Source organism: Vibrio sp. Evd11 (assembly GCF_900382755.1).
In the GTDB taxonomy this organism is placed as follows: Bacteria; Pseudomonadota; Gammaproteobacteria; order Enterobacterales; family Vibrionaceae; genus Vibrio; species Vibrio lentus.
Genome location: NZ_OSDX01000035.1, coordinates 1 through 53,312 on the forward strand (window position 1 = coordinate 1; position 53,312 = coordinate 53,312).

48 protein-coding genes and 1 pseudogene are annotated in these 53,312 nt (G+C 43.4%); 18 read left to right on the forward strand and 31 right to left on the reverse strand.

The features are described from left to right. Positions 1-256: 256 nt before the first annotated feature. Positions 257-1,996 carry a bifunctional UDP-sugar hydrolase/5'-nucleotidase gene (locus tag ED652_RS14910; protein ID WP_102536277.1) on the reverse strand — a complete coding sequence of 580 codons (1,740 nt, stop codon included), beginning with the start codon at positions 1,994-1,996 and terminating at the stop codon, positions 257-259. A 238-nt stretch (positions 1,997-2,234) separates the two neighbouring features. Between ED652_RS14910 and ED652_RS14915 the strand changes: the two genes are divergently transcribed. Continuing rightward, a complete protein-coding gene (locus ED652_RS14915) occupies positions 2,235-3,986 on the forward strand; it encodes an ATP-dependent endonuclease (RefSeq protein WP_122055323.1) in 1,752 nt (583 codons plus the stop codon). A 175-nt stretch (positions 3,987-4,161) separates the two neighbouring features. Here the strand turns inward: ED652_RS14915 and ED652_RS14920 are convergent, their stop codons facing one another. Then, positions 4,162-4,656, reverse strand: a complete 495-nt coding sequence (locus ED652_RS14920; protein ID WP_017105899.1) for a DUF1097 domain-containing protein — start codon at positions 4,654-4,656, stop codon at positions 4,162-4,164. 204 nt (positions 4,657-4,860) lie between these two features. Further along, positions 4,861-5,766 carry a LysR substrate-binding domain-containing protein gene (locus ED652_RS14925; protein WP_017105900.1) on the reverse strand — a complete coding sequence of 302 codons (906 nt, stop codon included), beginning with the start codon at positions 5,764-5,766 and terminating at the stop codon, positions 4,861-4,863. 274 nt (positions 5,767-6,040) lie between these two features. On the opposite strand from ED652_RS14925, the gene focA reads away from it, so the two are divergent. Then, positions 6,041-7,492 (forward strand): formate transporter FocA, encoded by a 1,452-nt coding sequence (gene focA / locus ED652_RS14930; RefSeq protein WP_122055324.1) that lies wholly within the window; start codon positions 6,041-6,043, stop codon positions 7,490-7,492. 338 nt (positions 7,493-7,830) lie between these two features. Here the strand turns inward: focA and ED652_RS14935 are convergent, their stop codons facing one another. From ED652_RS14935 to ED652_RS14945, 3 genes are all read right to left on the reverse strand, one after another. Beyond that, on the reverse strand, positions 7,831-8,400 hold the full coding sequence (locus ED652_RS14935; RefSeq protein ID WP_029223680.1) for a YceI family protein: 570 nt from the start codon (positions 8,398-8,400) through the stop codon (positions 7,831-7,833). Next, positions 8,397-8,936: a cytochrome b gene (locus ED652_RS14940; protein ID WP_102296097.1), complete on the reverse strand. Its 540-nt coding sequence runs from the start codon at positions 8,934-8,936 to the stop codon at positions 8,397-8,399. The genes ED652_RS14935 and ED652_RS14940 overlap by 4 nt, the downstream gene beginning before the upstream one ends. A 153-nt stretch (positions 8,937-9,089) precedes the next feature. Continuing rightward, a complete protein-coding gene (locus ED652_RS14945) occupies positions 9,090-9,335 on the reverse strand; it encodes a DUF2164 domain-containing protein (protein ID WP_017059821.1) in 246 nt (81 codons plus the stop codon). 285 nt (positions 9,336-9,620) lie between these two features. Between ED652_RS14945 and ED652_RS14950 the strand changes: the two genes are divergently transcribed. Both ED652_RS14950 and ED652_RS14955 read left to right on the forward strand, forming a co-directional pair. Beyond that, positions 9,621-10,256 (forward strand): hypothetical protein, encoded by a 636-nt coding sequence (locus tag ED652_RS14950; protein ID WP_122055325.1) that lies wholly within the window; start codon positions 9,621-9,623, stop codon positions 10,254-10,256. A 575-nt stretch (positions 10,257-10,831) separates the two neighbouring features. Continuing rightward, a complete protein-coding gene (locus ED652_RS14955; RefSeq protein ID WP_122055326.1) occupies positions 10,832-11,569 on the forward strand; it encodes an EAL domain-containing protein in 738 nt (245 codons plus the stop codon). A 114-nt stretch (positions 11,570-11,683) separates the two neighbouring features. Here ED652_RS14955 and ED652_RS14960 read toward each other — a convergent pair whose 3' ends face one another. Genes ED652_RS14960 through ED652_RS14970 form a run of 3 tightly spaced genes read right to left on the reverse strand, consistent with a single transcriptional unit; the run spans position 11,684 to position 16,883 of the window. After that, on the reverse strand, positions 11,684-14,743 hold the full coding sequence (locus ED652_RS14960) for an efflux RND transporter permease subunit (protein WP_122055327.1): 3,060 nt from the start codon (positions 14,741-14,743) through the stop codon (positions 11,684-11,686). Next, positions 14,740-15,795 (reverse strand): efflux RND transporter periplasmic adaptor subunit, encoded by a 1,056-nt coding sequence (locus ED652_RS14965; RefSeq protein WP_122055328.1) that lies wholly within the window; start codon positions 15,793-15,795, stop codon positions 14,740-14,742. The genes ED652_RS14960 and ED652_RS14965 overlap by 4 nt, the downstream gene beginning before the upstream one ends. Further along, positions 15,795-16,883 carry an efflux RND transporter periplasmic adaptor subunit gene (locus ED652_RS14970; RefSeq protein ID WP_122055329.1) on the reverse strand — a complete coding sequence of 363 codons (1,089 nt, stop codon included), beginning with the start codon at positions 16,881-16,883 and terminating at the stop codon, positions 15,795-15,797. Before ED652_RS14970 ends, ED652_RS14965 begins: the two co-directional genes overlap by 1 nt. Positions 16,884-17,039: 156 nt before the next feature. Between ED652_RS14970 and ED652_RS14975 the strand changes: the two genes are divergently transcribed. Next, positions 17,040-17,774: a TetR/AcrR family transcriptional regulator gene (locus tag ED652_RS14975; RefSeq protein ID WP_099165196.1), complete on the forward strand. Its 735-nt coding sequence runs from the start codon at positions 17,040-17,042 to the stop codon at positions 17,772-17,774. A 128-nt stretch (positions 17,775-17,902) separates the two neighbouring features. On the opposite strand, the gene ED652_RS14980 is transcribed toward ED652_RS14975, so the two are convergent. From ED652_RS14980 to ED652_RS24115, 3 genes are all read right to left on the reverse strand, one after another. After that, entirely contained in the window at positions 17,903-19,174 is a 1,272-nt protein-coding gene (locus ED652_RS14980; RefSeq protein WP_099166715.1) for a DEAD/DEAH box helicase, read from the reverse strand. A gap of 57 nt (positions 19,175-19,231) precedes the next feature. Then, the gene (locus ED652_RS14985) at positions 19,232-19,843 is read right to left on the reverse strand and encodes an ACP phosphodiesterase (protein ID WP_122055330.1); all 612 of its coding nucleotides are present in this window, start codon (positions 19,841-19,843) and stop codon (positions 19,232-19,234) included. A 222-nt stretch (positions 19,844-20,065) separates the two neighbouring features. Further along, complete coding sequence (locus tag ED652_RS24115) at positions 20,066-20,194, reverse strand: hypothetical protein (protein WP_017059831.1); 129 nt, start codon at positions 20,192-20,194, stop codon at positions 20,066-20,068. A gap of 446 nt (positions 20,195-20,640) precedes the next feature. Between ED652_RS24115 and ED652_RS14990 the strand changes: the two genes are divergently transcribed. Next, positions 20,641-21,864: an aromatic amino acid transport family protein gene (locus tag ED652_RS14990; RefSeq protein WP_122055331.1), complete on the forward strand. Its 1,224-nt coding sequence runs from the start codon at positions 20,641-20,643 to the stop codon at positions 21,862-21,864. 287 nt (positions 21,865-22,151) lie between these two features. Here the strand turns inward: ED652_RS14990 and ED652_RS15000 are convergent, their stop codons facing one another. The 3 genes from ED652_RS15000 to ED652_RS15010 form a co-directional block, all read right to left on the reverse strand. Beyond that, positions 22,152-22,880, reverse strand: a complete 729-nt coding sequence (locus ED652_RS15000) for an HAD-IA family hydrolase (RefSeq protein ID WP_122055332.1) — start codon at positions 22,878-22,880, stop codon at positions 22,152-22,154. Between the two features lie 300 nt (positions 22,881-23,180). After that, entirely contained in the window at positions 23,181-24,977 is a 1,797-nt protein-coding gene (locus ED652_RS15005; RefSeq protein ID WP_122055333.1) for an HD domain-containing phosphohydrolase, read from the reverse strand. A 60-nt stretch (positions 24,978-25,037) separates the two neighbouring features. Beyond that, complete coding sequence (locus ED652_RS15010) at positions 25,038-25,532, reverse strand: hypothetical protein (protein ID WP_029223677.1); 495 nt, start codon at positions 25,530-25,532, stop codon at positions 25,038-25,040. 248 nt (positions 25,533-25,780) lie between these two features. Here ED652_RS15010 and ED652_RS15015 point away from each other — a divergent pair, with 248 nt between their 5' ends. The 4 genes from ED652_RS15015 to ED652_RS15030 all read left to right on the forward strand — a co-directional run bounded on the left by ED652_RS15015 (position 25,781) and on the right by ED652_RS15030 (position 31,847). Continuing rightward, entirely contained in the window at positions 25,781-26,257 is a 477-nt protein-coding gene (locus ED652_RS15015; protein ID WP_017111959.1) for a CreA family protein, read from the forward strand. 116 nt (positions 26,258-26,373) lie between these two features. Then, positions 26,374-27,678: an inosine/guanosine kinase gene (locus tag ED652_RS15020; protein ID WP_122055334.1), complete on the forward strand. Its 1,305-nt coding sequence runs from the start codon at positions 26,374-26,376 to the stop codon at positions 27,676-27,678. A gap of 293 nt (positions 27,679-27,971) precedes the next feature. Continuing rightward, positions 27,972-29,720, forward strand: a complete 1,749-nt coding sequence (locus ED652_RS15025) for a formate--tetrahydrofolate ligase (protein WP_122055335.1) — start codon at positions 27,972-27,974, stop codon at positions 29,718-29,720. Positions 29,721-29,942: 222 nt separating this feature from the next. Beyond that, on the forward strand, positions 29,943-31,847 hold the full coding sequence (locus ED652_RS15030) for a diguanylate cyclase (RefSeq protein ID WP_122055336.1): 1,905 nt from the start codon (positions 29,943-29,945) through the stop codon (positions 31,845-31,847). A 91-nt stretch (positions 31,848-31,938) separates the two neighbouring features. Here the strand turns inward: ED652_RS15030 and ED652_RS15035 are convergent, their stop codons facing one another. Continuing rightward, entirely contained in the window at positions 31,939-32,544 is a 606-nt protein-coding gene (locus ED652_RS15035) for a beta-phosphoglucomutase family hydrolase (protein WP_122055337.1), read from the reverse strand. An 87-nt stretch (positions 32,545-32,631) separates the two neighbouring features. On the opposite strand from ED652_RS15035, the gene arfB reads away from it, so the two are divergent. Further along, positions 32,632-33,042 carry an alternative ribosome rescue aminoacyl-tRNA hydrolase ArfB gene (arfB, locus tag ED652_RS15040; RefSeq protein WP_122055338.1) on the forward strand — a complete coding sequence of 137 codons (411 nt, stop codon included), beginning with the start codon at positions 32,632-32,634 and terminating at the stop codon, positions 33,040-33,042. Positions 33,043-33,137: 95 nt separating this feature from the next. On the opposite strand, the gene ED652_RS15045 is transcribed toward arfB, so the two are convergent. Next, a complete protein-coding gene (locus ED652_RS15045; RefSeq protein WP_122055339.1) occupies positions 33,138-33,455 on the reverse strand; it encodes a helix-turn-helix transcriptional regulator in 318 nt (105 codons plus the stop codon). Positions 33,456-33,656: 201 nt separating this feature from the next. Between ED652_RS15045 and ED652_RS15050 the strand changes: the two genes are divergently transcribed. Beyond that, the gene (locus tag ED652_RS15050; RefSeq protein WP_122055340.1) at positions 33,657-33,983 is read left to right on the forward strand and encodes a hypothetical protein; all 327 of its coding nucleotides are present in this window, start codon (positions 33,657-33,659) and stop codon (positions 33,981-33,983) included. Between the two features lie 92 nt (positions 33,984-34,075). Here the strand turns inward: ED652_RS15050 and ED652_RS15055 are convergent, their stop codons facing one another. The 3 genes from ED652_RS15055 to ED652_RS15065 all read right to left on the reverse strand — a co-directional run bounded on the left by ED652_RS15055 (position 34,076) and on the right by ED652_RS15065 (position 37,648). Further along, positions 34,076-35,137 (reverse strand): trypsin-like serine protease, encoded by a 1,062-nt coding sequence (locus tag ED652_RS15055; RefSeq protein WP_122055341.1) that lies wholly within the window; start codon positions 35,135-35,137, stop codon positions 34,076-34,078. A 260-nt stretch (positions 35,138-35,397) separates the two neighbouring features. Then, a complete protein-coding gene (gcvT, locus tag ED652_RS15060) occupies positions 35,398-36,531 on the reverse strand; it encodes a glycine cleavage system aminomethyltransferase GcvT (protein ID WP_029223675.1) in 1,134 nt (377 codons plus the stop codon). A 493-nt stretch (positions 36,532-37,024) separates the two neighbouring features. After that, positions 37,025-37,648: a helix-turn-helix domain-containing protein gene (locus tag ED652_RS15065; protein ID WP_017105927.1), complete on the reverse strand. Its 624-nt coding sequence runs from the start codon at positions 37,646-37,648 to the stop codon at positions 37,025-37,027. A gap of 440 nt (positions 37,649-38,088) precedes the next feature. Here ED652_RS15065 and ED652_RS15070 point away from each other — a divergent pair, with 440 nt between their 5' ends. From ED652_RS15070 to gcvP, 3 genes are all read left to right on the forward strand, one after another. Beyond that, the gene (locus ED652_RS15070) at positions 38,089-39,381 is read left to right on the forward strand and encodes a serine hydroxymethyltransferase (protein ID WP_054546921.1); all 1,293 of its coding nucleotides are present in this window, start codon (positions 38,089-38,091) and stop codon (positions 39,379-39,381) included. 51 nt (positions 39,382-39,432) lie between these two features. Next, a complete protein-coding gene (gcvH, locus tag ED652_RS15075; RefSeq protein ID WP_004730871.1) occupies positions 39,433-39,813 on the forward strand; it encodes a glycine cleavage system protein GcvH in 381 nt (126 codons plus the stop codon). Between the two features lie 88 nt (positions 39,814-39,901). Beyond that, on the forward strand, positions 39,902-42,781 hold the full coding sequence (gcvP, locus tag ED652_RS15080; RefSeq protein ID WP_122055342.1) for an aminomethyl-transferring glycine dehydrogenase: 2,880 nt from the start codon (positions 39,902-39,904) through the stop codon (positions 42,779-42,781). A gap of 183 nt (positions 42,782-42,964) precedes the next feature. Here the strand turns inward: gcvP and ED652_RS15085 are convergent, their stop codons facing one another. From ED652_RS15085 to ED652_RS15105, 5 genes are all read right to left on the reverse strand, one after another. Then, positions 42,965-44,494: an IS66 family transposase gene (locus ED652_RS15085; RefSeq protein ID WP_122055343.1), complete on the reverse strand. Its 1,530-nt coding sequence runs from the start codon at positions 44,492-44,494 to the stop codon at positions 42,965-42,967. A 59-nt stretch (positions 44,495-44,553) separates the two neighbouring features. Next, positions 44,554-44,907: an IS66 family insertion sequence element accessory protein TnpB gene (gene tnpB, locus ED652_RS15090; protein WP_122055344.1), complete on the reverse strand. Its 354-nt coding sequence runs from the start codon at positions 44,905-44,907 to the stop codon at positions 44,554-44,556. Beyond that, positions 44,904-45,221: a hypothetical protein gene (locus ED652_RS15095; protein ID WP_122055345.1), complete on the reverse strand. Its 318-nt coding sequence runs from the start codon at positions 45,219-45,221 to the stop codon at positions 44,904-44,906. Before ED652_RS15095 ends, tnpB begins: the two co-directional genes overlap by 4 nt. A 181-nt stretch (positions 45,222-45,402) precedes the next feature. Next, the gene (locus ED652_RS15100) at positions 45,403-46,407 is read right to left on the reverse strand and encodes a metal-dependent hydrolase (RefSeq protein WP_122055346.1); all 1,005 of its coding nucleotides are present in this window, start codon (positions 46,405-46,407) and stop codon (positions 45,403-45,405) included. Between the two features lie 221 nt (positions 46,408-46,628). Then, positions 46,629-47,438: a sulfite exporter TauE/SafE family protein gene (locus tag ED652_RS15105; protein WP_122055353.1), complete on the reverse strand. Its 810-nt coding sequence runs from the start codon at positions 47,436-47,438 to the stop codon at positions 46,629-46,631. A gap of 343 nt (positions 47,439-47,781) precedes the next feature. Between ED652_RS15105 and ED652_RS15110 the strand changes: the two genes are divergently transcribed. Together ED652_RS15110 and ED652_RS15115 are read left to right on the forward strand one after the other, a co-directional pair. Beyond that, the gene (locus ED652_RS15110; protein WP_076679260.1) at positions 47,782-48,759 is read left to right on the forward strand and encodes a DUF1852 domain-containing protein; all 978 of its coding nucleotides are present in this window, start codon (positions 47,782-47,784) and stop codon (positions 48,757-48,759) included. 45 nt (positions 48,760-48,804) lie between these two features. Continuing rightward, complete coding sequence (locus tag ED652_RS15115) at positions 48,805-49,833, forward strand: methionine synthase (protein ID WP_122055347.1); 1,029 nt, start codon at positions 48,805-48,807, stop codon at positions 49,831-49,833. Positions 49,834-49,933: 100 nt separating this feature from the next. Here ED652_RS15115 and ED652_RS15120 read toward each other — a convergent pair whose 3' ends face one another. Further along, entirely contained in the window at positions 49,934-50,371 is a 438-nt protein-coding gene (locus ED652_RS15120; protein WP_102464613.1) for a MarR family winged helix-turn-helix transcriptional regulator, read from the reverse strand. 122 nt (positions 50,372-50,493) lie between these two features. Here ED652_RS15120 and ED652_RS15125 point away from each other — a divergent pair, with 122 nt between their 5' ends. Then, positions 50,494-50,940, forward strand: coding sequence for a hypothetical protein (locus ED652_RS15125; protein ID WP_122055348.1), 447 nt, complete (start codon positions 50,494-50,496; stop codon positions 50,938-50,940). A 44-nt stretch (positions 50,941-50,984) separates the two neighbouring features. Here the strand turns inward: ED652_RS15125 and ED652_RS15130 are convergent, their stop codons facing one another. From ED652_RS15130 to ED652_RS15150, 5 genes and pseudogenes are all read right to left on the reverse strand, one after another. Next, positions 50,985-51,467 carry a tetratricopeptide repeat protein gene (locus tag ED652_RS15130; RefSeq protein WP_122055349.1) on the reverse strand — a complete coding sequence of 161 codons (483 nt, stop codon included), beginning with the start codon at positions 51,465-51,467 and terminating at the stop codon, positions 50,985-50,987. Between the two features lie 14 nt (positions 51,468-51,481). Then, a complete protein-coding gene (gene cyaB / locus ED652_RS15135) occupies positions 51,482-52,045 on the reverse strand; it encodes a class IV adenylate cyclase (protein ID WP_122055350.1) in 564 nt (187 codons plus the stop codon). A gap of 89 nt (positions 52,046-52,134) precedes the next feature. Continuing rightward, positions 52,135-52,527, reverse strand: coding sequence for a hypothetical protein (locus tag ED652_RS15140; protein ID WP_122055351.1), 393 nt, complete (start codon positions 52,525-52,527; stop codon positions 52,135-52,137). Beyond that, entirely contained in the window at positions 52,520-52,969 is a 450-nt protein-coding gene (locus ED652_RS15145; RefSeq protein WP_122055352.1) for an N-acetyltransferase, read from the reverse strand. The genes ED652_RS15140 and ED652_RS15145 overlap by 8 nt, the downstream gene beginning before the upstream one ends. An 85-nt stretch (positions 52,970-53,054) precedes the next feature. Then, a pseudogene (locus tag ED652_RS15150) lies at positions 53,055-53,255 on the reverse strand (N-acetyltransferase family protein); the annotation flags it as partial. Positions 53,256-53,312: the final 57 nt, after the last annotated feature.

Sequence of the window (53,312 nt, forward strand, 5' to 3'; positions counted from 1 at the left end):
GTATCCGGACTTTCAGTCCGTAATACTAACCCACCTACTTTAGTAGGTGGTTGTTAAGCTATAAACCAGCCATGGGTACCCAGTACACTAACGCAGACCAAACAGACACCCACCCAACGACGGCTACCGCGTCTAACCAATCTTTCTTATCCATGCTTATCTCCACAAGAAGGCAACCTGCAGAAATAAAGCATAAACAATGCCAAATTTATAAATCACCCTCATTAATAATACTAAGTGCAAGTATTATTAATGATTATCGAAAGCACTCCATGCAATTAAGCGGCTCGTTGTATTGAAGTGACTCCGGGTGGTCTTGTAAGAACTCAATAAAACAGTCGGCCATTGAGTCAGTAGTAACAAAGCCATCGCCTATCATATCTAAGACGGCGTTATAGCCTTCTTTGCCTTTCATGGTGTAGGCCGATGACGCTCCTCGGTAAATTCGGTCGCGAGACACTGGCTGCCAACCGGATGTTTCAGAGTGTATTTCTAGATGATGAATACGATGTCCTAAGGGAGCTTCTTTGTGATAACAAAATCTCAAGTTATGGGTATAAGGAAAGCTGCCAGAACCCGTACCGACCACACCATTATCCAGCGCGTTGTTAATTGCCCCTTCTAACATGCCTGCGATCGTTTCACCTTTTACGTCATACACACCAATAGGTACGGCAAACGGTAGTAGTTTTCCGGCAATATCGGCAACGGAGACGTCTCCGCTATTGAGTGAGTTTCTCACCCCACCAGAATTGTGGATGGCAAACTCTACGCCGTGTCCTTTTTTGTTCATCAGGTATTGAAACGACTGAGCAACCAAAGGCGCAAGTTGGCTAGGCCCTTGTTCGTCAGGGATACGAACATGGCGGAGTTTTGTGCCAGCATGAGCGATAACTTGTTGTTGAAGCTTTCGAACTCTCGGCTGATATTTATCCGTCAGAATGCTTTGCAGTTCAGGATCTTTCTTACATACCGCGATATTTGAGTGGTTGTTTAAAAACTCACACGCCATATCGTGAGCATCGCCTTGCCCTACTTCACTTAATTTGGCGTCTATAAACAATCGACGTCCCAACAGCAGTTCATTCTTGCCATTAAAGTGCGTTACTTTGCCTGCAGAATCGAACTCAATTTCACAGTGTCCGAGGCTCATTGCATGGAAGCCAGCTTGCACAACATAGGTTTCGCCAACCTTTACACCGTAATCATCATCTTTCACTAAGCCGATATCTGAGAAATCGCCTTGTAAACGATGGCTATGGCCGCCAACAATCACACCGATGCCTTGCACATTCGCTGCTAGCTCTAAATCAGCCTCATAGCCAAGGTGACTCAGAAGCACAATCTTGTTAATACCAGCTTGATGGATCTGCTCGATCGTGGCTTTTGCCGTTTCTAGCGCGTTTTCAAATGGTGTATCAAAGTCTGGGTTCGCAATGCCCGCCATTTTGTCGATGCTTAAGCCGAAGATTGCGACCTTCTCGCCATCAAACTCTTTCGTTATAAAAGAAGCACTTCGCGTTTCAGTTAGATAAGGCTTAACAATGTCGTTGTCCGCTAAGGTATGAGTTTTATTGATATCCTCATTCGACAAATTCCAGTTACCCGCCAACAATGGGAACCTGATTCTTTTAGCGAAAATGGCGACCGGCTCATTACCCATGTCTAGCTCATGGTTGCCAAGGGTCATGGCATCAATATTGAGGGCGTTCAACAAATCGGCGTTGGCTTTTCCCTTGAATAAAGAAAAGTACAACGTGCCTTGGAAGCAGTCTCCAGCATGCAGGAACAAGGTTCCGACCTTCTGACGCTTAGCATCTTGCTCTAATTGCTTAAAGCGTGTTGAGATTCGAGCAAAGCCACCAGCACTGACATAAGGTTCAATGATGTGGTTGTTCATTTTAAGTGATAGCTGTAACGAGGTTGGTTCAAAGTATGAGTGGGTGTCGTTGATGTGTGCCAACACTATTTTTGTTGGCTTATTCTTTTTAGTCATATTTTCTTCTCTCTTTGTCCCTTCATACTAGGTTGAGAATCATGACAGAATCGTGAATTTTATGAAACTGCACTGCAAAAAAATACTCAAGATAGATCAAAAATCTCGTTTTGATCCGTATGAATAAAGAGTGGGTTTTGTGACAACTGAGCATACCGGATAACAATTTTTCGATTATGATTAAAGATATCTGTTAGCTTTCAAACAATTAGCAGAGCCTTCCGTTAGGAGTAAGCCTATGCAACTAGAAAGAATCGAGATTTCTGGCTTTCGAGGTATCAAGCGTATGTCACTCGCGTTTGACGAGCTAACTACGCTGATTGGTGAAAATACTTGGGGTAAGTCTTCTTTACTTGATGCTTTGTCCGTCGTTCTTCCCTCAGACGGAGTCCCATATCACTTCGAAATGACTGATTTTCATGTCGATTATTCTGTTTCACATCCACAATCTCAACATCTTCAAATTGTTCTCGCATTAAAAGCCAACGACAAGAGCGAACTCAACGCAGGTCGTTATCGCAAACTCAAACCTATCTGGGTTCAAGATGAGTTTGGCACCTATCGTATCTATTACCGAATCAGTGCGACGTTAGAACAGTATGAAACGACCACCCACTACGCTTTCTTAGGTATCGATGGCAACCCTTTAAAGCTCCATCATTCTGAAAAACTGGCGCAAGAGTTAATGACGTTACATCCTGTGATTCGTTTGCGAGATGCAAGGCACTTTGATCGTCCTTTCAACAGTAAATCGCTGAACCACAATGCTCACCTGCACAATAATGGTCATTACAATGGCAACAATGGAAATGGTGACGGGAATAGCCACACGAGTAACGGCAATACCGGGAATGGAAACGGTAATAACGGAAATGGGCGTCAGGCAAGGATAGAAAAACGTATCGACAACACCTGTCGCCGCTTAATGGCAATACCTGGTCATGTAAATAAAGGCGAGATGCGCAGTAGCCTAGAATCGATGCAAAGCCTGATTGAGCATTACTTTTCTTTCAAAAGTACTTCTCGACGAAATCCAAGAAAACAGATGGATGGTTTGCTTTATTCTGCAGGGGCAAATGACAAGAGCATTCATCAACTTGTCGAAGAGACCAAGAATAAACAGACTCGCTTACTATTCATGGGTTTGCTCAACGCATACTTACAAGCCAAAGGCCCTACCGATCTAAGACGATGCGCGCGCCCTCTTTTGATCCTTGAAGATCCAGAAGGTCGATTGCACCCAACGCACTTGGCAAGGGCTTGGAGCTTAATGCAAAAACTGCCCATGCAGAAAATCCTAACGACCAACAGTGGTGATCTTCTTGCTGCCGTGCCTCTTCAGTCTATTCGTCGATTAGTTCGTCAATCAGACAAAACCATCGCTAATCAACTGAACATGAACCATTTCAGTAAAGATGAGTTAAGACGCATTGGTTTCCACATTCGCTTCCATCGTTCAGGGGCTCTGTATGCTCGTTGTTGGTTATTAGTGGAAGGTGAAACCGAGGTTTGGTTGTTTAATGAGTTAGCCAACCAGTGTGGCTATAACCTTGCTGCAGAAGGTGTGCAAATTATCGAGTTCGCGCAGTCTGGTCTTAAAGCGCTCATTAAAGTAGCACAAGAGTTTGGCATCGATTGGCACGTGGTGACTGACGGAGACGCTGCTGGTAAGAAGTATGCTGCGACTGTGTTATCTAAGCTTGGTAATGATCAGGAAAGACATCGCCTTACTGAACTGCCCGATAAAGATATTGAACATTACTTGTATATGAATGGCTTCGAAAACTTTTTCCGAGATATGGTTAAGATTCCTTACGATCACCCTATCCCTCCGAAGAAAGTGGTGGCTAAGGTTCTTAAGAAGCACGCAAAACCCGACCTTGCACTCGCGATCGTTTCTCACTGCGAGAATCAGGGACAAGACTGCATTCCGCTGTTACTAAGGTGGACGTTAAAACGTGTTATCACCATGGCAAACGGCAACACCTAAGCGCTTTAATTAATTGATAGGTGCTATTGGTTCTTCTGCAGATAAGTTTTTTAACTGATTACCTAAACCTAAACCAAAAAAGGCACACCAAGTGGTGTGCCTGTATAAATCGATATACAAATTAATTGGGGGTTATCTTGCAAGAGTTCACAGTGACTAAACTAAGGTTAACGAATTAAGCCTTAACTTGCTTAGCGTGTTGTTCAACCGCTTCCGAAGATTGGGTCGATTTTTCGTGAAGCCATAGCCCCGTTGCTTTCATCAAGTATCCGAAGACACCACCAAGCAGTAAAGATGGCACGACAAGTTGCCAATCGCCACCTGCCGCAAACGTCGCACAGCAACCAATAAAGGTTCCAGGGATATAACCTAGCCACGCTTGTTTCGCTTGAATACACATGAAGAAAGCCACAATAGCAGTAATCACATAGCCTAGAATCTCTAACCCTGCGAAGGTTGAGCTTTCGATAATCACCATTGCCCAGAATACGCCCGTCATGTTGGTCAGTAAGCTACCTGCTAATCCTTTAACACCGCCTGTTGGCGAAGCAAAATAACTGGTGCAACCTAAGAAACCGGCCCATGACAGTAAGCCGAAAGAGATAGCTATCCATCCCCATAGACCTGACAAAATACCTGTTGTTAATGATATCGCGACTAATGTACTCATACTATTTCTAAAGCCTAATTACGCAATTCATCGCAACCGGATTTAGCCTCACTTAAAATCAAGTAAGCATATTATGGGAAGAACGCCTTCTTTTAGCCGATCATGATCACATTAATAATGTACGCCGATGTGCATTTATCATCAGATAGAGACCGAAATCGCTTATTCAACACATTAAGTTATCAGTATTTTATCAAATCCACCTTATAAAACCGACGGTTTGCCTTTCATCATGCGCTTACCTTCTCGCTTGATACACTCAGCAAGTGGGTTTTCAGCCATATCAGCACGCCAAATAAACGAAAGCGTGCGCTCCATTTCAAGCTCTGGCACATTCAAGGTAACAAGTTGGCCTGATTCAACAAACTGCTCGACATCGAGATAAGGTAGACACGTTAAATATGGGCCGTTTGCAACCAAACTTCTTAAAACAGGAACGTGTTCATACTCTCGCCAAACATCAAGATCACCAATTAAATGATGAATAGAGCTATCAAAAACTTTGCGCGTACCAGAGCCATGTTCGCGCAATACCCACTTCGCTTGCTCTAACTGAGCCAAACTCACACGTTCACGCTTCGCGAATGGGTGATGTGCTGATGCAACGACCGTTAAATGGTCGGTACACCACACTTCTTGGTTAACTCGACTGTCGTCACAGCGACCTTCGATAACGCCTAAGTCGTATTTATAATCTAGTACGCCATCAATGACTGCATCGGTACTTTGCACGCCAAGCGAGATTCGCATCTCAGGAAAGTCGTTATCAATAATACTGATGAGGTCTGGAACTAGGTGTTCTGCCGGGGTTTGGCTAGCACCGAGTTTGAGCTCTCCACTTAGTAAATGCTGCTCATAAAAACCCATCTCAATTTGCTGCGCATCTTGCAGTAAACGCTTTGCTTTTGGCCTTAGCCACATGCCCCAATGAGTGAGGGCCATTTGCTTGCCCTGCCTTTCAAACAAGGGCCTGCCGAGCATTTTTTCCAACTGTGCAAGAGACATACTTGTCGCTGATTGAGTCAACGCCAATTTGTCTGCTGCCTGACTAACACTCCCGGAATCTGCCACTGCATCAAATACCGCGAGTTGTTTTAATGAATAACGCAAAATTCATCCTTAATTCTTTTAATAACTTACGTCCTGCTGCTCGTTTTTTGTTAAGCCGATGAGCAATTGATTTCATTCTACGCGTAACCAAATCTATATCAATAATTTTGATGTGGTTTCTAAAAATTATCAATTTTACCTCTACCCCTCAACCCCCTAATCTGGAATGGCAGGACACAAACGAGCCCTGCAAAACATTACTGATTAACCATTACGGATTAACCAAGTCATTAACACTAGGAATTACACATGACGGATTGTTCAAGGGGGGGATATGGCAACCAGCACTTCTGAAAATCAGCAACTGTTCTCGCCAACAGAAATGATGGCGGAAGCCGAGAAGTTTGCATTAAGCAAAGCAAATAAAACCAGCAGCATGACATTGAGTTTGGCAATCATGGCTGGCGCATTCATCGGGCTTGCTTTTTTATTCTACATCACGGTAACCACAGGTAGCGCTGATGCTGGGTGGGGATTGAGTCGTTTAGCCGGCGGTCTTGCATTCAGCATGGGGTTAATCCTGATTGTAATTTGCGGTGGCGAGCTGTTTACCAGCTCAGTGTTATCAAGCATCTCATGGGCTAACAAGCAAATAACCTTCACTAAGATGCTGTCTATCTGGGGCAAGGTTTACGTCGGTAACTTTATCGGAGCCATGTTCCTTTTGGCTTTGGTAAGCGCAGCAGGCTTATATCAATTAGATGGTGGCCAATGGGGTTTAAACGCTCTAAACATTGCTCAACACAAGCTACACCACAGCCCTGTTCAAGCGTTTGCTTTGGGTGTGCTTTGTAACTTGTTGGTGTGTTTAGCAATTTGGTTAACGTTCAGCTCTGCTAACGCCATGACTAAAGCAATGATGACCGTGTTACCCGTTGCAATGTTCGTTAGCTCAGGCTTTGAACACTGTGTGGCGAATATGTTCATGGTTCCGCTAGGCATCACTATTCAAGCATTCGCACCAGAAAGCTTCTGGATGCAAATAGGCGCAACACCAGCGCAGTATGCAGACTTAAACGTCATGAAATTTGTCACCGCAAACTTAATACCAGTGACAATCGGCAACATCGTAGGTGGTTCGGTATTGGTCGGCTTAGCCAATTGGAGCATCTACCGTCGCCCACAACTAAAAGCAGCAAAAATTACAGCAATAACTCAAACAACAGAAATTACGTCAGTTAAGGAAATCACTATGAACACTACAACAACTATCAAGCAAATCATGAACACTCAACCAATTACACTAAGCGTAGAAATGCCTACATCAGTTGCAATTGATTCACTTTTAGACGCTCACCTTGTTAGCGCTCCTGTGTGTGATGTTGAAGGCCGACTAGTGGGTATCTTATCTGTTCACGACGTAATGGTTGATCTTTGGTGCCAAGACTACATCCCGACTAAAGGTCAGAAAGTGGTAGACCTAATGAGCCGTGACGTTGTGGCTATTGATGCAAACGACAAGCTGGTCGATGTTACTGAGTTCCTATGCATCGACAAAGAGCAACTGTACCCGACCACAAGCATGGGCTACGCCACTCGCCTGACTTCTCTTTCTTTAGAAGAACGTGCAAAAGCAATGAAAGTAAGCCAACCACATATGCTTCCAGTGCTAGAAAATGGCGTAATGGTCGGCGTGCTGACTCGCACAGAAGTGATGCAAGCGTTACGTCCAATCTACGGCGACCGCCTAAACGTGGTTCCAAAAGCTGAACTAGAAACGGCTTAACTGGCGATTGTTTGTAAAGTAAATATTTCACCAGAAACAGATTAACTAATCTAAAGCTGAACTATTAGGGATTAGTCGTTCAGCTAGATAACTCAGTCATGGCAACGTTGACTGGCTAGAAGTAAATGGAGGCTTAAAACGCAACTCAAGATTTGACACAAAACAGATCTAAACGCGTGGTCATTTACCTCAATAAAAAAGGCGCAAAGTCATTACTTTGCGCCTTTCTCTATTTTTAGCTACTTGTTCTTTTTCTAACTAACCTGCTAGTTGATATCGACCAAACTTTTGATGTGTCTAAAAATGTTGATACCAGTCAGCGATTATTGATAGCTAGATTACTTCTTTACACCTTCAACGTGCAGATCCATATCTACATAGCTTGAAGCGCCCATTACTGGAATGTTGAAGTCAGCAAGTTCTAGACGAGTTGTGCCAACGAAACCAGCACGCTCACCACCCCATGGGTCTTGACCAGCACCGATGAATTCAGCTTCGATAACGATAGGCTTAGTTACACCGTGAAGTTTAAGGTCACCCATTACTTCAAGTTTGCCTTCGCCTTTATCAACTACTTTTGTGCTGTTGAATGTTGCATCTGAGAATTTGCTTGTATCAATGAAGTCAGAGCTACGGATGTGCTTATCACGTTCTGCGTGGTTTGAATCAAGGCTTGTCGTATCAATCGTTACGTTCACTTTCGATGCTTCAACGTTGCTCTCATCAAATGAGAAGTCACCTGAGAATGTGTTAAAACGACCTTGGATAAAGCTGTAACCTAGGTGGCTAACTTTAAAGTTAACTGAAGCATGCGCTCCTTTTGTATCAATCACGTAATCAGCGGCGTTCGCAGCGAAAGGCATTGCCATAGCAAATGCTAATCCTGTAGCGATAATTGACTTTTTCATTTTGAAGCTCCTATCATTTTTCGTAGCGTATCGTCTTTGTCGATAACGTGGTGTTTTATCGCCGCTAAGGCGTGCACTGATGCCATAATGATCAGTACCCATGCAGCATAGTAGTGAACCGTTCCTGCGAGATCAGATTGGTTTGCAAATAGTTCACCCATACTTGGTACAGTGAACCAATTGAATACCTCGATCCCACGGCCATCTGATGTCGAAATCAAATAACCTGAAATAAATAAAACCGCTAAGTTAATGTACATAAAGCCGTGAGCAATCTTCGCTGCTGCAACTTCATAGCTTTTCCCTTCCACCTTAGGTGACGCGGTAACTAGCTTCCAAAGCAAGCGGATAATGGTAACGGCAGCCAAAAGAATGCCTACCGAACGGTGGTAGTCTGGCGCTGTTTTGTACCACTCGCTGTAATATGAAAGATCAACCATCCACAGGCCTACACCAAATAAGCCAAAAATCGCGAGTGCTGAAATCCAATGCATCGCTCTTGCTAAAGGGTTGTAATTTCTAACGTTGTTGTCCATGAATCTGTTCCGAATGTTAACGAGTAGTGTAGTTTTGAAAAGCGTACCCTACACCAAGTTTGTGTAACATATTATTTACCAAGCTTTACATTGGTAACATCATTTCAAATTAAACGAGTTATTCAAATTATTTGAACAAGTTTGGGCTAAACGTTAGATTTCAACGATTTGTTCGATCTCGTAAAGCTCATCTGAGATGTCTAACATTTTACGTTCCATCACTTTTTGCGCGTCTTCTATCCCCTTGTTGTAGTAAACAGCACCAAACTTTTTGCTTATGAAGTCGACCAAGAATTCCGTGTCGAACTGACCAAGTTCCACATCGAGTTCATCTTGAAGGTACTTTTGAAGCGTATGAGTGAGTTCAGACTTTTGTTTCGAATCTAATTGAATGGTCATGAATGTTTCCAAATAAAGAGTAAGTAGATCAATTGTGATTAGCTGACTAAGATTAAGCTAGCCACCAGTAGCTTTGCTAACTAAGCTTAATCCTTCTAACTAATTAGAATTCCTCATAATTTAGAATACAGACCAGTGAAGTGCCAGTGCTATCCATAAAATCGCTCCGCAATCGCTAATTTTGATAGAGGGATCAAGAACTCGCACTTTGGCGATAGGTAATGACACATCAATTACCGTACTATTGCCCATCAATAAGATAGTAACTGTGTATAAGGGACTTCATTGTTATTAGATCTCGTGATTAAAAGCGTCAATCAGTTTCAAGACGATTGTCTAAAACTCTGTGAGCGTCATTATCCTACGGTGCACAACCAAGGGATCAGTGAGCATCACATCGGTAAAGCCTTTGCCCGACGAATGGAACACACCTTCGTAAGCTTTAATCATGCGAGTAACATTAGCCCACTTGAAATGCTCTCCTCTCGAGAAACGCCCCGCCACTTCCGAATCTCTTCTGAAATCGGTACCGTTTGGATGATCAGCCATCATATGGTAAGCGCAGGAAAAACCTGTCGTAAAAAGTTGATGCTAGACATTCATAACTGGCAGCAAGAGTATGGATTTGCCATTCAGCCAAATGACGTTTTGATCATTGTCTCCGACCATTGGATAAGCCGAAGTAAAAACAGTAGTGAATTGTTACATTGGTGGATGGGAGAGCTCCCAGACGAGATGACGGAATACAGTCAGCAAGGCATCACTCTAAGAGAGAGTGATTCTCAATTCGCTTCCGATTTAAATAATAACTTCAGAATCAGCCCTTGCTTTATTAAATTCGGGCACCCACTCAAACGGTCAGGAAATCAACAATTGGTTCGTAAATACCTGCAACTTTATGCGGTACTTCAATGGCAGTGATAATACGGGTCAACTTTTTCATTCAATATTGAAAGTAAATTGTTAGACCTTCATCCCAATATTTTATAAAAGATAACTCATTCCCTGTTCATTAATTATTCGAACCTTCTGTTTTAATTATTAATAGTTGTTCTACTCGCCGTCTCGATTTTGAGAGATAGATATCATTTCTATGTAACTCGCTTACTCTCTCCATTTTGTAACTTTGACATTCCCCCACAACCTAAGCCTTTAACCCTACTTTTCTCTGGTGTATCAGCGTTCTAGCCTTATATTGGCTGGGGTTAATATGAGAGACGTTACTTAGCCATTAAATTCACAGCAGCTATCAAACACAGTGAATGATAAGTAAATTTAATGGTCAATGTCATTTATCATGCTGATTTTTCGTTAATTATATTTATTTAAATATTGACCCTATAAATGAATTTTTATTAATTGACAATTTACTTACACCTGTCAGTATTGTGACAGCCATGACGTATATTTTCGTCATTAAATAAACACCTTTATTAGCGACTATGATTTTATCAGACAGAAGTGAATTTATTAGCTGTATATCTGTGGATGCCGATATGCAGTTTATTGCGAAATATCAAGACCTAACACTGAGAAGTGTCTATCAACCTATATTTGACAGTTCAATGACTCAGATAGGCGTTGAGGCTTTGGTGCGTATTTCGAATAGCAAAGGGGATGTTGTTCGTCCTGATCACTTCTTCCATTCCGACGATACCTTGTGCACTGACAAGATCAATGTAGAAAGGCTGAGTCGCGCTATCCATATCCGTAACTTCGCACAATCGAATATCCGCCATTTACACTTGTTTTTGAATGTTCTTCCAAACGTTGGTGAATTGTTTGCTGCAGAGAAAGTGAGCGACAGCCTGTTGGCTAAACGCCTTCATGAACTCAACCTTTCATGTGAAAAAATCGTGATGGAATTGGTGGAACTGAATGCCGAGAGTGAAGAGCGTTTGAAAGATGCAGCCCACTCTCTAGCTGAAAATGGTTTTCAAATTGCTGTTGATGATTTTGGTACTCAAGCGTCAACAGAGCAGCGTGTTCGTCATATCAACCCGCATATCATCAAGATAGATCGCTCTGTCATGTTGGATTTTGAACAAGGCGATACAAGCGAAATGGAGTTGGTTCTCGATCTTGCTAATCAAATTGGTGCTAAGACCGTAATCGAAGGTATCGAAACCCAGCAACAGCTCGCAGCAATGCAAAGCTTAGGCTTCGATATGTATCAAGGTTATCACTTGGCGATGCCAAAGCCGATTGAATTAGATCTACGCCTCGCAATCTAAAACTGCCCCCTGTTCTTCCTGAAGCCGCTGACCTTGTAGACCAAATCACACCCATAAAAAAGCCCAGTCAACATTGACTGGGCTGGCTTAAAAGAATCTGTTTTATATCATTCCCTAATAACCCGCAGTGGACGGTTTGATTCTATATAGAATAGCGAACATCACTGGTACTACTATTAGCGTTAGTACTGTAGCAAAGCCTAAGCCTGCCATGATGGTAATCGCCATCGAGCCGAAAAATGCATCGAATACCAAGGGAATCATACCCAAGATAGTCGTCAAAGCTGCCATAGATACCGGTCGTACACGACTAATCGCACTGTCGACAACCGCTAAGTATGGGTCTTTACCTGTTGAAAGCTCAGTGTTTATTTGGTCAAGCAACACAATACCGTTTTTCAAAATCATGCCGCTTAGACTTAGCAAGCCCAAGAACGCCGTGAAGCTGAATGGCATATTAGTCCCTAGCAGACCAATCGAAACACCAATGATAGAGAGTGGTACCGTAAACCAAATCACAAGTGGCTTACGCAGCGAGTTAAACAGAAGCATAGTGATGATAAACATCAACAAGTAACCCATTGGCAGTGAACCAAATAGAGACTCCTGTGCATCTTTAGAGCTTTCGTATTCGCCGCCCCAACTGATGCTGTAGCCTTCTGGTAGATCCAATGCTTCTATCTTTGGTTTAACACGAGCAAACAAGCTCGCTGGCGTTTCATCACCCAATACATCGTGGTCAGCCAGCACGGTTAACGTACGCTTTCTATCACGACGTTGAATCAGAGGTTCAGACCATTGAAGCTCGACACCATCAATCACTTGCTCAACCGGAATGTAAGTTTGTAGCGATGGGCTCCAAATCTTCACATTGTTCAGTGATTCAAAGTCAAAACGCTCTTCTTCTGGCAAACGCGCAACGATAGGTAACATATGAGTACCATCACGCAGTAAACCGATGTTGTAACCGCCGAACGCCATTTGTAACGTCTCAGACAAATCAGTTTTTGATATGCCAAGGCGACGTGCCTTTGATTCGTTAAACAGTGGCACTAGTTCTTTAGTGCGTTCACGCCAGTCGTGACGAACATTTCGTGAGCCTGGATCGGCAAGTAAGACGTCTTCGACTTCAACTGCAATACTACGCAATACTTGAGGGTCCGCACCGATAATACGCGCTTCTATCTTTGAAGCCGGTGACGGGCCGAATTCAATCAGTTTGAACTGGAACGTTGGTTGCTCAAATTCGTTCGCTAAGTCTTTGTCCAACTCAGCTAGAACCTTAAACATGGTGTCACGGTCAGTGGTTCTTACTTGTAACTGGCTGTACGCTTCGTAGCTTTTCTCTGGTTGGTATGTCAACGCGAAACGTTGCATGCCCTGCCCAACCGTTGTGGTTACAAACTCTACGTCGTCTTCTTGACGAATGTAGCTCTCAACCTTTTCAGTCTGCTTGATCGTTTCACGTACATCCGTACCTTCTGGCATCCACATGTCTACGTAAAACATCGGAGTATTTGATGGCGGGAAGAACTGTTGCTTCACCTTACCAAAACCAACAACAGACACGGCGAGCAACACGATCATGCTAACCACAGTTAACCATCTAAAACGCAATGCAAATTTCAGAGACGCACCGAATACAACGAATAGAATACCTTTGTATGGGTCTTCGTTCTCATCGACTTTATCTTCTTCTTTAAGCAGCATCTCAGCAAGGAATGGCGTCAGTGTTAGCGCCGTTACCCAACTCAAGAATAGCGAGAAACACAATACCCAGAACAATGAGCCCATGAACTCGCCCGTTGCATCTTTCGACAAGCCGATAGGTGCAAAAGCGGTAATAGCAATAATGGTCGCACCCAATAGTGGCCATTGAGTTTGTGTCACGATGTCTTTTGCTGCTTGAAGCTTAGTCTTTCCTTTCTTCAAGCCAACTAGAATACCTTCAACGACTACAATCGCGTTGTCCACCAGCATACCGAGCGCGATAATCAAAGCACCCAGTGAGATACGGTGCAGCTCGACATCGTTGTAGTCCATAAGAATGAACGTACCGAATACGGTCAGTAGCAGTACTAAACCAATAATCAAACCACTGCGTAAGCCCATTGCAAAAAGCAGTACGATGATAACAATAGCAACGGCTTCTACTAGGCTGATTAGGAAGTCAGCCACTGATTTGTCTACTTCTTGCGCTTGGTTGTAGAAGTAGTTCAGCTCTACACCGGCAGGCTTAATGCTTTCTAAACGATCCAGTTCGGCATCTAACGCGTTACCAATTTCGACGACGTTTACGCCTGAAGAGAACGCAATACCCAGGTTAATTGCTGGCTTGCCGTTGTAAGTTAATACATTGCCCGGTTTTTCTTGGATACCGCGAGTGACCTCAGCGACATCTTTCAAACGGATCAAGTTGCCAGTGTCACGACCATGAATGATTAGGTTTTCTAGCTCTTCAACTGTGCTCAGCGTACCGTTAGGTTTGATTGTTAGGCTTTGGCCATTCAACATTACCTCGCCTGCCGATACCACACTGTTTTGTTGTACTAACAGTGACGTTACCATCGACATATCTAGGTTCAGTGCCGCTAAACGCTCAAGTGACATCTCAACAAACAATTGCTCTTGTTGGTCACCCGCAATACTTACTTTGCCGACACCATCGACCAATTCGATTTCACGTGTTAGGTAATCTGCGTACTGTTTCAGCTCAACGTAATCGTAGCCGTCTCCCGTCAGCATGATCATGACACCAAATACATCACCAAAATCATCAATGATCTGAACGGAGTTAACACCACTTGGTAGTGTTGGCTGTAGATCGTTGATTTTACGACGCATTTCATCCCAGATTTGCGGTAGCTCGTCTGGACCGTAGTCCATCTTCATGCTGACCATAATTTGGGACATGCCATTCGACGAGGTCGAAGTGATCTTGTCGATATAAGGGAGCTGTCTTATCTCTTTCTCAAGGGGGTAAGTCAGTTCTTCCTCAACTTCCATTGACGTAGCGCCAGGGTAAGTTGAAATAATCATTGCATCTTTAATGGTAAAAGCTGGGTCTTCTAAACGGGATAGATTACCAAAAGACGTCACACCGCCAATGGCCAAAATGACTAGAAACAGCCAGCTGATTACTTTGTTCTTTATTGAATATTCTGCAATGTTCATTCTGCTTTTCCTGACAATTTGATTCCGTCACGGAGTTTTCTTAGATTTGAATTTACAAGTAGCTCACCTTGTTCAACGCCATGAGCAATAAGTGCGCCTTGGCCGCTGATCTTGTCGACTTCCACTTCGCTTTTGAATGCTTGGCCGTCTTCCATTTTCCACACGTAAAATTGGTTCGCTTCAGCACCCGCTTGTAGTGTCGTCATCGGTAACTGATAACCTTGAACATCACTCAAGCCGGCTTTCGCCATATCCACATTTACCGTAACGCTCGTACCCGGCAGAATTTCACTTTCAGGTTGTTGCATCTGCATCCAAAACTCGTAAGTGCGAGATTGCGGGTGCAGTTCACTGGTGTGCTCTAGGTAAGTCAGAGGGTATTTTCCAGAGTGACCGCCAAAGGTTGCGTCAGGTCGATAGCTGTTCGAACGCATGTCTGGGCTGATAGACGCTAAGATCGAATCTGATACTTGAATTCGCACATACACCTTGTCGTTCTGGTACACACTGAGCAACGTTTCGCCCGGTGTGGTGTTCTCAAAACGTTGCTTATCGACGGTTGAAACCGTTCCCGAAAATGGGGCTAAAAGCTCTGTGTAACTCAGCTTACGTTCTGCCGCAGCCAAATTAGCCGAAGCCAGTTTATAGTTAGCGGTCAGTTGATCGTGTTCCGATTGCGACAACATCTTGCTATCAAACATCTCAGAACCACGCGCCAGTTGCTTGCTCGCTAATTTGAATTGAGATTTAGCGTCTGTCAGATCTTGAAGGTATGTTGCGTTGTCTAAGGTCGCCAATAGCTGGCCTTTTTCTACGTTGTCACCAGCTTCAACCAATACTTGTTGAATCTCACCAGCAAGCTTAAATGCCAATGGTGTAAGTTCCGCAGGGATCACCTGTCCGTTAAAACTTCTGAATTGGTCAGTCAGTGGTGCGCCAACCTCAAAGGTTGAAACCAAAAGTGAAGGTTGCTCACGGTGGCCGGTTCCATTGTTACAAGCTTGAAGCAATAACACAGAGACAACCACAACTGATAATTTGGAAAGGTTCATTAAATACCGCCCTCACGTAACCAAGCTTTTACTTGTTGCCCATCAGATAACACATCGACACCCGCTTCTACGATCAGGTCGCCAGAAGACAAGCCTTCAATAACCTTGCCTTGCCCATCAAGGGTGACTTGTACTTTAGAAATCAATTGAGACTCTGGGTTGTAGCGCCATAGTTCACCCTGGTCTGCTTCTTTGCTTAACCAAGCTGAATCAACAATGCCAATACCGTTGTCCGATCGGTTTTTCTGAACTTCAACTTGTGCCGTCATACCAGAAAGCAGATTAATACCTTCAGGTTTCTCGATAGACACAACCGCTTGGTAGCTATTGGTGTCTTCGTCTGGTTGCGTTGAGATCTCTTTAAAACGTGTTGGGATACGAATGCCGCGGTGGCTATCCATCACAACCCACATGTTTGAGTTGGTCAGGTCTTGAATAGAACGGTCTTCAAGCTTTGACACAGGAATGGAGAAAGTCACATCCATCTCGCTGTGATTTAAAATATTAAGAACCGGCTGCTTTTCAGCGATTAACTGATATTGCTTACCAAACACCATCGATACCACGCCATCGAATGGAGCAACTAATGTGGTGTAACCAAGGTTTGTTTGTGCTTGGTCCAACTCAACTTCAGCGGCAGTAAAGGTGTTTACGGCTTGGTCGTAGTAATCCGAGCTTACAAGCTTCTTCGAGTACAGCTCAGACGCTTGTTTGTATTGGCTGTTCGCCAAATCGAATTTTGCTTGTGCTGCATCAACCGCGATACGGTAGTCCGTTGCATCTAGCACAGCGAGTACTTGGCCTTTCTTCACCTCTTGTCCCATACGTACAGAAAACGTTTCAATATCTCCGCCCACTTGGAAAGAAAGCGCGGCACGGTCGGTCGCGTCCACTTTTGCGATAAAGCTATCAAGCTCGATATCCATCTGCTGAGGGATCTCAAACAGCTTTACTGGCTTAACAACTTGAACCGTTTCTTCTGACTGAACCTTGTTACATCCGGTCAAAGAGCTTGCGAGTAATAGTGCAGCAAACGCCACTCCTATCTGCTTGCCCGTCTTGGCTTGAATAGACAAATTGGACTGCATGATGCATCTCCATTTAATTATTATGATTTATTACACAGATGGGCAGTATATTTAATATTAAAGAATTCTCAAGCTTTACTTTCCACATGTGCAGTATTTTTTATTTTAAGGAAAACAGTGTAGAATGTGGTAATCAGGTAAATGTGTGAAAAGAAGATGACAGAAAAGAAACAAGGTAGAAGAAGCGCAAAAGACGCCGAAGAGACTCGATTTTTGATCATGAGTGTTGCTGCGGATATGTTCTGTGAGCATGGTTATGATAGCGTTTCGCTGCGAAATATCAGCGAAAAAGCAAGCGTCTCGCATAGCCTTATCCGCCATCACTTTGGTAGCAAAGAAAAAATCTGGCATGCTATAAGTGACTGTTTACATGAATATTTTCAGTCTTACATTGCTAAGATAGTGGAAGAGTTACCAAAAGGCATTGCGCCAAACATTACTATCTATTTATTTAGTATGCGTCTCTTTAGCAACATGATTCACTCTCGCAAACCGATGCAACTTATCACTGACTCTGTTCGCCAAAAAGACAACTTGGTCGATTACTTTATCGACAATGTTGGTGATGTCGAAAAAGAAATTAATATGTTGGCAGAAGAATATAATGATGCGAACCCAGATAACTTGATCAACATTTATGAAATTAAATGGCAAATGATCATGTATGCGCACGGAGCGGTATGCCTAACCCCTTTCATGGAAAGCACGTGGAATGAAGGCGACATGCAATCGACGCCTGAAGAAGCATTGTTAAAACATTGGCAATTGTTCAACAAGCAAATGATCAGTACGTTCAATATCAGTGAAGAATGGGTCTTGAATCCAAGCTCGATTGAAGAGCTAATTTATGAAGTCCCTTGCGTGTGGAAGTGCAATCAAGAACACCATTAATCGAATACTTTTGTCCGTCCTGATCGTAAATTAATTGACTTAATATAAAAACGCGCCGTTACAGAACCAACTGTAACGGCGCGTTTTTATATGTATAGATCTTTAATCGAGTTCTTTATGTCAGCTTATTAGCGACGTGCTTTACCGCGGTTTTGGTGGATTTTAAGCTTGGCTTTCATCTTACGTTTCTCCGATGAACGACTCTTACTGCGACCACCACGGTCGGGAGTCACATCTTTTTCAAGGCTTGGTTCAAAACCCTCTAGCCACTCTTGAGGCAGGCGCGTATCCAGCAATCGTTCAATGTCACCCAGTAGGTAAGCTTCATCCTGACTCATCAAAGAAATTGCTAAACCGCTGTTGCCTGCGCGGCCTGTACGTCCAATACGGTGAACGTAATCTTCTGCTTTGAATGGCATATCATAGTTCACAACTTGTTCCAGCTGTTGAATATCGATACCACGAGCTGCAACGTCAGTCGCAATCAACGCGCGAACCTTGCCTGATTTAAAATCGTCCAATGCTTTTTGGCGCGCACCTTGGCTCTTATCACCATTGATTGACGCCGCTTTAATGCCGTCTAGCTTAAGCTCTTTAACTAGTGCATCAGTGCCCTGTTTAGTTTTAGTGAAGACCAACACTTGTTGCCAGTTCTTTGAACCGATCAAGTAAGCCAGCAGTTCACTCTTACGTGATTTATCAACTGGGTAAACCATCTGGGTAACCGTGTCCGCGGTGCTGTTTTTTGGCGTCACTTGAATTTCACTTGGCGACTGCATCATACGATGTGCAAGCGCTTTTATTTTATTATCGAATGTCGCAGAGAAGAACAGAGTCTGACGTACTTCATTCATGCGTGAAAGAATGCGCTTGATGTCTGGCATGAAACCCATGTCCAACATGCGATCCGCTTCATCAAGCACCAACACTTCAGTGTGGCTCAGTATGATGTTCTTAGTGAACATGTGGTCGATAAGACGACCAGGCGTTGCCACTAAGATATCTGCACCTCCACGTAGGTTATCCGTTTGCACCTTCATGCTAACGCCGCCGTAAGCGACAACCACTTTAATGTCGGTACCTTTCGCGTAACTGGTTACGTTATCAAATACTTGTTGTGCTAATTCACGCGTTGGCACTAATACAAGGGCGCGGACTAACTTGGGGTTTGGGATAACGTTATCTTTAGTCTCGATTAATCTTTGAATAATCGGCAAACCAAAAGCTGCGGTTTTACCTGTACCCGTTTGCGCACCAGCCAATACATCTTTGCCTTCTAGCACCAATGGAATCGCTTGCTCTTGAACACTGGTTGGAGCCGTAAAGTTAAGCTCGGTGAGTGTTGTAAGCAGTTGGTCAGACAATCCAAGTTGGTTAAAAGATTTAGTAGGTTCAGACATAGTATGATGCTCAAAGATTAAATAGGCGCGGATTGTAGCAAACCTGCATTACGCTGTTTACCTTTCCTTTTGATTTTTCGTCAATTGAAGCGCACTAAACTGGTTTGCTTCTTTTAAAACGCTTGGATACAGCTCATTAAAGTGACACTGCAACTTATCATAGTGGCGTTCTAGGTCGTCGTAACAGTTTTTGAGCATGCTTAGCTTAGGCCTTCTTAAAGCCATTCGCTTTAATACCAACTCAATGGAAGACATGTCTTGATAGCTTTCCAACCACCGCTGTTCTGCCATCTTCTGATGAATAGTAACGAAGTTTTCAGGCCAGTGAGACTCTTGATGTTCGAAAATCTGCTGATGGCTGTCTGAACAAAAGTGCTCTAACGATTGTGTCGAGAACTGCCCCCAATGATTGGCCAAGCAGTGATCCCAGAAGACATCGAGCGCGATAGGAGCAAAGCGCTTTGTTTGATCTGAAAACAGAGATTTTGCAGAGCGAGACACATCATGACGGTCGGTATAGCTATCGACGAATCGATGAAGTCTTATCCCGTTAGAGAGCGAATCTGAATAGTGTTTAGTCGGGTCACCTTTAACGAAGTCACCTAACAGGTTACCGGCTAAGTTACTGTTGCAGTGTTGAGCGATGTGTAGGTGTGCGAGAAAGTTCATTGAACCTCATTAAAGTATCGAGAACTAAGTAACATGGTAAACGTACTCGTTTATCTTCGCGAACTTTAATGAGGATAGTTTTGATATGACGTGTGAGCGAATGAGATTTGCTCAGTTTAAGAATTGTCTAATTTGAGAACGTTGAACTACAAAAAACTTTAGCTCAGGAAGCTTTCGTTTAAGTACTTTTGCTTAAAAAGCTCAAGTTAAAAATTTAAAAGCTTAGTTCGAAGACTTAAAAAGTTCTTCTGCTAATTGTTTAACTGTTTGTTCATAGTCAGATAAATCAATGCCAATTTCCATAGCATCTAACAACTCAAGACTTTCGTCATTATAAGATTGGTCACTCATAGTGCCCCCTCTATTCCTTGATGTGGACATAATGTCCTGTTAACTAGTACACCATCTTGGACTTATATTATGTCACTTTGATGAACGCACTCTACTCTACCCATTCCAGATTTATAGCTTGAAGCTACTCGCGATCATTAACGCTTATTTACGTTAAAGGGGTATACGCGAACGACATATGTACTGCTACCTTACACCAAGTACAACAAATTACTCTACAAATTTTGAAGCAGATCATGGTCAAACGTTTGCTTAGGCATTTTTGATACCCCGCCATCCATTATTGTAAATATTAATTTACAGTGGATGTTTTTAATTACATTAGAGATTGCATTTGGAATTAAACTCAATCAGAATACTTCAAAATCGAGATATTCTTTGGGTTTATGCTCTTAAGCTAGAAGAATTACAATGAAAACACACCCTAACGTAAATAATTATATACAATGAATAAATCAAAGGTTTTTGGTAGTACTTTGATCATTGCAGGCACCACTATTGGTGCTGGCATGCTCGCTCTTCCACTTGCTTCTGCAGGTATTGGCTTCTCAACTTCGCTTTTCTTAATGCTATGTCTTTGGGCATTAATGGCCTTTACCGCTTTATTAATGGTAGAGCTTCATCAATTCGCAGAATCGGACGCAACCCTACACACTTTAGCTCACACAATTTTAGGGAACAAAGGAAAGTGGATTGCGAGCTTCGCCGTTATGTTTCTGTTTTACGCTTTATGTGCTGCCTACATTGCGGGCGGTGGTGCTCAATTCAACCAACGTATTTCGGATATTGCAGGCATTGAACTCAACGGCCAAATCACAACCCTCATATTTACTCTGTTAGTTGCCGGTGTTGTGACGATTGGTACACACAGTGTTGATAAAGTTAACCGCGTTTTGTTTGGCTTAAAGCTAATCGCGATGGTTTTAGTTCTTAGCTTTCTAGCACCTAACATTACTTCTCAGTACCTAATGAGCATGCCTTTGCAGCAAGGCCTGATTGTTGCGGCGATTCCGGTTGTGTTTACCTCTTTTGGTTTCCACGGCAGCATCCCTTCGATTGTTCGATACCTAGATGGTGACGTCCGTTCGTTACGTAAGGTCATGATTATTGGTTCAGCATTGCCTTTGGTCATCTATGTTTTCTGGCAGAGCGTGACTTTAGGTGTAATTAGCCAAGAACAGCTATTGTCAGACACCAGCTTGGGCGCACTGTTAGTCTCACTGTCACAAACAGTTCATCAATCTAACCTTAGCGTGATCGTTGGTGTGTTTGCCGATCTTGCACTGTTAACCTCATTTATTGGCGTGAGCTTGGGCCTATTCGAATTCATGGGCGATTCATTGAGCAATAAACTAGGCAGCGCTAAGCGTGTCAAAACAGCATTGATCACTTTCGTTCCGCCACTCGGCTTTGCTTTGTTCTACCCACAAGGCTTTATCATGGCTCTGGGTTACGCAGCAATTGCGCTAGCAGTGCTTGCAATCCTGTTACCAACAGTGATGGTTTACAAAGTTCGTTACACTGATTTCGCCGTTAATGGACAAAATACTCAAGAGACTTACCAAGTATTAGGCGGAAGCAAAGCGTTGTTTTTAGCGGGTAGCGTTGGCGTGTTTATCATTGCAATTCAAATCCTTATTTCAGTAGGGTTACTACCTTCTCTAGGCTAATATATCATTACCATGAAGCAAGTCGCAAAGGAGAGATTATGAAGGGGCAAAACTGTCTAATAATCGAGCTTAGGAGTAATCTAATTAAACGGGTCTTATTTTCGCTTACCCTCTTGCTGCAGGTGACATAATGAATAATACAGAAGCACCAAACAACGAAGACATCACATGCCCTCTATGCCAACACGACGAATATCTGCTCTCAGAAAGCGGAGAAAAGTTTACGTGCGCATCTTGCGGTTTCCACACCAAACAATTTAGTAAAATAGTCAGCCTTCAAATAGGTACTACCCCACCAAAACTCCAGAGTTCGGTACACCGTTCATTGAGCAATGCTTGCCATTAATCCAAACTGAAATTTCTTCCAAACTGTAAATATCCTGAGCCGCTAGCTCTGCTATGTCGGCTTCTGGATCATCATTCAGTGAATGTTCAATCGTTGGTCGCAGTCTAAAAGATTGAATACCCGCTCGAACCCCAGCCTCAATACCTTTCACCGTGTCATCAACATAAATACATTCGTTTGGTAAAAAGCCCATATTCATTGCGGTATACATGATCAGATCAGGCTCAGGTTTCCAACTATTAGCATCAAATGCCGAAAACACTTTGCCTTTGAAGTCATCAAGCATACCCGTCATCGCTAGTGATGATTCAACTCTCGATTTCGGGGCGTTTGAAGCGATACAAAATTCGATATCTTGTCGTTTTAGAAATTCAATCAGCTCAATAGCGCCGTCCATAGGTTTCAAATGGCGCTGGAAAAGTGCTTCGAGTTCTGAGCGGTAAAGTGGTTCAAGCGTATCAACGGATATCGACAGTCCAAGGCGTTCTTGTGTATCCATCAATATATCGGCCAACTTTCCACCCTGAAAATGGGCGTAACAGTCGTTCACGTTTAAATCAGCGCCGAAACTCGAGAATACGTTCACTAGAGCTTGGCAGCACAGTCTTTCGCTATCGATTAACGTTCCGTCACAATCAAAAATCACACACTTAGTTTGTTCCAACCGCATAGAAATTTCACTCGCCTTGAATCCAAGCTTTATCCTATAAGGTTATCTTCAGGCTCGGCATGATTGAGCTAACACTTTACCTAAACTTAGTTATTTTTCTTTGCAAAATATGCAGCTGATCACCTTATGATTCAATATGCTTAAGCATTTTCATCTAACTTAGCGATATATGAATAGTGTTTTTAGCCCGATATTTTATAAATTATAATTAGTCTCAAGCACAAATATAAACAGGTAGAATACGTCGCGTAGAAAGAATGGCGGGAGAAATGGTTTAGCTCACCCTATGATGAGCTAAAATCACGCACAGTTGGCTTGTTGAGTAGTAGCAGCTAAAGCAGCCGATTCTGAATTGGAACTATCTGGGTAAGTATCTCTGATCGCAACAAACTCTGGTAAATGGTCCAGCAATAGCTTGGCAAGCTCAGGATCAAACTGTCGACCGCACTCTCGTTCAAATAGGTCTACAACCATTTCTAACGGCCACGGCTCTTTATAGCAACGTGCGCTCAACAAGGCGTCGAAAACATCGGCTACGGCAGTAATGCGTGCAAACAAATGGATTTCATCAGCAGCCTTACCATTTGGGTATCCTTCACCATCCCATCGCTCGTGATGCTCATTGGCGATAATCGCAGCTAAGTTAGTGATGTCACCCGCTCCACTGATCAGCAAATTGTAGCCTGCCGTGGTGTGCAACTTCATCACTTCCCATTCTTCATCCGTTAGTTTACCTGGCTTGTCGAGAATCGATTCTGGCACTGAGATTTTACCTACATCGTGCATCGGACTGATGATTTCAAGCATTTCTACTTCACGGTGGCTTAAACCTCGATGTTTCGCCAAAAGTGCTGATAACTTCGCAACACGCTTTACGTGATTACCCGTTTCGCCAGATCGCGTTTCAATGGCTTCACCTAATACATGAATCATGTCTTTCTGAACGTTCAGTGTTTGCTTCTGCAAAGCGAGAATCCGTTTGTTCTTCTTGGCCAGCTCTTTCTTTTGACGCAACGTGATGAACTGCATCAAGATAATCAGGCTTAAGCCCGCAATCACCATGGTCAAGCCCATCAGCAGTTGGAAGTTCTTACGAATAAAAGAAGAAGATTCATTGATGACAACAGATTCTTCAGGTAGCGCACTATCACCGATGCCGAACTTTTTCATCGCCGGATAATTGAATACGAAACGTATGTTGTCACCCGGTACCAACGGTGAAGAGAAACCAAGCGATACGTACTTGTCTAACGCATCAACGGCTTCTTCGCCCATACTTTGTGAGTGATTAACATAACCGCCCAACACGTCACCTAAGATATTGAACTGCCATAATGCGAACACAGGAGCCGCGCTCGATACTGACAAGGTTTCAGCGATCTCTTGATAAGAGTGATAAACGCCTTGTGCGAGTTCCGTGTTGTAGTGGCTGAGCAGAACTGCATCATCAACTGAGATAGTTTTTAAGTACTGTCTCGTCTCTTCAAGGGTCTGATTTCGAATTTCAACCAAATTGATATCGGGAAAACCAACCATCACCTTTTGTACTTCTTTACGAATTAGCTCAGAAGTGACACTGTAATCATTTACAAAGTACAGGTTCTTAAGGTTTGGCCTTAACTGGGAAATCAACTCGATGTTAATGTCGATATGATCATTCTCGTGAAGCACGGTTGCTCTGTCAGTAATCGCGTACATGTCGGTACTGGTATCATTAATGCCAACCGCAACAACAGGTGTATTTCGGTCAATTAAAGAGCTGATGGATTCAAGGAAATTTGCTGCGTTATCATCGGTAACAATGACACCATCCAAGTGATAACCTGAATACTTAGCTTTAAAGTACTCGACAAGCGAGTCGTAATATTCTGGACTGTTGATACGCTTGGTATCTAGATACTCAATTGAAAGTTTAACTTCGACTTGAGATTGATTGAACGCGTTATCGATTCCCTTTTGGAAATCGGCGGTCCATTGGTAGGAAGGTCCATAGGAGTGGATAACTAGGATGTGCTTGATATCCCAGTTGTTAGCGTAAGTAGCTGTAGAAAAAGCGCTAACACACAATACAGCGATTGATATCAATAGCTTGTACATACCGGACCCTGTTTAAAAGACGGTGTATTGTACTCAGATTAACGCTTTATCAAAGGTTCTTTAGCTTTCCAACCATACTTTATGGCTAGAACCTTGATCTTGTGCCCAAAATTCGAGTAACTGTTTAGCAAACCCAATACAGTCTTGATCATGCTGGTTTACAACATCTGAGATCAGCAGTGAATCGTCAGTCGCTGTAACAATCGCACTCGCTACCACATCACCGTTCTTGGTACCTACAAATAGTTCATGTTCTTCCGATAGCATTATTTGGCTTAAGAACTCCAAAATATGCGCTCTTTCCGTTTCATCTTGATACGCGCTAGCTTGGTTAAGCGAGAATAGAACCGTCAGCTTATGAAAGTCGACTTTATGTAATTCATCTAATTGGCTAGGAGTTTGATCTTGAGGAAGAAGTTGATATGTTTTTTGAGGAAGTTTGCTTTTGTAGAGGTCTCGACCGAGAAGGCTCTCTTTTGCGGGGTACGCAATGTCGAGTTGGCTGAATAGCCATTGGTTTTTCTTATGTGCATTTTCAGGTATTTCGTTATTCATTCTATTAGTACCTACGTTTAGTATCCCCAAATATCACAGTTATTTGGAAGACATATGGTCGACTGAGGTGCCGAGCTACAAGCAGAGAGCATACAGAGCATGACCAAGGCCAACAAGTACTTTAAATGCTTCATATTTTTCATTCTCCAACAACATCCTTTAAGAACTCGGTGAAAAGCTCTACACTCGTATTCACGCTTTCAATATTCCTATAGTAAACAGAACTATATAAATAAAAAGGACTTCTTATGAAAAAAGCCTTAATAGCAGTTGGTATCATGACATTGTTGGCAGGCTGCTCAGACAATGAAGTTGGCGACGTATCTCTCGGTTTCTTTACCATGAAAGATATCAAAATGTCTTCTCTAGATGACGATAAGATCGCAGGTGTGACTTGTCATATAGCATCCATCGAAGCAAACCTTAGCCTGTCAGATCCAAGTGATAGCTCTATCTCTTGTCGTCAAACAGGTGAAATCACACCAGAAATGATTGCTCAAATAGACAAGAGCAAATCCGGCGAAGTGGTATTCAAGCAATCGAAAAGTATCTTTTTCAAAACAATGAAAGTTCGCCGCATCTACGACGCAGAGAATCAATCATTGCTCTACTTGTCTTACACCACAAAAGAAACAGAGGGTAGTTTCAAACACAGCCTTTCCACTGTTCCTCTATGGGGTACAAAGGCTTACGTTGATCCTGCTACGTTAGTCCCTACGGAATAACGAGCTTGAATCACCTGTACAGACATTGTGCAGGTGATTCAAAATGTAATAAAAATGAAAGAAACAGAAACAAAATGTGATATCATGCGGCAAAATTTTTTCACTGTATTTGTCATATGAAATTTCCTGGACAGCGTAAATCTAAGCACTACTTTCCAACTCACGCCCGTGATCCGTTGGTCAACCAAATTCAACAAACACCTAAGCTACACCGCGCAACAGTTGTCGGTATAGGTCAAACGATTGTTGATATCGAAGCCCGTGTTGACAACGAGTTCCTAGAAAAATATGAGCTGAGTAAAGGTCACTCGCTTGTATTGGAAGAAAGTAAAGCCGATGCCCTTTACGAAGAGCTAGTTGAACGTGGTTTGATTACGCATCAATACCCTGGTGATACCATTGGTAACACGCTACACAACTACTCTGTTCTTGCAGACAGCAAATCAGTTCTGCTTGGCGTTATGTCTAAGAAAATCGAAGTGGGTTCGTTCGGTTACCGCTACCTTTGCCGTACCTCTTCTCGCATGAACTTAAACCACCTACAAACAGTTGATGGTCCAATTGGTCGTTGTTACACGCTAATTACCGAAGATGGCGAACGTACGTTTGCGATCAACGAAGGACACATGAATCAACTGCTTCCTGAAAGTATTCCTGAGCAAATTTTCGAAAAAGCCTCTGCATTGGTTGTATCTTCATACCTAATGCGCGGTAAGCCTGAAGATCCAATGCCAAAAGCCGTACAAAAAGCGATTGAATATGCGAAAGCACACAATGTGCCTGTTGTACTGACGCTTGGTACTAAATACGTGATCGAAGGTAATGCTGAATGGTGGCAAGAATACCTGAAAGAAAACGTTACTATCGTCGCGATGAACGAAGACGAAGGTGAAGCATTAACGGGTGAGAAAGATCCATTACTTGCTGCGAATAAAGCGCTTGAGTGGGTTGACCTTGTTTTATGTACCGCGGGCCCTGTTGGCTTGTACATGGCAGGTTACACGGACGAACTAGCGAAACGCGAAACCACACTGCCATTATTACCGGGTAACATCCCTGAATTCAATAAATACGAATTCAGCCGTGCTATGCGTAAGCAAGATTGTGTAGACCCAGTAAAAGTATATTCTCACATTGGCCCTTACCTAGGTGGTCCTCTTGAGATTAAGAACACCAATGGCGCAGGCGATGGCGCACTTTCTGCACTGCTACACGATATGGCAGCAAACAGCTACCACTACGTAAATGTACCAAACTCAGAGAAACACGAGCACGCTTGTCTAACTTACTCGTCACTGTCTCAAATTTGTAAGTACGCAAACCGTGTAAGCTACGAGGTATTAACTCAACACTCACCTCGCCTTTCTCGTGCCCTACCGGAACGCGAAGATAGCTTAGAAGAAACATACTGGGATCGTTAATCTAGATTGAGGCACTGATTCCAACGGGTTAGTGAAGCATTCTAAGATGACCAATTCCTAAGGGGCTGCTATATGCAGCCCTTTTTCTATTGGTGAGTTATGTGAATGGCGCAACACCTAATCAAATCTAATTTTTTGTCAGATTAAGATTTGATCTCGCGCAATGACTGTTTAGATCTGTTATCTTCCAGCACATAATTCGTGTGGTTTGCCTTTACTTGGTCAAATTATACAGTACTATCGCCACGCAAACGTTTACGTAACACCTTTCGGTTCTGATATAAGGAGCAAATATGCTATCTGATATTGATATTTGTCGCTCAACTCCCCTTAAAAACATCAGTGAGATTGCCAAGCAAGCTGGCCTGAATCATGACGAACATCAACCCCTTGGGCTTTATAAGTCTAAGGTTTCTCTTACGTCACTTGAACGCCTCTCTGACCAACAAGACGGAAAATTGATCGTTGTGACTGCGATTACACCTACGCCACTCGGTGAAGGAAAAACGGTCACCTCAATTGGTCTTGCACAAGGTCTCGCAAAACTAAACCAATCTGCGATGGCGTGTATTCGTCAGCCTTCTATGGGCCCAGTATTTGGTGTCAAAGGCGGATCTGCTGGCGGTGGTTACTCTCAAGTGGCGCCAATGGAGCAGTTAAATCTCCACTTAACAGGTGATATTCATGCAGTAACAGCGGCTCATAACCTCGCCTCTGCTGCGATTGATGCTCGTTTGTATCATGAGCAACGTGAAGGGTTAGAAGCCTTTGAAGCGCGCTCTGGCTTAAAAGCATTAGATATAGACCAAAACAGAATCGTTTGGCGACGCGTGCTTGACCATAATGATCGCGCATTGCGCATGATCACGGTAGGTAAGAACGAGGCAGACAAAACAATCAACGGCTTTGAGCGCGAAGATGGCTTTGATATCTCGGCCGCTTCAGAGCTAATGGCCATTCTTGCGCTGGCTGACGACCTTCAAGACCTACGTAAGCGTATTGGTCGTGTAGTACTCGCTTATAGCCACCAAGGCATGCCATTAACCGCAGATGACTTCAACGTTGCAGGCGCAATGACTGTAACAATGAAAGATTCAATTGAACCAACATTAATGCAAACACTTGAGGGTGTACCAACGCTGATTCACGCAGGTCCGTTCGCAAACATTGCACATGGTAACTCTTCAATAATTGCCGACAAGATTGCTCTCAAACTGGGTGATTTTGTGGTGACTGAAGGCGGTTTCGGCTCCGACATGGGTTTTGAAAAAGCGTGTAACATCAAAGTTAAAGCATCGAATAAAAAACCAGATTGCGCCGTGATCGTCGCTACATTACGTGGCCTAAAAGCCAACTCAGGCTTATACGATTTAAAACCAGGCACCGCATTGCCAGAGTCAATCTTCAATGATGACCAAGACGCCCTTATCGCTGGCTTTGAGAATCTGAAATGGCACATCAACAATGTTAAGCAATACCAAGTGCCTGCCGTTGTCGCCATCAACCAATTCCCACAAGACTCGATTCAAGAGTTAAACACACTGAAACAGCTGATCACTGACTTTGATCCTAATATGACCGTTGAAATCAGCGAAGCTTTTGGTAAAGGCGGAGAAGGTGCGACGTTATTAGCTCAAGCTGTGGTCAATGCGTGTGAAAACGAGAGCGACTTTAAACCACTTTATGAATCTGAGCAGAGCTTGGAGGAAAAGCTGATGGCAGTCGCCGAGGTCGGTTACGGCGCAGCAAGTATTTCACTATCACCTTTAGCCAAGCAACAACTCGCTGAATTCAACCAACATGGATACAGCAGACTGTCGGTATGTTTGGCAAAGACACCGCTATCTATTTCAACAGAAGCACAAGTTAAAGGCGCTCCTACCCAGTTTGATGTACCGGTTAGAGAACTGAAGCTTTGTGCCGGTGCGGGGTTCATCTACGCTTTGTGTGGCAGTGTAATGACCATGCCGGGCTTACCGGATAAACCGGCGTTCATGTCATTAGATATTGATGAAAAAGGAAATATCGTTGGCCTTAGCTAAATAATGATGGCGAATTGATTTTCGATCTAACCGATATACCTGAACAGTTGCTACTTCGAGCCGTCATTTCAGAAAGGAATGGTTGCTCGATTAGCAACCTTAATTGCAAAAAGTTGCACTAAAACCATAGTTATATGCAAAGCTTGCTCTAAGTTCTGGGTAAAGATCACATTAAAAACCCCATAAAATATATAGTATTGCGCTGATTCTTTAAGGACAGTGATGAATACGAGTATAAAAAAACTAGTCAGCCAATTTCTATGTACCATTTTTGCCCTAGGACTAGTCCCTGCCCTCTATATTAATTCTGAATTTGATCGGATAGACACTCAGCACACGCTAAATATTAAGCAATCAAGTCAAAACCAAATTGAATACAGCTTCCACGAGCTTTCTGTCATCGTAGAGCAGATATCTAACTCCGTTCCCTCTATAGCAAATTCACAAACCCTTCTTCGTGCCATTGAAGAACCCTCAACGATTCACAAAGAAGCGCTGCAAGACTTGTGGGTGATGCTCGCTCGTGGGCAAAAATATTACTCACAACTTCGTTATCTCGATATTCAAGGGAATGAAGTGTTCCGCGTCAACTACAAAGACAATCAAGCCACAGTTGTTGCAGACAAGGAACTACAAAACAAATCAGCACGCAGTTACTTTGACACTCTTCAAAAACTAGAAATTGGGCAAGTCAGTTCAAATGGTATCGATCTAGAAGTCGAATACGGGGAAATAGTCCATCCGTTAATTCCGGCGCTTCGTATCATGACGCCTGTAACATCAAAAGATCGCATCATTGGTTACTTTATTGCTAACCTCAATATGCTCGAAATTTATGATCGCCTGCATTATCAAATCGGAACATCTTCTGCTGTTCCGGTACTCCTGAATAAAACAGGCCATGTCATCATGGGACCCGACCCAGAAGAATCATTTGGTCATGTTCTTGAGTCTCGTGCTGAGATCACTTACGCAAAGCGCTACCCAGAATTATGGGAAGCAATTAAAGACAACACTTCCTCTAGCTATTTTGATGGCGAAAACTGGTATTTCCACTCAGATATCAGCCCTAAGATAGATCAATTTGAAGGGCCTATTTATATGGTTCTTCACGTTAAAAACCATCAGTTCAATAGCCAGTATCAACAAGAACGCCACGCTATCATCGTACAGATCATTACCTTAACGATACTGATATCAATGATTTCTGCTGGGTTTGTGCTTTGGAATAGAAACCACAAGAAGAACAGCATCGATAGCCAACTGGCTAAGGCAGCAATGAATGGTATGTCGGCCTTAGTCATCACCGATAGAAACAACGGAATAATCAAAGTAAACCAAGAATTTACCCGCGTAAGTGGTTACAGCTTGGAAGATGTAAAAGGTCACCAACCTTCTATGTTTGCCTCTGGTCGCTACAATCAAGAATTCTACATAAAGATGTGGCGCATTATTACTAAGACCGGAGTATGGGAAGGTGAAGTGGTAAATCGCCGTAAAGACGGTTCTCTGATCACTGAAATACTGCGAATCCAAACGATTAAAGACTCAAAAGATGTAATTCAGTTTTATGTCGCGTCATTTGTCGATATCAGTAAACACAAAGAGCTCGAGAATAAACTGAGAAACCTAAGTGAAAAAGATTCGTTAGCAGGCTGTTGGAACCGTCGCAAGTTCGATCTTGAGCTGCGCGATGAATGCTCTCGTGTTAATCGTTATCCTACTCGCGAGCAGTCTTGTTTAGCTATCTTGGATATTGACTACTTCAAACGCATTAATGACCGATTTGGGCATGACTACGGTGATAGAGTCATTCAAACGGTCGCTAAAGTGCTCCAACGCGAATGTCGTGAAACCGATTTTGTTGCTCGTATTGGTGGTGAAGAGTTTGGTGTTATCCTGCCTCACACCTCAACAGAAGAAGCTGAATACGTCCTTAACAGGTTGAGAGTTGCTGTCAGTCTTGATCTCGACAACGTAGTGACTGTGAGTGGCGGGATCACCAACATCACTAGCGATCCTGCGCTTAACTACAAGTGCGCCGATTTGGCGTTATATGAGGCCAAAGCGGCAGGCCGAAACCAAGTCTGTTTATTTCTAGACAAAGAAATGAGCGAAATCGCCTAGCAAGAGTCTACATCGTCCCGCTAGGCTGTTGATCAGGCCGAGAGCCATTGACTTAGCAGCCTTATCATTCAGTAACATCACCATTTTGCAATCAGTTAGGTGCCGGGTGGAACTCCAACTTATTCCCTTCGACCACCAGAATACAATCCATGTTCGCCGCATGAGCTGCCTGCTTACCAAGATTGGTATCTTCAAACACAACACATTGCTTAGGTTGTAACCCCATACCAAAACACGCGTCCAAGAAGGTATCTGGATTTGGCTTATGATTCTTCACATCTGTTGCTGTTACTAAGATATCCAGCTTGCTCAAGATATTCGTTTTATCTAATAGCTGTTCTGCGCTTTTGCGCTGACTGCCTGTCCCTACCGCTATCTTCTTGTTGCCTAGATGTTCGATTAGAAGAGAATGCGTACAAGGGATAATATCGCCTTTGTCTTCAATCGCCGCAAACGATGCCATCTTAAACGTAGATACCGCTTGTGGGTCGAGTGACAAACCGTATTTACTGTTCACTTCACCCGCAATCTTATAACTCGGCATACCACCTAAGCTGTGCAGCCAAGATGCCTCGAAATGAAAACCGAACTCTTCAGCCGTTTGCTGCCATGCTTTTACATGTACTGGCATTGTATCGATCAACGTACCGTCCATATCAAAGATTAACCCTTCATACGCCGTTAAATCTATTTTCATCACTACTACCACTCTTTAAGAAAGTTACTGATACCATAACCAATATTCAGTATCATGACCCCATATTACCGTTCAAAATGGAAGTTTATGTTACAAATATCTAACTCTGTTTCGATTCAAGACTGGGAACTCCAGTTAACTGCGATCAGAGCACAAGGAGCCGGCGGCCAAAACGTCAATAAAGTATCGAGCGCGATACATTTACGTTTTGACATCAAGCACTCCACCCTACCTGATTTCTATAAAGAAAAACTCCTAGCGCACAAAGATAGCCGCATCACTAAAGATGGCGTGATTATCATTAAGGCGCAGCAGTATAGAACTCAAGAACAAAACCGAGATGATGCTTTGGTGCGTTTGAAAGAACTGGTCTTGGAAGCAACAAAGGTTCAAAAAGTAAGACGAGCAACTAAGCCGACGCGTGGCTCTCAAAAAAGACGTTTAGAAGGTAAGAAGCAAAGAAGTACCACTAAACAACTGCGTGGAAGAGTAGAATAATTGTTTCATGTCACCCAGTGAACACGTCACCCATGAAAACAACCGATCTAACTCTATTTATTTAGATAAAAGACGAGACCTATTAGACCAAAACGCTACGGCTGTTTTTTGACCGACAAAATCAGTTTGATCAACAACATTCTCTCTTCGCTGGTCAGTAAACGACTGACCGCTGCAACATCTTCCGCCGTGGCTTGGGTTGCACCAACAATATCAAGCACGACATCCAAATCTGTCACTTTCAAGGTTCTTGTGATAGAACGATACTGGGACATTTTAATGTCAGCTTCACCACGTTCAATACGTTGATAGGTTTTTAAACTCATTCCCGCACTTGAGGCCAATTTTTCTTGCGACAAATTGGCGAGCTTTCTGCGATCAATCAGCGCCATTATTATGGGTTCTTGTGACATAAGCTTATCCTCAATAGACAGTTATGACCTAATTTGAGCAAGAAGCAGACCATATTGACTCGTAACGGTTTACATACGCCATCAAAGGCATATTATGCGATTATTAAAAAACGTTACGTTTCATAAACTTTCACACTTTGATCGGTCATGAACGTTCAGGCTAGTAAACTTGATTACTCAAGTGTTGGGAAATAATAAAAATTGCAAATTGCGAATAACAAAGACGTCAAATTGGAAATTGCGAATCGTTATACATTGGCATTTCCTTGCATAAAGCACGCTTTAGAATCAGACAATACCCGCAGTCAAATTATCGCGGTACAGCATAGGCTACTCACCTACAAAGAAGTGTTGTTGCACGGAAATATGTTGGAAGATAAGGAATTGAAACGGGCTTTTTCTGCATTGAACCAAAGTGAGAAAAGTGTCGCGGAAGGTGGCATCAAAAGCATCAATGATGCGATAAAAGAAATGGATGAGATTCTAGAAAGGTACAGCCGAAAAGCGGTTGTAGAACTAAGTAACTAAGTGGGTAAATCACTCAACAGATAAACCTGCAGAAATAAAAAAGTCGACGCTATCCTTAGATAAAGCGTCGACTTGTTCAAAACATTGAAGTTCTAACGCACCACGGCTTTTCTAAGACCCGCGAACAACATCAGCATACCTAGCAAACCAAATGACACGCTGCCACCACTGCTACCTGAGTCTGATGAAGAACTTCTACCAGCGAGTGCAACTCGTTTTGCTTCTTTCGCGGTAAATTGAACGGTTTCAACGTTATCGATAACCCCGTTAGTTACGTCAGTTATCCAATATTTATAATCATAAATCTCTGTAAAAACTGATGTGACACCGATACCTGCCCCACAAACTCTAGGCCCAAAGCTAGTTATACCAACCTGCTCGTAAGTGACACCATTTTTCCAAAATACTGGTCCGCCTGAATCACCTTGACATGTACCACCATATAGACCGTTATCCGGCCCATTACCATTAAAACAAATTTGCTTGTCAGTAACTAAAGTACCGAATACAGCTTTGCAATTGATTGTGTCAACGTAAGTAAGATTAACTTTTTGCAGCAAAGTAGTGTTGTCTTCTCCTGATTTTGTATTACCGTGTCCTACTGCAACAAAGCTGTTATTGATATCTCGATATGTTTCAAAATCAGGAATTTGAGTTTCTGCGGATGAAGTCAAACCAAGAGATGATTCTAACTTCAAAATAGCGATATCGTTCGGCAAAAGATTGGCTTCAAGGTCTGAATAGTCACTACGATAATAAACGTCAGATACTCGAATTTTCTGGACACCGCCACTAGGGAATAAAGAGGTATCTTGTAATTGCGGAACAACTACAGTGAAAAGTTGAGCATTCTCGTCATCATAGATACAGTGAGCAGCCGTTAATACATAATAGTTATCTAAAATGGTCGCACCACAGTAAGGGCCTGTAGAGTAAACACCATCATAATCAATACGGTCAATGAACAAGCTCGCCATTGAAGGAAATTCAGTTACCGAAGCATTGCTACCATTAACGATATAAGGTGTTACGCTCACGTTAGGAGTACTTTCGATCGAGTATTCTGTCGCCATAACACTTGATGTATAGACTAATGGCGCTAAAACCCCAAAAGCGGCTTTACGAACCGGATTCATTGTATGGTTCACATTCATAGTTAACTCCTTGTAACCACTACGACCTATTTATAAAAATGATATGTGGCCACCATAACGCGGCATAACCCGAGTATAGTAAGTATTTGTAACGATATGGCCACACCTCTCATTTTATAAACGAAGTTATAAACAACTTACTCAGCTCATAACTCTAAATTTATACGTTGCGAAAAACAAAAAAGCCTACCGTTGAACCTCTCTATACAGAGAAGCAAACAGTAGGCTTTGTTTAGCTTAATAGTTTCTCTTAAAAGAGACTAGCCACGGTAGTAACGTTGAGGTACGAATGGCATTTTTTCTACTGTCATTGGTAGCTTCTTGCCACGAACGTCAGCGAATACTTCAGTACCAATTGCTGCTAGGTCTGTACGAACGTATGCCATAGAAACAGGCTTGCCAGCGTTAGGACCCGCAGTGCCACTTGTTACAACGCCAATCTTGTTGTCTTCAGCGTCAAACAGCTCTGCACCTTCACGTACTGGCGCTTTAGTTTGCCCCACTAGACCTACACGCTTACGTTGAACATCTTTCGTTGCGATTTGCTCAAGGATGATATCAGCGCCAGGGAAACCGCCTGCACGTTCACCATCAGTACGACGAACTTTTTGAATACCCCATAGAAGGCTAGCTTCTACTGGTGTTGTCGTTGTGTCTAGGTCGTGACCATATAAACATAGACCACACTCAAGACGAAGTGAGTCACGAGCGCCAAGGCCAATCCACTCTACTTCTGCCTCTGATGTTAGTTTACGAGCAAGAGCTTCTGCGTGATCGTTAGGAACAGAGATCTCGTAGCCATCTTCCCCCGTGTAACCACTGCGGCTCACGATGCATTCAACGCCATCGATATCGACTTTTTGAACGTCCATGAACAACATGTCTGCAACGCTAGGTTGGAAGCGAGCGAGAACTTCAGACGCTTTAGGGCCTTGAAGGGCTAATAGAGCGCGGTCATCAATCACTTCCATCTCTACGTCAGCTGGTAGGTGTGCTGTAAGGTGGTCGATATCTTGTGTCTTGCAAGCTGCGTTCACAACAACAAATAGGTGATCGCCTAGGTTAGCTACCATCAAGTCATCCATGATGCCGCCCTGCTCATTAGTAAAGAACGCGTAACGCTGTTTACCAGAAGGAAGGTCAATAATATCTACAGGAACCAAAGATTCTAAGACAGCAGCTGCGTTTGCACCATGTAGACGAAGTTGCCCCATGTGAGAAACATCAAAAAGACCAGCAGCATCACGAGTATGTAAATGCTCTTTCTTTACACCAAGTGGGTACTGGACTGGCATATCGTAGCCAGCGAAAGGAACCATCTTTGCGCCCTCTTCAACGTGAAGTGCATGCAGTGGTGTTGTTAGTAGGTCTTGATTAGCGTGTTCTTGAGTCATTTTCTTCTCCATGAAGCGTTGCAGGCTTTCCAAATCGAGTCTGCCGCTTATATCTCTATTTAGAGTCGCTTCTAACGATAAGTTTCATCATTAGTCACCTCAGCGTATTCGCGTCAGTAACTTTGGCGTCTTAACCTTAGAAACAGTAGATAGTAAAAAGTGATGTCTTTTATATAGGCTTATATCGTTAGCTTGATAAATCAGGTTAGCTGTACAAAAGCTCTACAAGTCACTTTCTAAGAATTCACTTCAGTAAACTTCAATCAACATGAGTAAACCGTGTTCACTATAATAAACAAGCCTGCGTCAGTTTTACACCCTTAACAATAGTCAAACAGCTCAAAATGTGACATTTAACAATTTAAAAACAATTCTTCGATACATACAAAAACGCGATATTGATGATTATCACACCAATATCGCGTCTAATGCTTAACGTTCGAAACAAAAGCAAACGTTTGTATTCACTATAAGAAATTCTAAGATTGTTAATTTATTTTGCAGTCACCCACAAAATGAGCGCGTCTTCTGCACTGGTCGAGATAAGCATATGACCCATATTGGCATCGTAATACATGCTATCACCTTCACTCATAGGAACGGGTTCGTAAAATTCTGAGTAGAACATCACATCGCCAGAGATGATCATTAGGAATTCTTCCCCGTCGTGGCGAACCCAATCGTTATACTCTTCAAAAGTACGCGCTCTCACGCGGCTCTTAAACGGCATCATCTTCTTATTAGAAAGCTCTGTGGCAAGTAACTCATGCTCATAAGTCGGTGTTGGGTGTGGTTTACCTTGGCCAGCCTTGGTTAAGTCACGACGTCCTGTTGCAACTTTTTTCCTTGGTGGTTCAAAGAGTTGAGGCATATCAATTTGCAAACCCATCGCCAGTTTTTGCATAGCCTGAAAGGTTGGCGAGATTTGTTCGTTCTCAATTTTGCTGAGCGTAGAACGCGCTAAACCTGTTCTTTGACTTGCTTCTTCTAGCGTAATCCCAAGCTTGCCGCGGATATCTTTAATGCGCTGGCCAAGCCTAAGTGGTTCAATATTCTGGTCTAACGTTTCCTTCGCCAACGTTAAAGATGGGTACTCATCATAAATGTCTTCTGACATAGGTCCCTCATTAATTTCTTGCTTCCTGTCTATTAATTTCATTGTTGCATGAAGCGCTTTGTTGATTAAAGAGCACACACAGAAATAAAGCGTGCTCCCCGTAGCAAAACAAGAAAAGTCGTTTCCTATTGGAAATTTTTGTTGAAAATTGATTTTATCGGAGCTATGTTATCGACTTGTTAGATGAAGAGATGCTGCTTCAGCTTGCAGCAAATGATAGATTTAACATTTGTAAGAGCTGTTTTTTACCCGAACTTTTGGGAAACAATTCGTGCTGCATTGCCCCTACAACGATCGCTTAGACGCTGTAATAGTATATTTATAACGCAATTCACGTTTATCTATACCTATATAGCGCAAACGATACCGATGCAGAAATCAACTTAAGACCTAATGGACTATAAAAACAATCACCATTAGCTTAATGAAAGGTCTCGACAATGAACGCTTACCAAAACCATAGCTTAGACAGTTTTTTCACTACGAACTTATCTGGTACTGATGACGCAGTATTTGCTGGAATCCAAGCAGAGAACACTCGTCAAAACGAACAAATCGAACTTATTGCTTCTGAGAACATCGTTTCTAAAGCAGTAATGCAAGCTCAAGGCACTTGCCTAACCAACAAATACGCTGAAGGCTACCCAGGCCGTCGCTACTACGGTGGTTGTGAGCACGTAGATACCGTTGAAGCTATCGCGATTGAACGAGCTAAGCAGCTGTTCAAATGTGAATACGTAAACGTACAGCCTCACTCTGGCGCTCAAGCAAACGGCGCAGTTAAACTTGCCCTACTTCAACCTGGCGACACGATCCTAGGTATGTCCCTTGACGCTGGTGGCCACCTTACACACGGTGCGCGCCCTGCAATGTCAGGTAAGTGGTTCAATGCAGTTCAATACGGCGTAGACCGCGACACTCTTGAAATCGATTACGAAGCGGTTCGCGCTTTAGCAATCGAAAGCCAACCTAAAATGATTATTGCTGGTGGTAGTGCTATCCCACGCGTTATTGATTTCGCTAAGTTCCGTGAAATCGCTGACGAAGTTGGCGCTATCCTAATGGTCGATATGGCACACATCGCGGGCCTTATCGCGACAGGTGCTCACCCTAGCCCACTACCACACGCACACGTTGTTACAACAACAACGCACAAAACACTTCGTGGCCCACGCGGCGGTATGATTCTTACGAACCACGAAGACATCAACAAAAAGATCAACTCTGCTGTGTTCCCTGGCCTTCAAGGCGGCCCACTAATGCACGTTATCGCGGCTAAAGCAGTGGCGTTTGGCGAAGCACTTGGCCCAGAATTTAATACTTATATTGATTCAGTGATCGACAACGCAAAAGTTCTTGCTGAAGTGTTGCAAACTCGCGGTTGTGACATTGTGACTGGCGGAACAGACACGCACCTAATGTTGGTTGACCTTCGTCCTAAGGGCTTGAAAGGTAACGTAACTGAAGAAGCATTAGAGCGTGCAGGGATCACATGTAACAAAAATGGCATACCATTCGACACAGAGAAGCCTATGATTACTTCGGGTATTCGTTTAGGTACGCCAGCTGGAACCAGTCGTGGTTTTGGCACTGAAGAATTCAAACTTATCGGTGAATGGATCGGCGATGTACTTGATGGCTTAGTTGAAAGCCCTGAAGGCAACGCTGAAGTTGAGCAACGTGTTCGCAAGCAAGTTAAAGAGCTTTGCAAACGCTTCCCTCTTTATCGTTAAACCGTTTTTAAGATTTAAATTAAAACCTCATAAATTTTTGGAGAATAAGCAATGGACAATACACTAAAGTTTGCAGACAGCCACGAGTGGGTAAAAGACAACGGTGACGGTACTGTAACTATCGGTATTTCTGAGCACGCTCAAGAGATGCTAGGTGACGTTGTGTTTGTTGACCTGCCTGACACTGGAGACGAAATCGAAGCTGGCGAAAGCTTCTCTCTAGTTGAATCAGTGAAAGCAGCTTCTGATATCTACGCACCAATCTCTGGCGAAATCGTAGAAATCAACGAAGAATTAGAAGATAGCCCAGAGTTAATTAACGAAGAATCTTATGAAGGTGGTTGGATTGTTAAAGTGAAGATGTCTGATGCATCTGAACTAAACAACCTTAAAGATGCGGAAGAATACCTAAGCTCTATCGAAGAAGACTAATAGGTTCCTCATTACAATAAAGCTGCTCTTTGGAGCAGCTTAATTTTAGGGGCTAGCTCACGGCTCCAAAGAGAAAGTAGAACATATCATGACTGAATTACTTCAAAGCCAATTACTAAAAGACTTGGGTACTCAAAACGAGTTTGTTGCTCGTCATAACGGCCCTAATAAAGCAGACCAGCAGAAAATGCTTGAAGCGATCAACGCGACTAGCTTGGACGCACTGATCGACGAAACGGTTCCTGCACAAATCCGTCTTGAAAAACCAATGACACTTGCTGCGCCACTGAGCGAAATGGACATGCTGACCTCTCTTAAAGAGATCGCTAACCTAAACCAAGTAAAACGTACCTTCATTGGCCAAGGCTACTACAACACATTCACTCCAAACGTTATTCTACGTAACGTTTTAGAGAACCCAGGCTGGTACACAGCTTACACACCATACCAACCAGAGATTTCTCAAGGTCGCCTTGAAGCTCTACTCAATTACCAACAAATGGTAATGGACCTAACCGGTATGGAAATCGCGAACGCATCCCTTCTTGATGAAGCGACAGCGGCTGGCGAAGCAATGACACTGTGTAAGCGTGCTGGCAAAAGCAAGAGCAAAGTATTCTTCGTTGCTGACGATGTTCACCCTCAAACACTAGAAGTTGTTAAAACTCGTGCTGAGTACATCGGTTTTGAAGTAATGGTTGGTGCTCTTGAAACACTTCCAGAGCAAGACGTATTTGGTGCGCTTCTTCAATACCCTAGTACAACGGGTGAAGTTCGTGACCTAACAGACATCATTACGAAAGCTCAAGCTAACAAAACACTCGTTACAGTTGCTACTGACCTACTTGCTTCTGCTCTACTTAAGCCTGCTGGCGAAATGGGCGCGGACGTAGTCATCGGTTCAGCGCAACGTTTCGGTGTTCCTATGGGTTACGGCGGTCCACACGCTGCATTCATGGGTACTCGTGAAAAGCATAAGCGTACAATGCCAGGTCGTGTCATCGGCGTATCTATCGATACTCACGGTAACCAAGCGCTACGTATGGCAATGCAAACTCGTGAGCAACACATCCGCCGCGAGAAAGCGACATCGAACATCTGTACAGCTCAAGCACTTCTAGCAAACATGGCGTCTTTCTACGCGGTTTACCACGGAGCAGAAGGCTTACGTACTATTGCTCGTCGTACACACCACATGACAGCTATTCTAGCGGCTGGCCTGACTAAATCGGGTTACGAGCTAACGAACAACAGCTTCTTCGATACCATCACGATCAACTCTGAAGAGAAGACAGATGCACTGTACGCGAAAGCGCAAGCAGCAGACATCAACCTTCGCCTTCTTAAGGGTAAGATCGGTATCAGCTTAGATGAAACAACAACGATCGACGACGTAAACTCACTGTTTGCAATCTTCGACGTGAAAGAAGACGTTCAAGCACTATCTTCTGACATTGCATCAAACGAGTTTGCAGCAATTCCAGAAAACTGCCGTCGTGAATCAGAGTTCCTAACTCACCCAGTATTCAATACGCACCACAGCGAAACGCAAATGATGCGTTACCTAAAACAGCTTGAGAACAAAGACTTCTCACTAACGCACGGCATGATCCCACTGGGTAGCTGTACGATGAAGCTGAACGCTGCTGCAGAGATGATTCCAGTAACCTGGCCTGAGTTTGGTTCCATTCACCCATTCGCACCTCTAGAGCAAGCGGCTGGTTACACAGCACTAGCAAAAGATCTTAAAGAGAAGCTATGTGAAATCACCGGTTACGACGATTTCTCACTACAGCCTAACTCTGGTGCATCTGGCGAATACGCAGGTCTAATCGCTATTCAACGCTACCACGCAAGCCGCGGTGAAGCTCACCGTAACGTTTGTCTGATTCCAAGCTCTGCGCACGGTACTAACCCTGCAACGGCATCAATGGTTTCAATGAAGGTCGTGGTTGTTAAGTGTGATGAAGATGGCAACATCGACATGACAGACCTAGCAGCGAAAATCGAGAAGCACAAAGAAAACCTATCAAGCATCATGATCACTTACCCTTCTACGCACGGCGTATACGAAGAGCAAGTGAAAGAAGTGTGTGAACAAGTACACGCAGCGGGCGGTCAGGTTTACCTAGACGGCGCGAACATGAACGCTCAAGTAGGCCTAACTTCACCTGGCTTCATCGGTTCAGACGTATCTCACTTGAACCTACACAAAACATTCTGTATCCCACACGGTGGTGGCGGTCCGGGTATGGGTCCTATCGGCGTTAAATCGCACCTAGCTCCTTTCCTACCAGGTCACATCGAAAACGGTGTACAAGGTTCTGACTACGCGGTATCAGCGGCAGATCTAGGTAGTGCTTCAATCCTACCTATCTCTTGGGCTTACATCGCAATGATGGGTGAACCAGGCCTAACAGACGCGACTAAAGTGGCGATTCTGAACGCCAACTACGTGATGGAGAAACTACGTCCTCACTACCCTGTTCTTTACCGTGGCACTAACGGTCGCGTAGCGCACGAATGTATTATCGACATTCGTCCACTTAAAGAAGAGACAGGTATCAGCGAAGAAGATATTGCTAAGCGTCTAATGGACTTCGGTTTCCACGCGCCTACTATGTCTTTCCCAGTAGCTGGCACACTAATGGTAGAGCCAACTGAATCAGAAGATTTAGAAGAGCTAGACCGTTTCTGTGAAGCCATGATAGCAATTCGTCACGAAATGGCAGCAGTGAAAGCCGGTGAATGGCCACTAGACAACAACCCTCTAGTGAACGCACCACACACACAAGTTGACATTTCAGGCGCAGAATGGGATCGCCCTTACTCTCGCGAACTGGCTTGCTTCCCATCGAAAGCAACGAAGAACTCGAAGTACTGGCCAACAGTTAACCGTGTAGACAACGTATACGGCGACCGTAACCTAATCTGTTCTTGCCCAAGCATCGACAACTACGAAGACTAATTTTTGTAGATTTTAGATAAACAAAAGCGAACCACTCGGTTCGCTTTTTTGCTTTCTTACTTTATTTTTAGATTCAAGATTCTGTGCTAATAAAGCATTGACCTTACCGTAAGGGAAAGGTTTAGAGTAAAGTGAAACCAACGATGAACTGTAAACGCCCCATGAACCCACGGGGCGATATTGTTAATGTTTGAAGTTCCAAGGTAGGAGTGCATCGATATCTGGCTCTGCTTTTGCCAGCTCTTTCATGCACTTGACCATGTAGTCGTAAAGGATAAGGCCGTTGGCTTTTGCAGTTTCGACGATACTGTAAAGCATCGCACTCGCGTCAGCACCATTTGCTGTGTTCGAGAACAACCAGTTCTTCCTGCCAATGACCAGCGGTTTAATTGCACGTTCAGCGCGGTTATTGTCTATCGATAAGTGACCGCCATCGACATAGCGGATGAGCTTCGGCCATTGGCCGAGCGTGTATTTTATCGCTTTACCTAATGGGCTAGAGCCTATCACCTTCTGGATTGTCATCCATTCGTAAAGCTCATCCAGTATCGGCTTGGAATACGCTTGACGCTCTGCTTTCCGTTTTTCGACAGGCGCACCTTTTAAGCGTGATTCTATTCCGTAGAGTTTTTGGATTTTAGCCAGCGCCTTATCAGCCTTCCCCGACTTACCTTTCCCTTGAAGCTTCTTAGCATCCATGAACTTACGACGAGCATGCGCTAAGCACCCCACATTAGTGACTTGATGTAGACCATCATAAGCCGCGTAGCCATCGCTTTGTAGATAACCGTTGTAGTCGCCTAAAAAGGCAATAGGGCACGACCTCGCGCGACTGTTTTGATAGTCGTACAAGACGATATTTTTCACATTCGGTAATGCCGCTTCGGGCGAGTCAGCGCCTGAGCAGTAGAGCCACATGTAACACTTCTTCTCTTCCTTGAGCACATTGAGTGGCGTTTCATCCGCCTGCACCACCACTTGTTGAAGTAGGTGCTCTTTCAAGGCCATATACAGCGGGGCGAACTTCTCACTGACTTGGATAACCCACCTAGCCATGGGAGTGCGTGATAGCTCGATACCCGACTGGGTAAACAGCGATTCTTGGCGGTAAAGTGGCATTGCGTATTGGTATTTGCCAAGAATGATATTGGCCAGCAAGCTTTCTGTGGCGAAGCTTTTAGGTATGAGGCTCTGAGGGGATGGCTTCTGAACGATACGGCTACTGTCGCCTGCTTTTTCGCACTGGCGGCAAGCGTACTTAGGGCGAACATATTCCAGCACCTTGAGTACAGCAGGCGTGAACTCTAGCTTCTCGCTGCGGTCTTCACCGATTCTATGCAGGTTATGATTGCAGCAAGCGCACTGCTTTTCATGGTCGTCTACATCGAGTTCGATAACCTCACGAGGCAAAGTCTTAGGTAGAGGTTTACGTTTACCACGCTTTTTCGTTGTGGTCGTCGTTGTCACCTCAACCTCGTCTTCTTTAACGGCTTCACATTCCGCTTCGTTGAAGAGGTCACCTTGTGATTCATCGTAAGGCTTTAACGCCTCCGAGCGTTTAGCGAACTGGCGGTCGAAGGCGAGTTTGAGTTGTTCAAGCAGCGATTGGCGCTCTTGTTTCCACTCATTTTTCTCCGATATCAGAGCGGCTACCATCGCTTGTAGCTCGGCAATATCTTGACTTTCTGGGTTGATATTTGGCGTCTTTTCCATGGCATTTATTATACTAAAATCGTGCCGTTAACGCTTGGTGAATAAGGCTTTATTATCGATTAACTCATTGTAAAATCGTTTATTTTGATGGCTTCGTGGCCGATAATTGTGAAGCCTGAAAGCAGTCTATCTAGCTCAAATTGAGTCAGCGTAAATACCTGATTTTTCTCATTTGAAGGCCACTTATACTTGGCTTTTTCGAGGCGTTTATACCAGAGGGCGAAGCCTGTTTTATCCCAGTACAGCACCTTAATCTTATCGCGCTGTTTGTTGGTAAACAGGAACAGCGCACCGCTACCAAGAGGCAAGTCTGTATCATTTTCGATAATCGCCGCCAGGCCGTTGATGGATTTTCTAAAATCGACACTTTCACGATAAAGATAAATGTCTGGAGCGCTAAGCATCCCTTTCATGACAACGCTCCAATGAGTTCTGCCAGGTAGGCAGCGGGCGTGCCTTGAGGAATGCTCAACTCCACATCATTGATGAGAAGTGTCATGTTAGCGGTAGCTATCTGCGCCTGATACTTCGTTGTCTTTTCGACGATTTCGGCTCTAACAAATCCGACAGATTCCGATTGGTTTGCTGTTTGGAGTTGACGCCGCTTGGCGAAGAACGTGGATAAACTCAGTCCATGTTCTTCGCAAAAAGCACGCTGTGTAATATTGCTGCTTTCATATTGTTCAAACAGTGTTTGCCATTCTAGATTAGTGCGTCGTTTTGCCATTTCAACTCTCCTTTAGGTTGGAGAGTTGATCTTATTCTTCGTGCTGAAAGATTAGAATGCGTGCTTCATGGTGCGCTTACTTTTATTAAAGAGTTTTCGAACAAAGAAAGCTAAGTAACAGTGAAATAAAAAAAGGCTGAGCAGATTATCTGGCTCAGCCTTTTTACTCTTCAGACTTAGATCATTTATCTCCCGTGAGCATGCTGAAGAAGGTCTGTCTCGACTCAGGTGTGTTGTCTCTATGAGTTTCGTATTTTACATGCGTGTTTGCATCAACTGCTTTTGATAGCTTGATGCTCCAAAGTGCTTTCATTTGATTCGGTACAATTGAATATCGGACATCGATAATACGCAGATCATCTGATGGGTCCTGTGCAATATAACCATTTGAAAACCAGCGGAAGCGCTCAATGTCTTTGGCTTGTTGAGAATCAGGGTCAAGCCAAGGTAAATCACTGCTAACGTTCAGCTTAGCGATCGATTCTCCTGGATATACGTTTACCGATGTACCAACCCGCACTGCGTCTACATGGTAATGAGCCTCTGTTTCGTACACCACTTTCCAAACCAAGATATTAGCAAAGCTCGGTTTTGCCTCTAATCGAATCGGCGTATGTTGTCTTTGTTCCGCTAATTGCCACCCTATCGCCTCTGCCCTGTCTCTTTGTATCATTCCTAATGTTGGATAAATTAGAGCCCAAGCAAACGCAACACGCGCTAACCAAGGTGCTCGCTTCAATGTTGCAACCACCAGCAATATTAAGATGGGAAGCGTATAGACAGGGTCGATGATTGATATGGTATTCCAAGCAAAACGCGCATTGGTGAAAGGCCAAAGTAACTGCGTGCCATAAGTGGTACAAGCGTCTAACAATTCATGAGTGCCATAACCCAGAGCACAAAAAAACCAGCTTTGTTTGAAAGAGAGCCCGCGCCTTTTTGCAATGAGGTGATGCAAAACCAAGGCACAGATCAAACTGCCAATGGGGATAAAGAAGAGTGAATGGGTAAATTGTCGATGAAACTCCAAAGCCAACAATGGATCAGTCTGTGACCTAATCAATGCATCTAAATCTGGAGCCAATCCAGAGAGTAGACCTAATACCCCAGCGACAACCAAGTTCTGTTTTTTGCTTGCCGACTGTGACAAAGAAGCGCCTAACACGCCCTGCGTTAAAGGATCCATAAACCACTCATTGATAGCATTCCGTTGAATCAAACAAGATACATTTAGCTATAGCAGTGAATTGGGTTAAATAACAATATTTTGCCAAGATACTCATGCACATAAACGTATAAAAGTCGGCTGACAGATATAAAAAGAGCAGCCAAATGACTGCTCTTTTTTATTCGTTAGTACTAAATCGATCTGTTCATACCCAACACATAGTATCGAACAACAAAAAATTAACGAGCAACCATGCTTGCCGCGATAACCACCAACAGTACTGAGAAAATCTTCTTGATTGTTGGAACGGGTAAATGGTTGGTTGCTTTTGCGCCTAACGGAGCCGTAAACCAAGAAGTGCACACAATACCAAGCAACGCAGGTAGATAAACAAAGCCAGCAAAACCGTCGGTTAGTGCAAAATGGCTGCTGCCTGAGCTGATGTAACCTATCGAGCCAAATAGCGCGATGACAATGCCACAAGCCGACGCGCAGCCAATAGCCTTTTTCATATCGACAGAGAAAAACGTTAATAGCGGAACCAGTAATGCACCACCACCGATGCCAATCATCGCAGACAATCCGCCCGTGATCGTTGTCAAGACGGTTAAGATGCCCTTATTTGGCAATTTTCTTTCTTTAGGCACGTCGTTTTTACTGCTTAAGAACATCTTTATTGCGATAAGAACCACACTCACTGCAAACACAATACGAACAACTTTTTCTGGCAATAAAGCCGCCATAAAGCCACTAACTAATGCGCCAAGAGCAACACCGAGCATGATCCAAGGCGCCAGATCCCAAGGGACGTTGCCATTCTTGTGGTGAGCAAGTGCAGAAGAAGTTGAGGTGAACAGTATCGATGCCAACGAGGTAGCGATGGCCGCAACAACCACTTGATCCGCAGGTAAAATCTCTAAGTGAAGTAAAATGCTGCTTAGCACCGGAACAATGATCAGCCCTCCGCCAATCCCCAAAAGCCCGGCAAGAAAACCAACACCACTGCCTAATAATGCACAGTATAAAATCAACAACAGCAATTCACTCATTTCATCCATCTCTTAATTAAATTAATTGTCTTAAATAACGCACTATTAATGTGGTTATATTTCCATCAAGCTAATTAATATAACTGACACCGACTTAAACATTCAAACAGAATAGATCATGAATATTCCTCATGTTCAATGTGAAGTAATACCATTGTTAAAGGTGAACCTATCCACGTATAAAAACCTTAAGCAATTAACTTTATACGACAGTAATGCTACTAAGCATTAATTTCAGACAGCATAGCCTTCGATTCTTAATCTGATCACAAGCAAAAAATAAAAGCCGTTTTAATACTAAAGACCGAGAGAATCAGAAAACAAATTGGGATACCAAATCAGCATGAATAAAGAATTTAATTTTACGATTAAAAGCATTAGCCTCGACGAAAACTACCAGCCTGCAGACAGCACGCGTATCACAACCAACTTTGCTAACCTGGCTCGCGGTGACAGCCGTCAAGCGAACTTACGTAATGCACTGCAAATGATCGATAACAGTTTCAACGCGTTAGCACACTGGGACAACCCTAAGGGCGACCGTTACTCTGTTGAGCTTGAAATCATTTCTGTTGATATGGACATTGAAAGCAACGGCGAAGCATTCCCTTCAATTGAAGTGCTGAAAACCAATATTCTAGACCGTAAAACCAACGAGCGTATTGAAGGCATTATCGGAAATAACTTCTCTTCTTATGTTCGAGATTATGACTTTAGCGTACTTCTGTTGGATCATAATAAAGGCCAAGATAAATTCAGCATTCCAGAAGATTTTGGTGATTTACACGGCAAGCTATTTAAATATTTCGTTAATTCTGACGCTTACAAAAAGAACTTTAATAAGCCACCTGTTATTTGCTTAAGTGTCTCAGATAATAAAACCTATTACCGCACTGAAAACCAACACCCAGTATTAGGTTTTGAATACCAGCCGAATGAGTCTTCTTTAACTGAGCAATATTTTAAGAAGATGGGCTTACAGGTTCGTTATTTCATGCCGCCAAACAGTGTTGCACCTTTGGCTTTCTATTTCTTTGGTGATCTGCTGAACGATTACTCTAACCTAGAGCTTATCAGCACCATCAGCACCATGGGTACGTTCCAGAAAATCTACCGACCTGAGATTTACAACGCGAACGCGGTTGCGGGCAACTGTTACCAACCAAACTTGAAAAACTTGGATCACTCGCTGACTCAAATCGTGTACGACCGTGAGGAGCGAGGCCAGCTAGCGGTTGAACAAGGTAAATTCGCAGAAGAGAAGTTCATTAAGCCATACCAATCAGTTCTAGAAAACTGGTCGGCAAATTACGCACTTTAATCGTCTATTGCGCTCTCAAACCACCCAAGGATAGGCAGTATTATTATGAAAACACTATTACCGACTTCAACAGCGGGCAGTTTGCCGAAACCGTCTTGGCTTGCACAACCAGAGACACTTTGGTCACCATGGAAACTGCAAGGCGACGAACTCACAGACGGCAAACAAGATGCGCTGCGTGTCTCCCTGCACGAACAGCAGCAAGCAGGCATTGATATTGTGAGTGATGGTGAGCAAACACGTCAGCACTTTGTAACGACCTTCATTGAACACTTGAATGGCGTTGATTTTGAAAAGCGTGAAACCGTTAAAATCCGCGACCGTTACGATGCAAGTGTACCTACAGTCGTTGGCCCTGTTTCTCGTCAGAAATCCGTGTTTGTTGAAGATGCGAAATTCTTACGTCAGCAAACCGACCAACCGATCAAATGGGCTCTGCCGGGGCCTATGACCATGATTGATACACTTTACGATGCGCATTACCAAAGTCGTGAAAAGTTGGCGTGGGAGTTTGCGAAGATCCTCAACGAAGAAGCAAAAGAGTTAGAAGCAGCAGGCGTTGATATTATTCAGTTCGATGAACCTGCGTTTAACGTGTTTTTTGATGAAGTGAATGATTGGGGCATCGCTTGCTTGGAAAGAGCCATTGAAGGGCTTAAGTGCGAAACAGCTGTGCATATTTGCTATGGCTACGGTATCAAAGCGAATACGGATTGGAAAAAGACGTTAGGCACAGAGTGGCGCCAATACGAAGAGGTATTTCCTAAGCTGCAGCAATCGAATATCGATATTATCTCTTTAGAGTGCCACAACTCTCATGTACCACTTGAGTTACTTGAGCTGGTTCGAGGCAAGAAAGTGATGGTCGGCGCGATCGATGTTGCAACCGATTCCATTGAAACACCAGAAGAGGTAGCTAACACTCTGAGAGAAACACTTAAGTATGTTGATGCAGATAAGCTCTACCCTTGCACCAATTGTGGCATGGCCCCCCTACCTCGCGAAATTGCCTCAGCTAAGCTTAATGCGCTAAGTGCTGGCGCAGAGATCGTTCGTAAAGAGATTTCAGCGTAACGTTTTCTCAAAAGGATCTACAAAGTTAAGATCTTAAAGCCTAAGTGTCACATTGATGCTTAGGCTTCTGTACTCTTCTCAACTTCCACTCTCTATTTATCTATTTATCTAAGAAGACAGCCATCTTCCTCAGAGTGCTTAGCGCCTTATCAAGCTCGTCTCTTTCAATGCCTTCAGCGCCACTTTCTGCCCATACTTCCTGTTTTTGATCTAATCGGTTATATGCATCCCTACCCTTTTCAGTCATGTTAACCAATTTTGCTTTTTTGTGATTTGGGTTATCAAGCCAAGTTAGTAAACCATCTTTCACCATGATGTCGGTAACACGCTGAGTCGCTTGTCTGCTTTGCCCCATAATACGGGCAATTTGAGAAACCGTGACCAGATCATCGGACTTTTCGATCGCACCCATCACCTTCCATCTGGCACTGCTTAACCCTAACTCTTCGGTTAATTTGTCACCCTCTGCATTCAATAGACCACTGACCTTAAAGATCTCTAGTGCGATCTTTGTGAAAACTTCTCCATTCGTATCCATAACACTCACTTTGACAACATGCTGTCATTAAATTAGACTTAAACTAAATTGACAACATGCTGTCATTAAATTAGACTTAAACTAAATTGACAACATGTTACCAAATTAAAGGCGCGAATGATATGAAACCAATAATCCACAGAACAGCGGCATTAACAGCAACACTGTGTGTCGCTATATTCTTTACCAGCACATTGCTTGTAGAACTGTTTGGCACTTTGGAATCAGTGAAGCTAGTCAAGTCGATGATCGTTTTTCCAGGCTTGTTTATTCTTGTCCCAGCCATTGCTATCACAGGTGCGACCGGAGCAGCCATGGCAAAACAACGCAAAGGGAAAATTGTTGAACGTAAAAGTAAACGCATGCCAATTATCGCGTTCAACGGGATCGTTATTTTGATTCCGGCCGCGTACTTTTTGAATCAATGGGCAAGTCTAGGAGAGTTCGACTCAGTGTTTTATGGCGTTCAGGTTTTGGAACTGATCGCAGGCGCGACCAACCTAACACTGATGTCTTTGAATATCATGGACGGCAGAAAGTTTCGCCCTAAGAAAGCAAAACAAGTCTAAGCCCGTCGTGTATAAGCAAACCGATGAGCTTTATACGCGGCTGTTTACCAGGTTTTATCTAGGTCTTGGGTATATAAAGAGATCGCTCGATGGTACTCTTTGATCGCCTCGCTATTTGTCGTGGAAACTAGAAGCTCAAGTAACAGCGACGTCGCCTCTTTATGGCGGCCTAAATTGTACAAGCACATTGCGTAAAAAGGCTTCACTTCTATCGAGTCAGGATATTCAACCATCGTCTGCTCGAAATAGCCTAAAGCTTCTGTATAAAGGCCAAGGCTTCGATAAGTACTCGCCAAGCCGAACAGCGCATCAAAACGTTCTACTGAAGAAAGCACACCAGACAGAGACAATACATAGTGCTCAATCGCCTGTTGCTCTTTGCCTTGGTTGTCGTAAGACCACGCAATCTGTAAATGTGCTTTCGCTGCATAACTTTTATCGCTTAGCAGCGTCGCCAATAAGTCACGAGACTCTTGATACTTTTCTTCTTTTCGCAATTCGATTGCTTGTTTGATAACGGTGTCCATAATTCTCCCTGACGCTAAGCGCTGTGCTTTGGGTTCATTTCCTCGAACATCTGTTTATAAGACTGAGTTTGCAGTGCCGATTGAGTCAACCCGAACTTACTGGCTAACAACTCAAGCTCACTTTTATACACAGACAACTTAGATTCATCGTCCGTCATGAGAGCAAACTCAGCAAAATCACCGATACCCGCAAGAGAATCGACCGTGATATGGAACTCTCCAACAAAGTAAATACTGCGAGTTTTCTGCGCTTTAAGAATCACTTCGTATCCCAAGTTCTCTAGCATGCTCTTGGCATTCGTCGCATCGGTGATATTTGTCGCTTCACATCGATCAGGCTCAGGGCCTTTTACAATCCATAACTTGATACCCGACGGCTCCATAGTACGAATACACAAGCTTTTGTTGTGAGCCTGCAAGCTTCTATCAGGGCTATCGAAATACCAATCGCATTCTAGGTTGTCTTGCAGCATGACTTCATGAGGAATTAGGTTCAAAGTTTTCGAGAACTCAGATTTAGAGCTAAGTCGATACTTCAGCTCTACTTCATATTTACCTTTGAAATGATCGTTAGTCATAGATTAGCTCGATGTAAAAAAGGCGATACTAGCACACGAACCACATCCGAAATACAAACTGACGCACAACACAAACTAAAGCCGTAAAACTATGTCCGACACGCTAAAACACGCTTCCATTCTTCTTGGTTCATAGCGCCTTTCGGAAGGTAAATGTTGCGTTTTTGCATCGTACCTTTCGTGTATGAAAGCTTGATAACTGACCCGATGTCAAAAGGAAGAATATTTCCCTGTAACTTGATATCGCAAGCGTAACCATCGAAACAGACATGATTGTTCGATATTTCAAAAGAGCTATTGCGAAACTTCCACCATAGCGTCACGACTTTTAATACCGCAACAGAACTGAGCATCAACCCAATAGTAGGCAGTGATTGAGGGTTACCATCAAATAGCCAATAAACAGACAACAATAAGAATGCAGCGAGTGCGAACTCAAGCAGTGTATATTTAACAAAATTTAATTGGATACGGTTATCCATGACACCCTCTCAATAATGTTCCCAAAGGCAGCTCCATTTCAACGAGCCCTTTCACTTCAGACAACTTAGTAAAACCTTTTGATTGATAAAGCTTAATAGCGGGGTTCTCACTGAACACGCGCAACACTAACTGAGCCGATGCTTGATTATTCGCATGTTCAATAGCTAAATCGAGACACTTAGAACCAAAGCCTCTACCTTGATATTCAGCTAATATCTGCAAGTCCCTAAGAAACGTTGTATCACTGGTGTAACTGAAGCGAATAACACCAATACGGCGATCCCCCACATAAATTTCATAGTTATCCAGTTCATCCCAACTGCGTAAAAACTGACTATGACCCCAAGCGATTCCACGCGCATCGTAATAACTCGCCATATTCGTTTTGGTGATCGATTCAGCGAACTTAGGATCGGAACCTTTGACTAACCTTACTTCCATATTGTGTCCTTTGTTTCTAAATCAAACATTGAGCAATACGTAATTAAAGTACCAAGAGTATTGCATAGTGTTTGAACCATCCTAATCAATCTGATTCCTTGTTTAACGCCTTCTCTAACCACATTGAACTGATGTATTGACCGTTTTTCTTCGCATATTCATTGAACACTCCGACTTCTCGAAATCCAAAACGTTTATGAAGTGCTATTGAAGCCTCATTAGGTAAAGCAACACCTGAGAGTACGCGGTGAACACCATAATCACTAATCGATGCAAATAGCTGAGACTTAACAACCACCTACTAAAGTAGGTGGGTTAGTATTACGGACTGAAAGTCCGGATA

Coding starts and splice junctions, on each gene's coding strand:
- ED652_RS14910 (WP_102536277.1), bottom strand. CDS start 1,996: ATGACTAAAAAGAATAAGCCAACAAAAATAGTGTTGGCACACATCAAC.
- ED652_RS14915 (WP_122055323.1), top strand. CDS start 2,235: ATGCAACTAGAAAGAATCGAGATTTCTGGCTTTCGAGGTATCAAGCGT.
- ED652_RS14920 (WP_017105899.1), bottom strand. CDS start 4,656: ATGAGTACATTAGTCGCGATATCATTAACAACAGGTATTTTGTCAGGT.
- focA (WP_122055324.1), top strand. CDS start 6,041: ATGGCAACCAGCACTTCTGAAAATCAGCAACTGTTCTCGCCAACAGAA.
- ED652_RS14935 (WP_029223680.1), bottom strand. CDS start 8,400: ATGAAAAAGTCAATTATCGCTACAGGATTAGCATTTGCTATGGCAATG.
- ED652_RS14940 (WP_102296097.1), bottom strand. CDS start 8,936: ATGGACAACAACGTTAGAAATTACAACCCTTTAGCAAGAGCGATGCAT.
- ED652_RS14945 (WP_017059821.1), bottom strand. CDS start 9,335: ATGACCATTCAATTAGATTCGAAACAAAAGTCTGAACTCACTCATACG.
- ED652_RS14955 (WP_122055326.1), top strand. CDS start 10,832: ATGCAGTTTATTGCGAAATATCAAGACCTAACACTGAGAAGTGTCTAT.
- ED652_RS14960 (WP_122055327.1), bottom strand. CDS start 14,743: ATGAACATTGCAGAATATTCAATAAAGAACAAAGTAATCAGCTGGCTG.
- ED652_RS14965 (WP_122055328.1), bottom strand. CDS start 15,795: ATGAACCTTTCCAAATTATCAGTTGTGGTTGTCTCTGTGTTATTGCTT.
- ED652_RS14970 (WP_122055329.1), bottom strand. CDS start 16,883: ATGCAGTCCAATTTGTCTATTCAAGCCAAGACGGGCAAGCAGATAGGA.
- ED652_RS14975 (WP_099165196.1), top strand. CDS start 17,040: ATGACAGAAAAGAAACAAGGTAGAAGAAGCGCAAAAGACGCCGAAGAG.
- ED652_RS14980 (WP_099166715.1), bottom strand. CDS start 19,174: ATGTCTGAACCTACTAAATCTTTTAACCAACTTGGATTGTCTGACCAA.
- ED652_RS14985 (WP_122055330.1), bottom strand. CDS start 19,843: ATGAACTTTCTCGCACACCTACACATCGCTCAACACTGCAACAGTAAC.
- ED652_RS24115 (WP_017059831.1), bottom strand. CDS start 20,194: ATGAGTGACCAATCTTATAATGACGAAAGTCTTGAGTTGTTAGATGCT.
- ED652_RS14990 (WP_122055331.1), top strand. CDS start 20,641: ATGAATAAATCAAAGGTTTTTGGTAGTACTTTGATCATTGCAGGCACC.
- ED652_RS15000 (WP_122055332.1), bottom strand. CDS start 22,880: ATGCGGTTGGAACAAACTAAGTGTGTGATTTTTGATTGTGACGGAACG.
- ED652_RS15005 (WP_122055333.1), bottom strand. CDS start 24,977: ATGTACAAGCTATTGATATCAATCGCTGTATTGTGTGTTAGCGCTTTT.
- ED652_RS15010 (WP_029223677.1), bottom strand. CDS start 25,532: ATGAATAACGAAATACCTGAAAATGCACATAAGAAAAACCAATGGCTA.
- ED652_RS15015 (WP_017111959.1), top strand. CDS start 25,781: ATGAAAAAAGCCTTAATAGCAGTTGGTATCATGACATTGTTGGCAGGC.
- ED652_RS15020 (WP_122055334.1), top strand. CDS start 26,374: ATGAAATTTCCTGGACAGCGTAAATCTAAGCACTACTTTCCAACTCAC.
- ED652_RS15025 (WP_122055335.1), top strand. CDS start 27,972: ATGCTATCTGATATTGATATTTGTCGCTCAACTCCCCTTAAAAACATC.
- ED652_RS15030 (WP_122055336.1), top strand. CDS start 29,943: ATGAATACGAGTATAAAAAAACTAGTCAGCCAATTTCTATGTACCATT.
- ED652_RS15035 (WP_122055337.1), bottom strand. CDS start 32,544: ATGAAAATAGATTTAACGGCGTATGAAGGGTTAATCTTTGATATGGAC.
- arfB (WP_122055338.1), top strand. CDS start 32,632: ATGTTACAAATATCTAACTCTGTTTCGATTCAAGACTGGGAACTCCAG.
- ED652_RS15045 (WP_122055339.1), bottom strand. CDS start 33,455: ATGTCACAAGAACCCATAATAATGGCGCTGATTGATCGCAGAAAGCTC.
- ED652_RS15055 (WP_122055341.1), bottom strand. CDS start 35,137: ATGAATGTGAACCATACAATGAATCCGGTTCGTAAAGCCGCTTTTGGG.
- gcvT (WP_029223675.1), bottom strand. CDS start 36,531: ATGACTCAAGAACACGCTAATCAAGACCTACTAACAACACCACTGCAT.
- ED652_RS15065 (WP_017105927.1), bottom strand. CDS start 37,648: ATGTCAGAAGACATTTATGATGAGTACCCATCTTTAACGTTGGCGAAG.
- ED652_RS15070 (WP_054546921.1), top strand. CDS start 38,089: ATGAACGCTTACCAAAACCATAGCTTAGACAGTTTTTTCACTACGAAC.
- gcvH (WP_004730871.1), top strand. CDS start 39,433: ATGGACAATACACTAAAGTTTGCAGACAGCCACGAGTGGGTAAAAGAC.
- gcvP (WP_122055342.1), top strand. CDS start 39,902: ATGACTGAATTACTTCAAAGCCAATTACTAAAAGACTTGGGTACTCAA.
- ED652_RS15085 (WP_122055343.1), bottom strand. CDS start 44,494: ATGGAAAAGACGCCAAATATCAACCCAGAAAGTCAAGATATTGCCGAG.
- tnpB (WP_122055344.1), bottom strand. CDS start 44,907: ATGAAAGGGATGCTTAGCGCTCCAGACATTTATCTTTATCGTGAAAGT.
- ED652_RS15095 (WP_122055345.1), bottom strand. CDS start 45,221: ATGGCAAAACGACGCACTAATCTAGAATGGCAAACACTGTTTGAACAA.
- ED652_RS15100 (WP_122055346.1), bottom strand. CDS start 46,407: ATGGATCCTTTAACGCAGGGCGTGTTAGGCGCTTCTTTGTCACAGTCG.
- ED652_RS15105 (WP_122055353.1), bottom strand. CDS start 47,438: ATGAGTGAATTGCTGTTGTTGATTTTATACTGTGCATTATTAGGCAGT.
- ED652_RS15110 (WP_076679260.1), top strand. CDS start 47,782: ATGAATAAAGAATTTAATTTTACGATTAAAAGCATTAGCCTCGACGAA.
- ED652_RS15115 (WP_122055347.1), top strand. CDS start 48,805: ATGAAAACACTATTACCGACTTCAACAGCGGGCAGTTTGCCGAAACCG.
- ED652_RS15120 (WP_102464613.1), bottom strand. CDS start 50,371: ATGGATACGAATGGAGAAGTTTTCACAAAGATCGCACTAGAGATCTTT.
- ED652_RS15125 (WP_122055348.1), top strand. CDS start 50,494: ATGAAACCAATAATCCACAGAACAGCGGCATTAACAGCAACACTGTGT.
- ED652_RS15130 (WP_122055349.1), bottom strand. CDS start 51,467: ATGGACACCGTTATCAAACAAGCAATCGAATTGCGAAAAGAAGAAAAG.
- cyaB (WP_122055350.1), bottom strand. CDS start 52,045: ATGACTAACGATCATTTCAAAGGTAAATATGAAGTAGAGCTGAAGTAT.
- ED652_RS15140 (WP_122055351.1), bottom strand. CDS start 52,527: ATGGATAACCGTATCCAATTAAATTTTGTTAAATATACACTGCTTGAG.
- ED652_RS15145 (WP_122055352.1), bottom strand. CDS start 52,969: ATGGAAGTAAGGTTAGTCAAAGGTTCCGATCCTAAGTTCGCTGAATCG.